51 protein-coding genes, 3 tRNA genes and 2 pseudogenes (1 of these 56 running past the window's edge) are annotated in these 57,671 nt (G+C 52.0%); 31 read left to right on the forward strand and 25 right to left on the reverse strand.

The window, feature by feature from the left end; all coding sequences use genetic code 11:
* From rsmC to FDX04_RS20675, 4 genes are all read left to right on the forward strand, one after another.
* Positions 1-824, forward strand: an 824-nt coding sequence (gene rsmC / locus FDX04_RS20660) for a 16S rRNA (guanine(1207)-N(2))-methyltransferase RsmC (protein WP_137371413.1), incomplete at its 5' end; no start/stop codon positions are given.
* Between the two features lie 139 nt (positions 825-963).
* Positions 964-1,050: transfer RNA gene (locus tag FDX04_RS20665), tRNA-Leu, on the forward strand.
* Positions 1,051-1,078: 28 nt separating this feature from the next.
* Positions 1,079-1,165 (forward strand) — tRNA-Leu (locus tag FDX04_RS20670).
* A gap of 32 nt (positions 1,166-1,197) precedes the next feature.
* Positions 1,198-1,283, forward strand: a tRNA-Leu gene (locus tag FDX04_RS20675).
* Positions 1,284-1,321: 38 nt separating this feature from the next.
* Here FDX04_RS20675 and FDX04_RS20680 read toward each other — a convergent pair.
* Positions 1,322-1,558 (reverse strand): DUF1435 domain-containing protein, encoded by a 237-nt coding sequence (locus FDX04_RS20680; protein ID WP_072277010.1) that lies wholly within the window; start codon positions 1,556-1,558, stop codon positions 1,322-1,324.
* Positions 1,559-1,810: 252 nt separating this feature from the next.
* Here FDX04_RS20680 and FDX04_RS20685 point away from each other — a divergent pair, with 252 nt between their 5' ends.
* Both FDX04_RS20685 and fhuF read left to right on the forward strand, forming a co-directional pair.
* Entirely contained in the window at positions 1,811-2,887 is a 1,077-nt protein-coding gene (locus FDX04_RS20685) for a GGDEF domain-containing protein (RefSeq protein ID WP_137371414.1), read from the forward strand.
* 108 nt (positions 2,888-2,995) lie between these two features.
* Entirely contained in the window at positions 2,996-3,784 is a 789-nt protein-coding gene (gene fhuF, locus FDX04_RS20690; RefSeq protein WP_137371415.1) for a siderophore-iron reductase FhuF, read from the forward strand.
* Between the two features lie 29 nt (positions 3,785-3,813).
* Here the strand turns inward: fhuF and FDX04_RS20695 are convergent, their stop codons facing one another.
* Complete coding sequence (locus tag FDX04_RS20695) at positions 3,814-5,157, reverse strand: PTS sugar transporter subunit IIC (protein ID WP_032940335.1); 1,344 nt, start codon at positions 5,155-5,157, stop codon at positions 3,814-3,816.
* 365 nt (positions 5,158-5,522) lie between these two features.
* On the opposite strand from FDX04_RS20695, the gene FDX04_RS20700 reads away from it, so the two are divergent.
* Positions 5,523-5,981 (forward strand): YbaK/EbsC family protein, encoded by a 459-nt coding sequence (locus tag FDX04_RS20700; RefSeq protein ID WP_038636987.1) that lies wholly within the window; start codon positions 5,523-5,525, stop codon positions 5,979-5,981.
* Positions 5,982-6,038: 57 nt separating this feature from the next.
* Here FDX04_RS20700 and bglJ read toward each other — a convergent pair whose 3' ends face one another.
* Both bglJ and FDX04_RS20710 read right to left on the reverse strand, forming a co-directional pair.
* Positions 6,039-6,716, reverse strand: coding sequence for a DNA-binding transcriptional activator BglJ (gene bglJ / locus FDX04_RS20705; RefSeq protein WP_061382861.1), 678 nt, complete (start codon positions 6,714-6,716; stop codon positions 6,039-6,041).
* A complete protein-coding gene (locus FDX04_RS20710; RefSeq protein WP_137361762.1) occupies positions 6,677-7,402 on the reverse strand; it encodes a response regulator transcription factor in 726 nt (241 codons plus the stop codon). The genes bglJ and FDX04_RS20710 overlap by 40 nt, the downstream gene beginning before the upstream one ends.
* 451 nt (positions 7,403-7,853) lie before the next feature.
* Between FDX04_RS20710 and FDX04_RS20715 the strand changes: the two genes are divergently transcribed.
* The 6 genes from FDX04_RS20715 to opgB all read left to right on the forward strand — a co-directional run bounded on the left by FDX04_RS20715 (position 7,854) and on the right by opgB (position 13,580).
* Entirely contained in the window at positions 7,854-8,630 is a 777-nt protein-coding gene (locus FDX04_RS20715) for a threonine/serine exporter ThrE family protein (RefSeq protein ID WP_042312543.1), read from the forward strand.
* Positions 8,621-9,094, forward strand: coding sequence for a threonine/serine exporter (locus FDX04_RS20720; protein ID WP_038636981.1), 474 nt, complete (start codon positions 8,621-8,623; stop codon positions 9,092-9,094). Before FDX04_RS20715 ends, FDX04_RS20720 begins: the two co-directional genes overlap by 10 nt.
* Before the next feature lie 121 nt (positions 9,095-9,215).
* A complete protein-coding gene (dnaT, locus tag FDX04_RS20725; RefSeq protein ID WP_079225556.1) occupies positions 9,216-9,755 on the forward strand; it encodes a primosomal protein DnaT in 540 nt (179 codons plus the stop codon).
* A gap of 2 nt (positions 9,756-9,757) precedes the next feature.
* Positions 9,758-10,495 carry a DNA replication protein DnaC gene (gene dnaC / locus FDX04_RS20730; protein WP_038636979.1) on the forward strand — a complete coding sequence of 246 codons (738 nt, stop codon included), beginning with the start codon at positions 9,758-9,760 and terminating at the stop codon, positions 10,493-10,495.
* Between the two features lie 71 nt (positions 10,496-10,566).
* Entirely contained in the window at positions 10,567-11,058 is a 492-nt protein-coding gene (locus FDX04_RS20735; protein WP_137361760.1) for a DUF2501 domain-containing protein, read from the forward strand.
* A gap of 230 nt (positions 11,059-11,288) precedes the next feature.
* Positions 11,289-13,580, forward strand: a complete 2,292-nt coding sequence (gene opgB / locus FDX04_RS20740; RefSeq protein WP_137371416.1) for a phosphatidylglycerol--membrane-oligosaccharide glycerophosphotransferase — start codon at positions 11,289-11,291, stop codon at positions 13,578-13,580.
* Between the two features lie 43 nt (positions 13,581-13,623).
* On the opposite strand, the gene FDX04_RS20745 is transcribed toward opgB, so the two are convergent.
* Together FDX04_RS20745 and FDX04_RS20750 are read right to left on the reverse strand one after the other, a co-directional pair.
* A complete protein-coding gene (locus FDX04_RS20745) occupies positions 13,624-15,069 on the reverse strand; it encodes a tagaturonate reductase (protein WP_137361758.1) in 1,446 nt (481 codons plus the stop codon).
* A gap of 13 nt (positions 15,070-15,082) precedes the next feature.
* Positions 15,083-16,105 (reverse strand): zinc-binding alcohol dehydrogenase family protein, encoded by a 1,023-nt coding sequence (locus tag FDX04_RS20750; RefSeq protein ID WP_137361757.1) that lies wholly within the window; start codon positions 16,103-16,105, stop codon positions 15,083-15,085.
* 137 nt (positions 16,106-16,242) lie between these two features.
* Here FDX04_RS20750 and FDX04_RS20755 point away from each other — a divergent pair, with 137 nt between their 5' ends.
* The 3 genes from FDX04_RS20755 (at position 16,243) to FDX04_RS20765 (ending at position 20,125) form a co-directional block, all read left to right on the forward strand.
* Positions 16,243-17,154 (forward strand): GntR family transcriptional regulator, encoded by a 912-nt coding sequence (locus FDX04_RS20755; protein WP_137371417.1) that lies wholly within the window; start codon positions 16,243-16,245, stop codon positions 17,152-17,154.
* A gap of 147 nt (positions 17,155-17,301) precedes the next feature.
* Positions 17,302-18,609 (forward strand): enolase C-terminal domain-like protein, encoded by a 1,308-nt coding sequence (locus tag FDX04_RS20760; RefSeq protein WP_137361755.1) that lies wholly within the window; start codon positions 17,302-17,304, stop codon positions 18,607-18,609.
* A 130-nt stretch (positions 18,610-18,739) separates the two neighbouring features.
* Complete coding sequence (locus tag FDX04_RS20765) at positions 18,740-20,125, forward strand: MFS transporter (RefSeq protein WP_137361754.1); 1,386 nt, start codon at positions 18,740-18,742, stop codon at positions 20,123-20,125.
* Positions 20,126-20,181: 56 nt separating this feature from the next.
* On the opposite strand, the gene tsr is transcribed toward FDX04_RS20765, so the two are convergent.
* Positions 20,182-21,843, reverse strand: a complete 1,662-nt coding sequence (gene tsr, locus FDX04_RS20770) for a methyl-accepting chemotaxis protein (protein WP_042312566.1) — start codon at positions 21,841-21,843, stop codon at positions 20,182-20,184.
* A gap of 365 nt (positions 21,844-22,208) precedes the next feature.
* Here tsr and btsT point away from each other — a divergent pair, with 365 nt between their 5' ends.
* Genes btsT through yjiA form a run of 3 tightly spaced genes read left to right on the forward strand, consistent with a single transcriptional unit; the run spans position 22,209 to position 25,573 of the window.
* Positions 22,209-24,359 carry a pyruvate/proton symporter BtsT gene (gene btsT / locus FDX04_RS20775; protein ID WP_137361753.1) on the forward strand — a complete coding sequence of 717 codons (2,151 nt, stop codon included), beginning with the start codon at positions 22,209-22,211 and terminating at the stop codon, positions 24,357-24,359.
* A 50-nt stretch (positions 24,360-24,409) separates the two neighbouring features.
* Positions 24,410-24,604, forward strand: a complete 195-nt coding sequence (locus tag FDX04_RS20780; protein ID WP_003830038.1) for a YbdD/YjiX family protein — start codon at positions 24,410-24,412, stop codon at positions 24,602-24,604.
* Between the two features lie 12 nt (positions 24,605-24,616).
* On the forward strand, positions 24,617-25,573 hold the full coding sequence (gene yjiA / locus FDX04_RS20785; protein ID WP_137371418.1) for a GTPase: 957 nt from the start codon (positions 24,617-24,619) through the stop codon (positions 25,571-25,573).
* Between the two features lie 110 nt (positions 25,574-25,683).
* Here yjiA and FDX04_RS20790 read toward each other — a convergent pair whose 3' ends face one another.
* From FDX04_RS20790 to FDX04_RS20800, 3 genes are all read right to left on the reverse strand, one after another.
* Positions 25,684-25,986 (reverse strand): BrnA antitoxin family protein, encoded by a 303-nt coding sequence (locus FDX04_RS20790; RefSeq protein WP_128612219.1) that lies wholly within the window; start codon positions 25,984-25,986, stop codon positions 25,684-25,686.
* Positions 25,973-26,260 carry a BrnT family toxin gene (locus tag FDX04_RS20795; RefSeq protein ID WP_137361751.1) on the reverse strand — a complete coding sequence of 96 codons (288 nt, stop codon included), beginning with the start codon at positions 26,258-26,260 and terminating at the stop codon, positions 25,973-25,975. The genes FDX04_RS20790 and FDX04_RS20795 overlap by 14 nt, the downstream gene beginning before the upstream one ends.
* A gap of 270 nt (positions 26,261-26,530) precedes the next feature.
* A complete protein-coding gene (locus tag FDX04_RS20800; RefSeq protein ID WP_137361750.1) occupies positions 26,531-27,445 on the reverse strand; it encodes a restriction endonuclease in 915 nt (304 codons plus the stop codon).
* 198 nt (positions 27,446-27,643) lie between these two features.
* Here FDX04_RS20800 and hsdR point away from each other — a divergent pair, with 198 nt between their 5' ends.
* The 4 genes from hsdR to symE all read left to right on the forward strand — a co-directional run bounded on the left by hsdR (position 27,644) and on the right by symE (position 34,809).
* Positions 27,644-31,153, forward strand: coding sequence for a type I restriction-modification system endonuclease (gene hsdR / locus FDX04_RS20805; protein ID WP_137361749.1), 3,510 nt, complete (start codon positions 27,644-27,646; stop codon positions 31,151-31,153).
* A gap of 157 nt (positions 31,154-31,310) precedes the next feature.
* Positions 31,311-32,900: a type I restriction-modification system methyltransferase gene (gene hsdM, locus FDX04_RS20810; RefSeq protein WP_137361748.1), complete on the forward strand. Its 1,590-nt coding sequence runs from the start codon at positions 31,311-31,313 to the stop codon at positions 32,898-32,900.
* Entirely contained in the window at positions 32,897-34,237 is a 1,341-nt protein-coding gene (locus FDX04_RS20815) for a restriction endonuclease subunit S (RefSeq protein WP_137361747.1), read from the forward strand. The genes hsdM and FDX04_RS20815 overlap by 4 nt, the downstream gene beginning before the upstream one ends.
* Positions 34,238-34,464: 227 nt before the next feature.
* Positions 34,465-34,809: an endoribonuclease SymE gene (gene symE / locus FDX04_RS20820; RefSeq protein WP_137371419.1), complete on the forward strand. Its 345-nt coding sequence runs from the start codon at positions 34,465-34,467 to the stop codon at positions 34,807-34,809.
* A gap of 103 nt (positions 34,810-34,912) precedes the next feature.
* Here the strand turns inward: symE and FDX04_RS20825 are convergent, their stop codons facing one another.
* The 4 genes from FDX04_RS20825 to FDX04_RS20840 form a co-directional block, all read right to left on the reverse strand.
* Positions 34,913-35,977 carry a DUF2955 domain-containing protein gene (locus FDX04_RS20825; protein WP_137371420.1) on the reverse strand — a complete coding sequence of 355 codons (1,065 nt, stop codon included), beginning with the start codon at positions 35,975-35,977 and terminating at the stop codon, positions 34,913-34,915.
* The gene (locus FDX04_RS20830; protein WP_079225565.1) at positions 35,967-37,034 is read right to left on the reverse strand and encodes an HlyD family secretion protein; all 1,068 of its coding nucleotides are present in this window, start codon (positions 37,032-37,034) and stop codon (positions 35,967-35,969) included. The genes FDX04_RS20825 and FDX04_RS20830 overlap by 11 nt, the downstream gene beginning before the upstream one ends.
* 6 nt (positions 37,035-37,040) lie before the next feature.
* On the reverse strand, positions 37,041-37,505 hold the full coding sequence (locus tag FDX04_RS20835) for a MarR family winged helix-turn-helix transcriptional regulator (protein WP_137371421.1): 465 nt from the start codon (positions 37,503-37,505) through the stop codon (positions 37,041-37,043).
* Between the two features lie 149 nt (positions 37,506-37,654).
* Positions 37,655-37,819, reverse strand: coding sequence for a DUF1127 domain-containing protein (locus FDX04_RS20840; protein WP_064507040.1), 165 nt, complete (start codon positions 37,817-37,819; stop codon positions 37,655-37,657).
* A 176-nt stretch (positions 37,820-37,995) separates the two neighbouring features.
* Here FDX04_RS20840 and FDX04_RS20845 point away from each other — a divergent pair, with 176 nt between their 5' ends.
* Positions 37,996-39,408, forward strand: a complete 1,413-nt coding sequence (locus tag FDX04_RS20845) for a PLP-dependent aminotransferase family protein (RefSeq protein ID WP_137371422.1) — start codon at positions 37,996-37,998, stop codon at positions 39,406-39,408.
* Positions 39,409-39,459: 51 nt separating this feature from the next.
* Here FDX04_RS20845 and FDX04_RS20850 read toward each other — a convergent pair.
* A pseudogene (locus tag FDX04_RS20850) lies at positions 39,460-39,706 on the reverse strand (ISNCY family transposase); the annotation flags it as partial.
* Between the two features lie 177 nt (positions 39,707-39,883).
* Here FDX04_RS20850 and FDX04_RS20855 point away from each other — a divergent pair.
* The 3 genes from FDX04_RS20855 (at position 39,884) to mdtM (ending at position 42,965) form a co-directional block, all read left to right on the forward strand.
* Complete coding sequence (locus FDX04_RS20855; protein WP_137371423.1) at positions 39,884-40,699, forward strand: AraC family transcriptional regulator; 816 nt, start codon at positions 39,884-39,886, stop codon at positions 40,697-40,699.
* A 48-nt stretch (positions 40,700-40,747) separates the two neighbouring features.
* The gene (locus tag FDX04_RS20860; protein ID WP_042312589.1) at positions 40,748-41,398 is read left to right on the forward strand and encodes a LysE family translocator; all 651 of its coding nucleotides are present in this window, start codon (positions 40,748-40,750) and stop codon (positions 41,396-41,398) included.
* A 325-nt stretch (positions 41,399-41,723) separates the two neighbouring features.
* Positions 41,724-42,965 carry a multidrug efflux MFS transporter MdtM gene (gene mdtM / locus FDX04_RS20865; protein ID WP_137371424.1) on the forward strand — a complete coding sequence of 414 codons (1,242 nt, stop codon included), beginning with the start codon at positions 41,724-41,726 and terminating at the stop codon, positions 42,963-42,965.
* Positions 42,966-43,049: 84 nt separating this feature from the next.
* On the opposite strand, the gene FDX04_RS20870 is transcribed toward mdtM, so the two are convergent.
* The 3 genes from FDX04_RS20870 to FDX04_RS20880 form a co-directional block, all read right to left on the reverse strand.
* Positions 43,050-43,610: a DUF1440 domain-containing protein gene (locus tag FDX04_RS20870; protein ID WP_042312593.1), complete on the reverse strand. Its 561-nt coding sequence runs from the start codon at positions 43,608-43,610 to the stop codon at positions 43,050-43,052.
* 238 nt (positions 43,611-43,848) lie between these two features.
* Positions 43,849-45,039, reverse strand: coding sequence for a cystathionine beta-lyase (metC, locus tag FDX04_RS20875; protein ID WP_137371425.1), 1,191 nt, complete (start codon positions 45,037-45,039; stop codon positions 43,849-43,851).
* A 31-nt stretch (positions 45,040-45,070) separates the two neighbouring features.
* Positions 45,071-46,303 (reverse strand): dicarboxylate/amino acid:cation symporter, encoded by a 1,233-nt coding sequence (locus tag FDX04_RS20880; RefSeq protein ID WP_079225569.1) that lies wholly within the window; start codon positions 46,301-46,303, stop codon positions 45,071-45,073.
* A gap of 219 nt (positions 46,304-46,522) precedes the next feature.
* Between FDX04_RS20880 and FDX04_RS20885 the strand changes: the two genes are divergently transcribed.
* From FDX04_RS20885 to FDX04_RS20895, 3 genes and pseudogenes are all read left to right on the forward strand, one after another.
* Positions 46,523-47,449, forward strand: coding sequence for a LysR family transcriptional regulator (locus tag FDX04_RS20885; protein ID WP_137361739.1), 927 nt, complete (start codon positions 46,523-46,525; stop codon positions 47,447-47,449).
* A gap of 75 nt (positions 47,450-47,524) precedes the next feature.
* On the forward strand, positions 47,525-48,805 hold the full coding sequence (locus tag FDX04_RS20890) for a DUF445 domain-containing protein (RefSeq protein ID WP_137371426.1): 1,281 nt from the start codon (positions 47,525-47,527) through the stop codon (positions 48,803-48,805).
* A pseudogene (locus tag FDX04_RS20895) lies at positions 48,801-48,959 on the forward strand (MFS transporter); the annotation flags it as partial. The gene FDX04_RS20890 and the pseudogene FDX04_RS20895, both read left to right, overlap by 5 nt.
* A gap of 325 nt (positions 48,960-49,284) precedes the next feature.
* On the opposite strand, the gene FDX04_RS20900 reads toward FDX04_RS20895, so the two are convergent.
* From FDX04_RS20900 to uxuA, 5 genes are all read right to left on the reverse strand, one after another.
* Entirely contained in the window at positions 49,285-50,292 is a 1,008-nt protein-coding gene (locus FDX04_RS20900; RefSeq protein WP_069324131.1) for a porin, read from the reverse strand.
* Between the two features lie 188 nt (positions 50,293-50,480).
* Positions 50,481-50,684, reverse strand: coding sequence for a hypothetical protein (locus tag FDX04_RS20905; RefSeq protein ID WP_042312608.1), 204 nt, complete (start codon positions 50,682-50,684; stop codon positions 50,481-50,483).
* A gap of 636 nt (positions 50,685-51,320) precedes the next feature.
* Complete coding sequence (uxuR, locus tag FDX04_RS20910; RefSeq protein ID WP_137361737.1) at positions 51,321-52,094, reverse strand: Uxu operon transcriptional regulator; 774 nt, start codon at positions 52,092-52,094, stop codon at positions 51,321-51,323.
* Positions 52,095-52,227: 133 nt separating this feature from the next.
* Positions 52,228-53,703: a fructuronate reductase gene (locus FDX04_RS20915; RefSeq protein WP_137371427.1), complete on the reverse strand. Its 1,476-nt coding sequence runs from the start codon at positions 53,701-53,703 to the stop codon at positions 52,228-52,230.
* 80 nt (positions 53,704-53,783) lie between these two features.
* Positions 53,784-54,968 (reverse strand): mannonate dehydratase, encoded by a 1,185-nt coding sequence (gene uxuA / locus FDX04_RS20920; protein WP_137361735.1) that lies wholly within the window; start codon positions 54,966-54,968, stop codon positions 53,784-53,786.
* 261 nt (positions 54,969-55,229) lie between these two features.
* Between uxuA and gntP the strand changes: the two genes are divergently transcribed.
* Entirely contained in the window at positions 55,230-56,573 is a 1,344-nt protein-coding gene (gntP, locus tag FDX04_RS20925; RefSeq protein WP_038636883.1) for a gluconate permease GntP, read from the forward strand.
* Between the two features lie 49 nt (positions 56,574-56,622).
* Here the strand turns inward: gntP and FDX04_RS20930 are convergent, their stop codons facing one another.
* Together FDX04_RS20930 and FDX04_RS20935 are read right to left on the reverse strand one after the other, a co-directional pair.
* The gene (locus FDX04_RS20930; RefSeq protein ID WP_137371428.1) at positions 56,623-57,318 is read right to left on the reverse strand and encodes a lactate utilization protein C; all 696 of its coding nucleotides are present in this window, start codon (positions 57,316-57,318) and stop codon (positions 56,623-56,625) included.
* Positions 57,311-57,671 carry the final stretch of a LutB/LldF family L-lactate oxidation iron-sulfur protein gene (locus FDX04_RS20935; RefSeq protein ID WP_137371429.1) on the reverse strand. It continues 1,067 nt past the right edge of the window, so the window shows 361 of its 1,428 coding nt (coding positions 1,068-1,428); the start codon falls outside the window, past its right edge — the gene reads right to left on this strand; it ends in the stop codon at positions 57,311-57,313. Before FDX04_RS20935 ends, FDX04_RS20930 begins: the two co-directional genes overlap by 8 nt.

The following is a 57,671-nucleotide window of genomic DNA, read 5'->3' on the forward strand; positions in this document are numbered from 1 at the left end:
CTCATATCAGGAACTTGTTCGCACCTTCCCTAATCTACTACTGGCCGAAGAATAAGCCGGAAGCGCAGTTCCAACTGATGAACATTTTGTCGCTGTTACCGGTGGGCAGCGATGTTTTTGTTGTCGGTGAGAACCGCAGTGGCGTACGTAGCGCAGAGCAGATGCTGGCCGAATACGCACCGCTGAACAAAGTCGACAGCGCCCGTCGCTGTGGCCTGTACCACGGCCGTCTGGAAAAACAGCCGGTCTTTGAGGCAGAAAAATACTGGGATGAATATCAGGTTGATAATCTGACCATCAAAACGCTGCCGGGCGTATTCAGCCGTGACGGCCTGGATGTTGGCAGCCAATTGCTACTCTCCACACTGACGCCGCATACCAAAGGTAAAATTCTGGATGTCGGTTGTGGCGCAGGCGTACTCTCCGTCGCTTTAGCCAGCCATTCACCCAAAGTCCGCTTAACCCTGTGTGATGTAAGTGCGGCCGCTGTTGAAGCCAGCCGCGCCACGCTTGCCGCCAACGGTATTGAAGGTGATGTGATCGCCAGTAACGTTTTTTCTGACGTGACGGGCCGCTTCGATATGATCATCTCCAACCCACCGTTCCATGATGGGATGCAGACCAGCCTCGATGCCGCGCAAACGCTGATTCGCGGCGCGGTGCGTCATCTCAACAGCGGCGGTGAACTGCGTATCGTGGCGAACGCCTTCCTGCCCTATCCGAAAGTGCTGGATGAGGTATTCGGATTCCATGAAGTTATCGCACAGACCGGACGCTTCAAGGTCTATCGCACCATCATGACGCGTCAGGCGAAAAAAGCGTAATTGTCTCGCAGCGAACGGCCATTCACATGGCCGTTTTTGCATCAATCGGCCCAGCCTGTACAATTAACTATTGACGAAAAGTTGAAAACAACTAGAATGCGCCTCCGTGGTAACGATACTTTTTGAGTGTCGATGGTATGCGAAGGTGGCGGAATTGGTAGACGCGCTAGCTTCAGGTGTTAGTGTCCTTTCGGACGTGGGGGTTCAAGTCCCCCCCCTCGCACCATAATCCACGTTGATATTGCTCGCACTGGGCGAAGGTGGCGGAATTGGTAGACGCGCTAGCTTCAGGTGTTAGTGTCCTTTCGGACGTGGGGGTTCAAGTCCCCCCCCTCGCACCAACGAGGCGATATCAAAAAAATAAGATGACTGTGCGAAGGTGGCGGAATTGGTAGACGCGCTAGCTTCAGGTGTTAGTGTCCTTAGGATGTGGGGGTTCGAGTCCCCCCCCTCGCACCAATTATCTTATTTCCCTCTCGCTTTCTTCCCTGTTTCGCCTATCCCTGATTCCAGTTCATCATTACCAGCACAATGCCGCCGATCAACGCCGCGCATGAAGGTAACAGAACAAAATGCCGTAAGCGCTTGTGATATAGCATGAGCGAAGTCAGTAGTAATCCTAATACAATCATTACCTTCCATACATAGACTGACAGATCGGTAAATGCCATCCCGGCAATGAGCATCCCCGGCAACAGAACTCCCCATCCACTGCCCAGCGTACGTTGCAACATGGTTCCACCTACGACATTGATAATGATAACCAATATCATATGATATATTTTCTCATTTGTCAGCTGGGAGGCACTATCAATTATATGAGTTTTACTTAACGATTGATGACATGAATAACATAAGGTGATAAATTGCTCGCCGATTAACGCTTCAACTAAAAATAAAGACCTCAGCGAATGATGCCCCGTTCGTTATTTGTTTTATTTACCAACACATCTTCGTATATTACAGATAACTAACAATATTTACCTATGACAGTACAATCCTGGCGAACTCTGCGCACTAAAAAATATCAACTCTCGTTGCGTTTGTTTCTGCTTCTCAACGCAGTCTCCGCGCTGTTTACGCTTTTTTTCCCACTTTTTGCCGTCAAAGCCGTATCAGTACCGGCTCTGCTGATACTGATCACCAGCACGCTGCTGCTTATATGGCATGGGAAATATACGGATAAAAAAATTAATCTCCCTTTTATTTCAATAATTTTTGGCTTGTTATGGGCGTTCCATATTTTTCAGAAATATTCCACGCTCGGTCATAATGACTATTATTTTCTGTTAATCGCACTGCTCAGTGTACTGTTTATTGGATCTATTGCTTTTGCCAATAATATCATCGCGTTTACGCTTCACTCATTGCCTTCCGTCGCCGTCTGTTTATGGCTTAGCGGCAACGAGCACGGTTTACGAATTTTCTATTTTATGGCGTTACCGATGGCCGGGATCGCCATCCAGCATGTGATTCAAAAGCGCTACGATGGTTTCGCCCAGCAGTTGATGTACAAACTGCTGGAGGAACGAGAAACGCTCAGCGGACTCAGCATGCTTGATCCGCTTACTGGTTTATATAACCGCCGGGGGTTGCAACACAGACTCGATACACTGTTGGCGCTGAGCAACTCGAAGCACTACGTGTTGTTATTGGATATCGACCACTTCAAAGCCTATAACGATCATTACGGGCATATGATGGGTGACCAGGCGCTGATCCGCGTCTCAGCGGCCATTCGTGATTCCGTACGCTCCCGGGATGTGGTGGCGCGATTCGGCGGCGAAGAATTCATGGTTTTGCTGACCGCGATCGATCCGCAGCAGGCACAGGCTGCCGCCGAGCGTATTCGTCAGAAAGTGTACGACCTTAAAATACCCCACATGTTTAACGAAAGCGTGGCAACCAACGTGACCGTCAGTATTGGCATTGCGCCTCTGGTAGAACAGGATATTGAGGCCGCTATCGCCAGAGCGGATAAAGCCCTATACGAGGCGAAAAACCTTGGGCGTAACAACACGCTGGTCAGCGATGAGCTGTGGGTAAACCGCCCTTCACTCTGAGCTATCTGTGCGGTGGCACCCAGCATCGTGACAAAGATCTTGCCATCGTTCATTGTCAACTATAGGATTAGCAATCATTATCATTTAGATTAACATCCTTATATTGCCATGGCTTATCGTTCCGCACCGATCGTTGAAGATGTCATCTGGCGTAGCCACCTCCCAGCAAAGATGCCCTCGCTGGCTGCTGCTGTACGCGAAACGATAGCCAAGACCCGTGAGCACCTACTGGACTTCATTCGTCTTGACGAAACCCCCGTTCCAGGTGCGATGACACTACATGAATGGACGCAACCGGCGACGCTCAGTTCGCTGTTGGCCGTTTATTCAGACCATATCTATCGCAACCAACCTACGCTGACACGCGAAAATAAACCGCTGATTTCTCTCTGGGCCCAGTGGTATATCGGCCTGATGATGCCTCCGCTCATGGTAGCTCTGCTGACGCAAAAAGAGGCTATCGATGTCTCTCCTGAACACATGCACGTAGAATTCCACGAAACGGGCCGTGCAGCCTGCTTCTGGATCGATGTGCATCAGGATCACCAGACCACGGCCCTGTCTCCTCAACAACGTATGGAAACGCTGATTCTCACGGCGCTGACGCCGGTTGTGCAGGCGCTGGAAGCGACAGGCGAGATCAACGCAAAGCTTATCTGGAGTAATACGGGATACTTAATTCACTGGTACTTAACGGAAATGAAGCCGTTGTTAGGTGAAGAACTGTTGAACACGCTGCGCCAGACCTGCTTTTTTGAGAAACAACTCTCCTGCGGCCAGGATAACCCCCTGTGGCGTACCGTTGTTCCACGCGAGGGACTGTTAGTTCGCAGAACCTGCTGCCAGCGCTATCGCCTGCCTGACGTTCAGCAATGCGGTGACTGTACGCTGAAATAAGCGAGGAACCGTAGCCCCTCGCCAACAAATTATGCAACCTGCTGATTTTCCTCTTCTATACGCTGTGCTTCTTCTTTTTCCTGTGCCAGAAGCTGCTTTTCATAAACCTTAAAGAATGGGAAATAGATGATCGCCGACACCAATGCCAGCAGGACAACCAGGATGGCTGCACGATAATCCCAGCCTAACGCCCATGCCGCGCCAACCGGAGCCGGGGCCGTCCAGGGAACGACGGAAATCACCCGACCAATTAAATCCAGCTTCATCGCCGCCCATGCCAGCACCGCATTCACCATCGGGGCCAACAGGAACGGGATAAAGAACACCGGGTTCATAACAATCGGCGTACCGAAAATCACCGGTTCGTTAATATTGAAAATGCTGGGGACCACGCTCAAACGCCCAATCGAGCGTAAATGAGCCGAACGGCTGCGCAGATAGCAAATCACCAGCCCCATCGTCGCGCCGGACCCACCAACCACGATGAAAAACGTCCAGAATGCTTCCATAAAGATATGGGGCAAAGGCGCGCCCTGTGCCAGCGCCGACTGGTTCATTCCGAGATTGGTTAGCCAGAACATTTGCAGCATCCCCGATACAATCGCCGCACCATGGATCCCAGCAAACCACAGTAGATGACCAATCAGCACGGCCAGTAGTATCGCCGGGAGAGAATCAGCGGCGGATACCAGTGGTTTAAAGATGGCCATAATGGCCTGCGGGATTAGCATGTCAAACTGCGACTGTATAACCAGACTCAAAGGGTACAGAGTTAGCACCACCACCAGCACCGGGATCAGCAGATCGAAGGAGTTTTTGATCATTGGCGGCACCTGATCGGGTAAACGGATACCGATGTTGTGCGCCTTCAGGAAACGCATCATTTCAACACAGTAAATCGCCACCAGGATAGCGGTGAAAATCCCCGTCCCACCCAGGCTATCAACGGGCATCGCGCCTTTGGTTTTCGGCGCAGCAATCAGCAAAAAAGCCATAATGGACAACATCGCGCACATAAACGGATCTAATTGATGCGACTTCACATAGTGCTTCCCCAGGTTATAAGCGATAGCCGCACATATGTAGACCGACATGATCCCCATCGTCATATCAAACGGAGTGAGGATTTGGCCTTCAAACTGTTTTGCCATGTCCAGCCATGCGCGGGCAAATCCCCATGTTGTATCAGGAGAAAATGGCGGGTAGGCAAAAACCAACAGAAATGATCCTACGATCATAAATGGCATAGCCGAAATAAAACCATCACGAATTGCCATCACGTGACGTTGCGAAGAGATACGCCCGGCGACAGGACTGACGTAGTTTTCAACAAAGCGGAAAATCACATTAAACACAGCATGGTTAGTAGACATAGCCGCTCTCCCGTTGCGCAAAACCCTGCAGCCATGCAGTCATCAACACCACCACGTAAAGCCCATTACACTTTTTCGCAACCGTGCCGGGAAGAGCACCAGCGCAACTGCATTTTGAGTTAAGTTTCATAGATGGCTCTTATTATGTGATACAGAGGAAGTGACAACTTCAGTATTAATCGTCATTTCAACAATCTGCAACCGGTTACTGTAACCGGTTTCTTTGATTGTGAAGACGATCGAAAAACTGCCAATGTTGCCATGTTGTTACAATAAAATATTTACAGTGAGGTGAGCCCTATGACAAATTACGCCATGCGGTTTTCTGCTGTGCGGAGCTGCCTGTAGGCACCATGGAGAGAAGAATGAGTTTGCAATCAGTACGCCAATTTTTGGCGCAGCATGCCCCAGATATTGAGATCATCGAATTAGACCAGAGCACGGCAACTGTTGAACTGGCAGCTAAAGCCCATAATGTCGAACCCGGTCAGATCGCGAAAACACTTTCGCTAAAGGTGAAGAACGACATCATCCTGGTTGTCGCCAAAGGCGATGCCCGGCTGGATAATAAAAAGCTAAAGAGCACGTTCGGTGCCAAAGCCCGTATGCTGAGTAGTGATGAGGTAGTGAACGCGACGGGTCATCCCGTTGGCGGCGTTTGTCCTTTCGGGCTGGAAACACCGATCTCGGTTTATTGCGATGTCTCTCTGAAGCACTATGCTGAAGTGCTGCCTGCGGCAGGAGCCATTCACAGCGCGGTTCGCATCACACCGGAACGAATGGCTGAGCTAACTTCAGCCACCTGGGTTGATGTGTGCCAATGATGTTTCACGCCCCAGCCCGGTGACTGAAACCGACACAAAATAGGTCTACGTTGACCGTTACGACGCCGCTTGTAGAAAAGGTGTCGGTTCACCTGCGCGCAGATACAACAGGATATCGGCTGCATCCAGTAACCCAACATCTGAGCTCACGCCCAGCTTGGACATTACGTTAAATTTATGCGCCCGAATGGTTTTAATATTCCGCTCAAGCTGAACGGCAATCTGCGGCATCGAATAGCCATTCGACATAAAACGCAGAATTTCTCGTTCTGTAGGGCTAAGCACACGGCTTTGATTGATAAACCAATGGTTTTTCGCGCTTTCGGTTACCTGGGTAGGGCAATTCAATGCCGTAAATAACGCGTCCTGCAACACAGTTAACGAAGAAGCTTTGCTAACAACCCCATCCAATGGCAATGGTGACAGAGAGCCAATTAAACGCGCCTCAGCATCGTCATCGGCAATAACTATACGCCTGATGCGAGGGAAATTTATCGCCAGTTCCGTCAGATAGGCGAGCCCTGCTCTGCGATCGGTCCTGATAGCAGAAAGAGAAAAAATAACTGCCGAAAATGACATCTTTAACATCGCCTGACTAAAAGCAAGCTGATTCGAAAAGAGATGAAGTGCGTATTGGTCACCCGGCATGGTATTAAATAAACTCTCAATGCCCACGCTACTCATCGCACATTTTTCTATAAGTGCGACGTTTCTTTTAATGCTTCTGCTTTCCATTCCGTGGTCTCTCCATATACTGAAGGTAAATTCAGTTCTCGCGATCCTTGAGAACTGTTTATCCATGCGTACATTTCTGCATTGCTGTGTATTGATAAGCGACGCATGGCGCTGTTCTTTTGGGCGCTGATTGTTTTATTACTTTTCTTAAGCAACGACGCAATCTGGTTAATTCCCCAACCTTTTCCCAGGAGTCTCAGCACTTTCCTCTCCGAGAGGGTAAGTGCAATTGAGCGGACGCTATGGTCAGCCAACTCTGGCATTACGGGCGGAGAGAGCAGCGACTTGCTAATTCTCTCTGCTCGGGTATTTCCCGCGTGAATGACATTCACTAAACTTTCAATCGGTTCTGCATCGGATAACAGCGAACTGATCGGGCACATCAGCAGTTCGATGGCGAGAGGGTAAAAAACACGAGATACAAGAAATACCCAATGAATATCACGATATTGAGATAATAAAGAATAATATTGTTCGCAGACTGGGCGAGGATGATTGCAGTCTGCGGATAAATCAGCAATCACCAAATCAGCACACCGCAACTGCAATAATGTCAGTTCTTCAACGGAACGACAGTAAGTCAATTCGCAATCAGCGAACTGTCCTTGCATTACACCTTTAAGCCCAGTTTGTACGATCGGTAATTTACTAATAATAATTGCGTTTTTGCAGCGTCCTGGCAACATATCCCCTCCACATTCACCAGTCCGTATTCGCACTTATTAAAAGCTTCCTGATAAATTAAATATATTAATTAACAGAAAACCTTAAACAATAGACGAGGTGAATTGTTTATCCTTGGATTTTATTAAAATATTAAAGTGATGGCGCTATAATTCCAATAGCGTCAAACTATTGAACCGTTATTACAAAATTACGCACAAATACATTCTATGTACAATTAAAAGAACTACAATAGAACATTAGCATTGCTTACGTATTTGCCATCCTTATAAATAACACGACCTTTTCATGTAGCGCTATCTTTATTGATAAGCAGGTAAGGCATGTAAGCGGCTGCGACCTGCGTCTTTTTTCAACGCAAAGATTGATCTTGCCAGAGCCAACGGGCTCGTGCTTCATGATAAAAAGAAAGCATTCACCCTTCAATGAGATCCTTTTCAGTCAGAGCGAGCCATGCAAACAGAGCAGTCGTCACAGCGAACGGTTACACGGTTATGTATACAATGTGGGCTTTTTTTACTCCAGCATGGTGCAGAAAGCGCGCTGGTTGACGAGCTATCCACTCGCCTCGGCCTGGCGCTTGGCATGGATAGCGTAGAAAGCGCCATCTCCTCCAACGCGATTGTCCTGACCACCATTAAAGATGGGCAATGCCTGACGTCGACCCGAAAAAATCATGATCGCGGCATTAACATGCACGTCGTGACGGAAGTGCAGCACATCGTTATTTTAGCGGAACACAAGCTGCTGGATATAAAAGGCGTTGAGAAGCGCTTTAGCCAGATTAAGCCGCTACGCTATCCAAGATGGCTGGTCGCATTGATGGTTGGTTTGTCCTGCGCCTGCTTTTGTAAACTTAATAACGGCGGATGGGATGGCGCAGTGATCACCTTTTTCGCCAGCATGGTAGCAATGTATATCCGCCAGGTCCTGGCGTCCCGGCATTTGCACCCGCAAATCAACTTTTGTATCACCGCCTTTGTGGCAACCACGATATCCGGCCTGTTGCTGACGCTGCCGACCTTTAATCACACCCCGACCATCGCCATGGCGGCCAGCGTGCTGCTGCTGGTTCCGGGTTTTCCATTGATCAACTCTGTCGCGGATATGTTTAAGGGGCACATTAATACCGGGCTGGCTCGCTGGGCCATTGCCAGTCTGCTAACGTTGGCGACCTGCATTGGGGTGGTTATGTCGATGACCTTATGGGGGCTACGCGGATGGGCGTGATCGATTTCATTCTGGCGCTAATACAGGACATGATCCTGTCGGCGATTCCGGCTCTGGGCTTTGCCATGGTGTTTAACGTCCCGCATCGCGCGCTTCCCTGGTGTGCGTTACTCGGTGCGCTGGGCCATGGTTCACGAATGGTGATGATGAGCGCAGGATTTAATATTGAATGGTCAACCTTTATGGCGTCGCTGCTGATTGGCTGCATTGGGATCCAGTGGTCGCGCTGGTATCTGGCGCATCCTAAGGTCTTCACCGTCGCGGCTGTGATCCCCATGTTTCCTGGGATCTCCGCCTACACCGCCATGATCTCCGCGGTAAAAATCGGCCATTTCGGCTATAGCGAAGCGCTGATGATCACCCTGTTAACCAATTTCCTGAAAGCCTCATCAATTGTTGGTGCGCTCTCTATCGGCTTATCCGTACCAGGCTTATGGCTGTATCGCAAACGCCCGCGCGTCTAGCGCGGTAATTTCTAAGCACATCGCAGAGGGGGAATCTCCCCCTCATCTGCTGCTCTCCTGGTTCTCTGTGTTACTATAAAAGCAGTCCCTTCTCAGTTGTTGTTCAGTTTTGAGAAACATTATGCCCTGCAAAATTTTGACGCCGGACGTCATCAGCATTGACGCCTTACTACACGATCATCACGCAGTACTGGCAAAGTCTGCGGGTGGCGCCGTAGCGGTATTCGCCAACAATGCGCCAGCCTTTTACGCGCTGACGCCTGCGCGACTGGCTCAGTTGTTGGAGCTTGAAGAGAAGCTGTCACGTCCAGGAAGTGATGTGACATTGGATGCGCAATTTTATGAAGAGCCGCAAGCTGCGCCCGTTGCCGTGCCAATGGGGAAATTTGCGATGTACGCTGACTGGCAGCCCGATGCCGACTTTCAGCGCCAGGCCGCTCTGTGGGGCGTGGCGTTAAGAGAACCGGTCACCGCCGAGGAACTGGCCTCATTCGTCGCCTACTGGCAGGCCGAAGGCAAAGTCTTTCACCATATTCAGTGGCAGCAAAAACTGGCGCGTAGCATCCAGATTGGCCGGGCCAGCAATGGCGGAATGCCAAAGCGCGATGTGAACAGTGTCAGCGAACCTGACAGCCATATTCCACCAGGTTTTAGAGGATAACGATGAAAAACGTTGGCGATCTGATGAAACGTCTGCAAAAAATGATGCCGCCCAATGTCGAGCCTGCCTTTAAAACGGGCGAAGAGCTACTGGCATGGCAAAAAGAGCAAGGTGAAATTCGTGCCGCAGCGCTGGCCCGCGAAAACCGGGCCATGAAAATGCAGCGCACATTTAACCGCTCCGGTATCCGTCCGCTGCACCAAAACTGTTCATTCGATAACTATCGGGTGGAATGCGAAGGTCAGATGAACGCCCTGAGCAAAGCCCGCCAGTACGTTGATGAGTTTGACGGCAACATCGCCAGCTTTATTTTCTCGGGCAAACCCGGCACCGGCAAAAATCATCTGGCGGCAGCCATCTGCAACGAACTGCTGCTCCGCGGTAAGTCGGTACTGATCATCACCGTGGCTGATATCATGTCGGCGATGAAAGAAACCTTTAGTAACCGTGAAACCAGCGAAGAACAGTTGCTCAACGATCTTAGCAATGTGGATCTGCTGGTGATCGATGAGATCGGCATGCAGACCGAATCGCGCTATGAAAAAGTGATCATCAATCAGATCGTCGATCGCCGATCGTCCTCAAAACGCCCAACCGGCATGTTAACCAACAGCAATATGGATGAAATGAACAAACTGCTGGGAGAGCGCGTGATGGACCGTATGCGCCTTGGCAACAGCCTGTGGGTGATTTTTAACTGGGACAGCTACCGTAGCCGGGTAACAGGCAAAGAGTATTAAACGTATTAGGACCACTCCTAAAGCAGCCAGCGCTATACTGCGCTGAAAAGGCATAACACGAGTTGCATATAATGATGAAAACAACCAAACGTCTGCTGTGCTGTGCGCTTGCCGCCAGCACGCTCATCTCCACCAGCGTTTTTGCTGCCTCCTGGCAGGATTCGCTCTCCAGCGCGGCCAGCGAACTGAGCAAACAAAGCACCGGCTCGCAGGGCAGCTCGTCGCTCTCTTCCCTGACCAGCCTGCTGAATGGCAGCAATCAGTCACTGACCTCAAGCAGCATGAATAACGCCGCCGGGATCCTGGAATATTGCGCCAAACAGAAACTGGCCTCGGTTACCGACACGCAAAACGTCAAAAACCAGGTGCTGGATAAACTCGGCCTCAGTGCTCCAGAGCAGAAACAAGATACCAACTACATGGACGGCATTCAGGGCCTGCTCAATGCCAAAGATGGCCAACAGCTGGACCTGAACACGATTGGTAATAGCTCGCTGGCGAAGCAGGTAAAAACCAAGGCCTGCGATCTGGTGTTAAAACAGGGCATGAACTTCATTTCCTGAGGCATTAAATGCCGCGCGTCCCCTGCGCGGCATCCCCCATTCCTGCCGATACATACCGCCATCACGAAAGCCGTAATTACCCGCAAAAAAACGCGCATATCTAAACCAATTCTGAATAACAACGTAATTTAATGTCACTACAATTGCAGCAATATAACAACGCTATTACATTGTTCTCTCACCGAATGATTAGCCTGCCAGGCATGTGCCCGGTTTACTGAGGATCGATCGTGTCAGAATTAATCTCCATCACTCTGTTTCTCGCTTCAGTGCTGATTTACGCCTGGAAAGCGGGTCGCAATACCTGGTGGTTTGCCGCCACGTTAACGGTGCTGGGGATTTTTATCGTCTTGAATATCACACTGTATGCCAGTGACTATTTCACCGGCGACGGAATCAACGACGCAGTGCTTTACACTCTGACCAACAGCCTGACCGGCGCGGGTATCGGGAAATATATTCTGCCTGGCGTCGGAATTGCGCTGGCGCTGACGACCGTCTTCGTCGCCCTCGGCTGGATCCTTCGCCGCCGTCGCCATCACCCGCATCACGTGGGTTACAGCCTGCTGGCCCTGCTGCTGGCGCTGGCCTCCGTTGACGCCAGCCCGGCGTTTCACCAGATAACTGAACTGGTGAAATCTCAGTCGCGCGATGGCGATCCGGATTTCCTGACCTATTATAAAGAGCCGTCGAGAACCATCTCTCATCCGAAGCTGAACCTGGTTTATATCTACGGCGAAAGCCTCGAACGCACCTACTTTAACAACGATGCGTTCCCGGATCTGACCCCGGAACTCGGCGCGTTGAAAAACGAAGGCATGGATTTCAGCAACACCATGCAGCTACCGGGGACGGATTACACCATCGCTGGTATGGTCGCTTCACAATGTGGCATCCCGCTGTTTGCGCCATTTGAAGGCAATGCCTCGGCATCGGTTTCCAGCTTTTTCCCCAACAATATCTGTCTCGGCGACATCCTGAAAAACTCCGGCTACCAAAACTACTTTGTGCAGGGAGCCAACCTGCGCTTTGCCGGGAAGGATGTGTTCCTGAAATCTCACGGGTTTGATCATCTGTACGGCGCAGAAGAGTTAAAAAGCGTGGTGGCGGATCCCGCATATCGTAACGACTGGGGTTTTTACGATGACACCGTGCTGGACGAAGCCTGGAAAAAATTTGAAGAGCTATCGCGTTCAGGACAACGTTTTTCGCTGTTTACCCTAACCGTGGATACCCATCATCCGGATGGATTTATCTCACGTAGCTGTAACCGCAAACGTTATGACATCGACGGTAAGGCCAATCAGTCCTTCAGCGCGGTGAGTTGCAGCCAGGAAAACATCGCTGAATTTATCAATAAAATCAAAGCATCCCCGTGGTTTAAAGATACCGTGATCGTGGTTTCTTCCGATCATCTGGCGATGAACAACACCGCATGGAAGTATCTGAACAAGCAGGATCGCAACAACCTGTTCTTCGTGCTGCGCGGCGACCAGCCACAACAGGAAACACTGGCGGTGAAACGTAACACGATGGATAACGGCGCAACGGTGCTGGATATCCTGGGCGGCGATAACTTTATCGGCCTTGGCCGCAGCAGTTTGTCGGGCGAATCCGTGTCGGAAGTGTTCCTCAACATCAAAGAAAAAATGCTGGCGTGGAAACCCGACATCATCCGCCTGTGGAATTTCCCCAAAGAGATGAAAGAGTTCACCGTCGACCAGGACAAAAATATGATCGCGTTCTCCGGCAGTCATTTCCGCCTGCCACTGCTGCTGCGCGTATCGGATAAACGCGTCGAACCACTACCAGAAAGCGAATACTCGGCCCCGCTGCGCTTCCAGTTGGCAGATTTCGCGCCGCGCGATAACTTTGTCTGGATCGATCGCTGCTACAAAATGGCGCAGCTGTGGGCACCGGAGTTGGCGCTTTCCACCGACTGGTGCGTCTCGCAGGGGCAACTGGGCGGGCAACAAATCGTGCAGCACGTTGACAAAGCCAAATGGAAAAGCAAAACCGTCTTTAAAGACACGGTGATCGACATGGAGCGCTACAAAGGCAACGTCGATACGCTGAAAATTGTCGATAACGATATTCGCTACAAGGCAGACAGCTTCGTCTTTAACGTGGCGGGCGCGCCGGAAGGGGTGAAACAATTTAGCGGTATTTCACGCCCTGAATCGTGGGGACGCTGGTCCAATGCGCAGCTCAGTGAAGAGGTAAAAATCGAATACAAAGCGCCATTGCCGAAAAAATTCGATCTGGTCATCACTGCCAAAGCCTATGGCAATAACGCCAATCGCCCAATCCCCGTACGCGTTGGCAATGAGGAACAGACGCTGGTGCTAAGCCATGATATCAGCACCACTACCTTACATTTTGATAATCCGGCGGATGCCGATACGCTGGTGATTATCCCACCCGATCCGGTCGCTACCAACGAGGGTAATATTCTCGGCCACTCGCCGCGTAAGCTGGGGATCGGGATGGTTGAAATCAAAGTGGTGGCAGCTCAGGGGTAAAAAAAACAGCGCCCAACACAACTCCGGGCGCTGCATGGCAACCTTATTCCAGACTGTTCACCGCCTGACGCATTCCCTGCACCAGAATCATTTCCAGGTTGGCTGTCACCTGCTCTGCAAGGCCTGGCAGCAACGTCAGATCTTCCCCCCAGTGCGCGGCATCGCCGAGCACGGTATCCACCAATTCACGCAGCGTCAGGTCATTGCCGACTCGCGGCCACAGGCTGGCATACAGATTTATCCACTGCTCGTCGTCCTGCAATGGATAGCTTTCCCCGGTCCGTTCGCCGCGATAAAACGCCAACAGCGCGGCCAGAGCAAAGGTTAAGCGTACAGGCCAACATCCATTTTGCTGGCCCGCCAGCAGCTGCGGCAATATACGGGTGCGGAATTTGGTCATGCCGTTAAGCGCGATGGAAAGTAACTGATGGCGAATGTAGGGGTTCTGAAAACGCCCGCTCACCGCACCGGCAAATTCGCGCAGTTCATCGGCATCGAGATCCAATACTGGAATGATTTCTTCACCAATCGCTCGCTCAACATAATGGCGGACATCAGCATCCTGCATCGCTTCGCCAACGGTCTCCAGCCCGCACAGCCAGGCAACCGGCACCAGCGCCGTATGCGCGCCGTTCAGAATCGCGACCTTACGTTCCTTGTACGGCTTGATATCGCTCACCACCCGGATATTCAGCGGGCATTGCGCCAGTTTTAACTCTTCGGCCAACCATGCCGGTCCCTGGATCACGAACAGATAAAAGTGTTCCGCGGTATCGAGAAACGCATCGTGATAGCCAAGCGTAGCTTCCAGCGCGGCGGCTTCTTCACGCGGGTAGCCAGTAACAATGCGGTCGACCAGCGTGGAACAGAAGGTGTTCGCCGTTTCCACCCAGTCGGCAAACGCCGGAGGAAGGTGCCACTCCTGCGCATACCGCAGCACCAGCGTTTTGAGCGACTCACCGTTATAGTCGATTAGCTCGCACGGGATAATCACCCAGCCCTTATCCACCGCCCCCGCAAAATGGTTAAAGCGCTCCAGCAGCAGTCGCGTCAGTTTGGCCGGAAAACTCACCGGCGGGGCATCATCCACACTGTCCCCCGCGTGATAGCTAATCCCGGCTTCAGTGGTGTTCGAAAACACAAAGCGGATATCCGCATTGTGCGCTAACGCCAGATATTCGGCGAAATCCTTGTACGGGTTGATTTCGTTATTCACCGAACGAATCAGCCGCGCCTCGCTTACCGCCTCGCCCTGCTCGTTCAACCCACGAATAAGCGTGGTATATAACCCATCCTGAGCGTTGAGCGACGGCGGAAAATCGGTATTAATCGGGCGAACAATGGTCACGCCAGCATTGAGATCCGTTTTCTCATTAAGGATATCCAGTTGCCAGTCAACAAACGCCCGCAGAAAATTACCTTCACCAAACTGGATCACGCGCGTAGGGTAGCTGGCCCCCGGAAAATCACGTCGATTCAATGTTTTCATCACTCTTATCCTCTCAGAACGTGATCACGCCTTTAATCAGTTCCCGGTTGTTAATCACGTCCCGCTCGTAGATCTCTGCAAGCTGGGCAAACGCGTAACGGTGCGTGAGCATCATGTCGGCGGTCAGTTTGCCTGCCGACATCAGGCGCCCCACCTTGGCGAAATCTTCCGGGGTCGCGTTGCGACTGCCCATCATGGTGGTTTCTTTTTTATGGAACTCAGGATCGGAGAACTGTAAATCGCCTTTGAACAGCCCAACGAAAACGATGCTGCCGCCATGGCGAATCAAATTCACTGTGTTGTTCATCGCATGCTGATTCCCCGTAGCATCAATGACCTTTTGCGCCAACGAGCCGCCAAACTGAGCGCGCAATTGCGCATCAAAATCCTCAGCGGATGGATCGATAACCGGAAGACCCAGTCGGGAAGCCACATGCTCCCGACGCGCGGGGCTGGTATCCGCCACCACCACCTGTGCGCCATCGGCTTTGGCAATCGCCGCCGCGCCCAGACCAATCGGACCGGCACCGACCACCAGCACCTGCTCACCCGGCGCTACCGCCGCCCGACGTACCGCATGTGCGCTGATGGCATAAGGCTCAATCAACGCCGCCGCCTGCGGGTCAATGCCCTGCGCATCCAGCAGGTTGGTCACCGGCACGGACAAGTATTCGCTAAAGCCGCCATCCTGGTGCACGCCAATCACTGAAATATTCTCACAACAGTTGGTGCGCCCGCTCAGGCACGCCGGACACTGCTGACAGGCCACGTAAGGAATAACCGCCACCTGCTGGCCATTTTTCAGATTTTGTATATTTTTGCCCAACCCGACAATTTCCCCACATATTTCATGGCCTAATACACGTGGATAGCTGAAAAAAGGCTGATTGCCCCCCCAGGCATGAATATCGGTGCCACAAATACCCACCGACTTAATTTTTATTAATGCTTCGCCCTCACCTGGAATAGGTATTTCACGCTCTTTCCAGACTAATTTTTTAGGTTCCTGGCAAATCAACGTATTCATCGTAGACATGATTCTGCTCTCCTGTTTTTTGTTACCTCAGATATCAACGAAAATAAAAAAAACCGAAGAAAGCGGAAACGTAATCTGTGAATTTCAGCGCATAAAAATGTTTTAAATCGGGTTTTAATAGCCAAAAAGGAGACGCCATGAGCCGTTCACAGAACTTACGCCACAATGTGATTAACCAAATAATCGATGATATGGCGCGGGGTCATATCCCTTCCCCACTTCCGTCGCAAAGCGCGCTGGCGGAGATGTACAACATCAGCCGCACCACCGTGCGCCATATGCTGAGCCACTTAGGCGAATGCGGCGTACTAACGCAGGTCGGCAGCCACTATGTCATCGTGCGTAAACCTGACCATGACGACGGTTTTGCCTGCACCACCGCCTCCATGACCGAGCAAAACCGGATCTTCGAGCAGGCTTTTTTCACCATGATCAACCAGCGCCAACTGCGCGCAGGCGAGAGTTTCTCCGAACTGCAGCTTGCCAGAGCCGCAGGCGTCAGTCCGGTAGTTGTGCGCGAATATCTTTTAAAATTCGAACGTTACAACCTGATTAAAAACGAAAAACGCGGTCAGTGGAGCATGAAGCAGTTCGATCAGGCCTATGCGGAACAGCTGTTTGAACTCAGAGAAATGCTGGAAACCCATTCTTTGCAGCATTTCCTCAATCTGCCCGATGATGACCCGCGCTGGCTGCAGGCAAAAATGCTGTTGGAGCGCCATCGCATCCTGCGCGACAGCATCGGCAGCAGCTTTCGTATGTTCTCGCAGTTAGACCGTGAGTTTCATGCTTTACTGCTCTCCGCTGCTGATAATATATTTTTTAATCAATCACTTGAAATCATCTCTGTGATTTTCCACTTCCACTATCAGTGGGATGAAAGCGATCTTAAACAGCGCAATATCATTGCCATCGATGAGCATATGACCATCCTCAGCGCGCTAATTTGCCGCAGCGATCTGGATGCGATCCTCGCACTTCGGAACCATCTTGAAACGGCAAAACAGTCAATGCTGCGCTCTATCCAGCAAAACAATCGAAAAAATTAAAAGCAGATTAAAAACACAAAATTGCAAAATACCCCACAATCTTATTATCAACTCATATTGAGTAATTTACTCCCTCTTACACTCGGGGTGTCTGCTAAACAAATCTTTCTATTTTATTAGCAAAAGAACATCACAATAGGAGTCAACATGGCTATTACAATCAAGGATATAATCGTTAAAGATATCCGTTTCCCTACTTCCAGGAACCTAGATGGTTCTGATGCAATGAATGCAATATCCGACTATTCCGCGACTTATGTCACATTAATTACCGACCACACAGAAAATTTAAAAGGGTATGGTCTGACTTTTACTATTGGTCGCGGCAACGATTTGTGTGTAAGCGCAGTAAAATCTTTAGCTGAACTATTTGTTATTGGCCGTTCTCTGGAAGACATTACGGATAACTTCGGCCAATTCTGGCATGAACTTGTTTCTGGTGATTGCCAGTTACGCTGGGTTGGCCCAGAAAAAGGTGTTATCCATCTGGCCACCGCGGCAATTATTAACGCATTGTGGGATCTCTGGGCGCGTTCGCAAAATAAAACCGTATGGAAAATGCTGGTTGACATGTCACCGGAAGAGCTGGTTCGCTGCATTGACTTTACCTACATCAAGGATGTTCTGACGCCAGAAGAAGCCATCACATTATTGCGTAGAGTTGAAACAGGTAAAGCACAGCGTGAAAGAGAAATGTTGGAAACGGGATTCCCTGGTTACACAACGGCCGCAGGCTGGCTTGGGTATTCAGAAGAAAAAATGCGTCAGCTTGCCCGCCAGGCCGTGGCTGACGGCTGGACTCATCTGAAGCAAAAAGTCGGTGCAGATCTCGAGCAGGACATTCGCCGGGCGACTATCCTGCGTGAAGAGCTGGGTTGGGAACGCAAACTGATGATGGATGCCAACCAAATATGGGGCGTTGATGAAGCCATTACGGCGATGCGCAAACTCGCTAAATTTGATCCGCTATGGATCGAAGAGCCTACCAGCCCTGACGACATTCTCGGTCACGCGGCAATAAAAGCACGAATTGGCGACATTGGCATTGCCACCGGTGAACATGCCCATAACCGGGTAATGTTTAAACAATTCTTCCAGTCAGGCGCAATGGATTTTTGCCAGTTAGACCCTGCCCGTTTGGGCGGTTTAAACGAAGTACTCGCAGTCGTATTAATGGCGGCGAAGTTTGGCATACCGGTATGCCCCCATGGCGGAGGCGTCGGTCTGTGTCAGTATTCATTGAATATTGTTTTATTTGACTATATCGCCGTATCAGCATCACTGAAAAACAGAGTTTTAGAATATGTTGATCACTTACACGAGAATTTCGAAGAGCCGCTGGTGATAAAACGTGGACGATATTATCCACTGCTGCAACCTGGCTATGGTGTAAAGATGAAACCAGATACACTAACACGTTATTCATGGCCTGATGGCCAGGAATGGTTGAGTTAACATACATACTAAACAGGTATGTCATAAAATACCTGTTTAAAAGTTCTTGCATAATATTTCCTACTCTCTTTCATCGTTTTTATGATGAGAGATAACAGTAGCTTTCCACCATTTGATTGGAAGCATATTTATGAGTCATAGTGATAATGAAAAGATTGTCAATTCGGCAGTTAAAAAGTCAATTATACGGCTTTTACCCTTTTTGGCACTCATGTATGTCATGGCTTATCTGGATCGCGCCAACATTGGTTTTGCAAAAGAGGCATTCCAGATTGATACCGGGCTGAGTAATGCAGCATATGCTTTGGGCGCCGGGGTCTTTTTTATAGGTTATGCACTATTTGAAGTTCCCAGCAATATATTCTTATATAAAGTGGGTGCACGTTTATGGCTTTCCCGCATCATGGTAACATGGGGGCTTATTTCTGCTGCAATGATGTTTGCCCATGATGAGAAAACATTTATTATCTTGCGTTTTCTTCTCGGAGCCTCTGAAGCAGGATTTATGCCCGGTGTAATGTTATATCTGACGTTTTGGTTCCCGCTTAATATCAGGGCAAAAGTGGCAGGTTATTTCTGGTTTGGGCCGCCGATCGCATTTATTCTCGGAGGACCGGTATCCGGTGGATTATTAACTATCCATGATTTATGGGGATTACATAACTGGCAATTAATGTTTTTGGTTGAAGGATTACTCGCCGCACTTGTTGGGGTTGTCGCATTTTTCTATCTTGATGATAAGCCATCAGATAAACGCTGCACATTCCTGACCGTGCATGAGAAACAGGCGCTTAGCGTCATTATGGAAAAAGAAGAGCACACAAAAGCAAGCCATGGCCCGCAGGGGATCCTGAAAGCACTGTGCGATCCCAGAGTGCTGTATCTGTGTCTGATCTGCTTCACCATTCAGGTTGGTTCTTACGGTATTGCTTTCTTCCTACCGTCCCAAGTCGCTGCATTATCAGGGCAAGGCGTTGGCTTCGTCGTTGGAGTTTTATCCGGTATCCCGTGGTTATGTGCACTTTTTGCCGCGTGGTATATCCCACATCTTTCCACAAAGCTGAAAGAACGCCGCTGGATAAGTACGATTACACTGCTCTTCGGTGGTCTTGGCGTTGCATTATCTGGCATGCTTGCAGGTTCGCCGTTCTGGGCCTTCATCGCACTTTGCGTTGGCTGCGCAGGCTTGCTGGCCGTCCAGCCTATATACTGGACTTTCCCAACCAGCTATCTCAGTGGTGCTGCGGCAGCATCGGGTATAGCGCTCATTAACTCTCTAGGCAATCTTGGCGGATTCGTGGCCCCTAACATTCGAGTATGGGCTGAGAATGCGTTTGATTCGAATATTGCTGGGCTTTACCTGCTGGGCGGCATTGCGATTATCGGCGCCATTATGCTTGCCGGGATATTCCGCATTGGTATACGTCGTGATTTGGACAGCCCTGCGCCAGAAAAGAGCCACGCTAAGGGCTCCTCTGACTCTACAACGACGGCAACATCCGCTTCCATAGACTGATACACATACTGTTATTCATCTCATAAAAAGCGCCCTCAAATTGAGGGCGCAATCATTTAGAACGTTTCCCAGTTATCCCCGGCATCGGTTACCGCAGCTTTACGCGGCTGGACCGTTGAAACCGGTTTTGCGGCGGCAACGTCGCGCGCGCGCTGTTGGTCATGCTGAATACGGAACACGGCAACGGCCTGGGTCAGGCGGCTGGCCTGCTCTTCCAGTGCCGCGGCGGCAGCGGCGGATTCTTCCACCAGCGAGGCATTCTGCTGCGTCACGCGATCCATCTCTGCAACGGCCAGGCCCACCTGGTCGATGCCGCGGCTCTGCTCATCAGAGGCGGAGGCAATTTCACCCATGATATCGGTCACGCGGGTTACCGCATTGACGATCTCATCCATGGTTTCACCGGCGCTTTCCACCAGCGTTGAACCCACATCCACACGGCTGACCGAGTCTTCAATCAGGCTCTTGATCTCGCGCGCGGCCTGCGCACTTCGCTGGGCCAGGTTACGAACCTCACCCGCAACCACCGCAAAACCACGCCCCTGCTCGCCCGCACGCGCGGCTTCTACTGCGGCGTTGAGCGCCAGAATGTTGGTCTGGAAGGCAATCCCGTCGATAACGCTAATAATATCGGCGATTTTCTGCGAACTGGAAGCGATGTCGCGCATGGTTTGCACCACGTTATCAACCACTTTACCGCCTTTCTGCGCGGTTTCCGAAGCGCTCAGCGCCAGATGGCTGGCCTGACGCGCGTTTTCGGCGTTCTGCTTCACGGTCGCCGTCAGCTGTTCCATGCTGGCCGCCGTTTCTTCCAGAGAAGCCGCCTGCTGCTCGGTACGCGAGGAGAGATCGTTGTTGCCCATCGCAATCTCGCTGGCGCCGCTGTAAATCGCGTTGGCACCGTTACGCACGTCACCCACGGTGTTCATCAGTTCACCCTGCATGTGGCGCAGGCTTTCCGCCAGCTGTCCAATCTCGTTGGATCCTTCCACCTCAATACGCTTCACCAAATCACCGCTGGCGATATGACGAATGCTTTCAATCAGGCGGTTCATCGGAGAGATCAGCGTCAGTTTGATACCAAACCAAACCGCAACGATAGCGGCCAGCACGGTAATCAGTACACATGCCAGCACCCACATTGCCTGGCTATAGGAAGCGTTATTGTCCTCAACCGCGATGTCATACAGGCGATCGTTCTGCTGCATGTAACTCATGTACTGCTTCTCAAAACCGTCCTGATAGCTCTGCGTCGGTTGATCGAAAAACGCGTTGATCTTGCCTTCACCCAGTAACTGGATCAGCTCCGCCAGCGCACCGTGATAGATGTCATAGGTGCGGTTGATCTCCTGGAACGCGGCTTCGCTTTGACGCGGATCGCGCGGGAGCGACTCGTAAATCGCCCAGTTTTTTTCGGTCAGCTTCAGGGCATTACTCGCCACCTGCATCAGTTCTGCAACGGTCGCGCCGCTGCCGATATTGCTCTGATCCATCATGTAGCGAATACCCGCCCGGTTCAGGGTATTACGCGTTTGCAGCAGTTCAACCCAGGTAGCGTTCAGCGCAGACTGCTGCTGGCGAATGGTTTGCAGAACGGTAAAGTTCTCTTTGTCATTCTTCAGTGAGTTAAAAAACAAGCCGCCTGAGGCGAGCTGTAAAAGGCCAAATAGCGCCAATACCAGCAGTAAGCTGGTAACAATCTTCATTCGTTTTAACATGTTTTCTCTTTCCGCTAGACAGATGTCAGAATTTTCGGCCTGGAAAGGGAAAACTTTATGGAATTCGTGCTAACTGAATCGATCTCATCATCGAAGATTCGTCGATCCACGCAGCCCGTTAAGGATCTCAATGGGATTATTAGTGATCTCAATCACATAATTACCTTCACTCATCGGTACTGTGAACCGCTCACTGACACTTGAGACCGCTTAAGCTGACATACAACCGCTCACTTATTTACTTTACTTTACGCGCGTAATTCTCTGGCAAGATCCCTCCAACATAGCAGTCAATTTACCTCCTCAAACACAAGATCAAACCCACGCGGCTTCGGCCAATTATTAATTAGATACCAGGCTTTACTATGGATACGAAAAAGATATTCAAGCACATACCCTGGGTGATTCTCGGAATCATCGGTGCATTCTGCCTCTCGGTAGTGGCATTACGTCGGGGTGAGCACATTAGTGCCCTGTGGATCGTGGTCGCCTCAGTTTCTGTTTATCTGGTGGCCTATCGTTACTACAGTCTGTACATCGCCCAGAAAGTGATGAAACTTGACCCGACGCGCGCCACGCCGGCGGTCATCAACAATGATGGTCTGAACTACGTTCCGACTAACCGTAACGTATTGTTTGGCCACCACTTTGCCGCTATCGCAGGTGCAGGTCCGCTGGTTGGACCGGTACTGGCCGCGCAGATGGGCTACCTGCCCGGAACGTTATGGCTGCTGGCAGGCGTGGTACTGGCCGGTGCGGTACAGGACTTCATGGTGCTGTTTATCTCTTCCCGCCGTAACGGCGCATCTCTCGGCGAGATGATCAAAGAAGAGATGGGCCCAATCCCGGGAACCATTGCTCTGTTCGGCTGCTTCTTAATCATGATCATCATCCTGGCGGTACTGGCGCTGATCGTGGTGAAAGCGCTGGCGGAAAGCCCATGGGGTGTGTTCACCGTCTGCTCAACCGTACCGATTGCGCTATTCATGGGGATCTACATGCGATTCCTGCGCCCAGGACGTGTGGGTGAAGTGTCGGTAATTGGTATTGTGCTGCTGGTGGCTTCCATCTACTTCGGCGGCGTGATTGCGCACGACCCGTACTGGGGTCCGGCGCTGACCTTTAAAGACACCACCATTACCTTTACCCTGATTGGTTACGCGTTTATCTCTGCGCTGCTGCCGGTATGGCTGATCCTCGCCCCGCGCGACTATCTGGCGACCTTCCTGAAAATCGGCGTTATCGTCGGTCTGGCGGTGGGGATTGTTATCCTCAATCCGGAACTGAAAATGCCGGCGATGACGCAGTACGTTGATGGTACTGGCCCGCTGTGGAAAGGCGCTCTGTTCCCGTTCCTGTTTATTACCATCGCCTGTGGTGCGGTATCTGGCTTCCACGCGTTGATTGCTTCCGGTACCACGCCGAAGCTGCTGGCTTGTGAAACCGATGCGCGCTTTATCGGTTACGGCGCGATGCTGATGGAATCCTTCGTGGCGATTATGGCGCTGGTTGCTGCGTCTATCATCGAACCGGGTCTGTACTTCGCGATGAACACCCCGCCTGCGGGCCTTGGCATCACCATGCCGAACCTGCATGAAATGAGCGGCGAAAACGCACCGCTGATTATGGCGCAGCTGAAAGATGTTACCGCACATGCGGCAGCGACCGTCAGCTCCTGGGGCTTCGTGATTTCGCCTGAGCAGATCCTGCAGACCGCGAAAGACATCGGTGAACCGTCCGTTCTGAACCGCGCAGGTGGCGCACCGACGCTGGCCGTGGGTATCGCTCACGTGTTCCACAAAGTGCTGCCGATGGCGGATATGGGCTTCTGGTATCACTTCGGTATTCTGTTTGAAGCGCTGTTCATCCTGACCGCACTGGATGCAGGTACCCGTTCTGGCCGCTTTATGCTGCAGGATTTACTGGGTAACTTCGTCCCGTTCCTGAAGAAAACCGACTCACTGGTGGCGGGCATCATCGGTACTGCGGGCTGCGTAGGCCTGTGGGGTTACCTGCTGTATCAAGGCGTTGTTGACCCGCTGGGCGGCGTGAAGAGCCTGTGGCCGCTGTTTGGTATCTCTAACCAGATGCTGGCTGCCGTGGCGCTGGTTCTCGGCACTGTGGTGCTGGTTAAAATGCAGCGCACCAAATACATCTGGGTTACCGTGGTTCCGGCAGTATGGCTGCTTATCTGCACCACCTGGGCGCTGGGTCTGAAACTGTTCAGCACCAACCCGCAGATGGAAGGCTTCTTCTTTATGGCGAATCAGTACAAAGAGAAGATTGCTAACGGCGGCGAACTGACCGCTCAGCAGATTGCCAACATGAACCATATCGTCATCAACAACTACACCAACGCAGGTCTGAGTATTCTGTTCCTGGTGGTGGTGTACAGCATCATTTTCTACGGGTTCCGTACCTGGCAGAAAGCCCGCGCCATCAACGGTCGCTCTGATAAAGAGACGCCGTATGTACCGGTGCCGGAAGGCGGCGTGAAGACCTCTTCACACCACTAAGATGTATTCAGCCCCGCTCCGGCGGGGCTTTTCGCTTATCAGGATTGTTTATGTTTGGTACTTTAGGGCAAGCTAAAAAATATCTCGGTCAGGCAGCGAAGATGCTGATTGGCATTCCGGACTACGACAACTACGTCGAGCACATGAAGACCAACCATCCCGATAAGCCGTACATGACCTACGAAGAATTCTTCCGCGAGCGCCAGGAAGCCCGCTACGGTAGCGGCGGAAGCAGTTGCTGTTAGAAGGAGAAGTGAATGACCCCGATTGCAGTTACCCTACTCACCGGTTTTCTTGGCGCAGGTAAAACCACCCTGCTACGCCATATTCTCAACGAGCAGCACGGTTACAAGATTGCCGTTATCGAAAACGAATTCGGTGAAGTCTCGGTGGACGATCAGCTTATTGGCGACCGCGCCACGCAGATCAAAACCCTGACCAACGGCTGCATTTGCTGTACCCGCTCCAGTGAGCTGGAAGATGCGCTGTTAGATCTGCTCGACAACCTCGACAAAGGCACCATCAGTTTTGACCGTCTGGTGATCGAGTGCACCGGCATGGCCGACCCCGGCCCGATTATCCAGACCTTTTTCTCCCATGAAGTGATTTGCGAACGCTATCTGCTGGACGGCGTAATTGCGCTGGTTGACGCGGTGCATGCCGACGAGCAGATGAACCAGTTCACCATCGCCCAGTCGCAGGTAGGCTATGCTGACCGCATCCTGCTGACCAAAACCGACGTTGCAGGTGAAAGCGAGAAACTACGTGAACGCCTGGCGCGCATTAACGCCCGTGCGCCGATTTACACCGTCACGCATGGCGACATCGACCTTTCGCTGCTGTTCGATACCAACGGTTTTATGCTGGAAGAGAACGTGGTCAGCGCCAAACCGCGCTTCCACTTTATCGCCGACAAGCAAAACGATATTTCCTCGATCGTCGTTGAACTGGATTACCCGGTGAACATCAGCGACGTGTCGCGGGTAATGGAAAATCTGCTGCTTGAATCCGCCGAGAAACTGCTGCGCTACAAAGGCATGCTGTGGATTGACGGCGAGCCAAACCGCCTGCTGTTCCAGGGCGTCCAGCGCCTGTACAGCGCCGACTGGGACCGCCCGTGGGGTGACGAAACGCCGCACAGCCTGCTGGTGTTTATCGGTATTAACCTGCCGGAAGATGAGATCAGAGCTGCGTTTGCGGGATTGAAGAAGTAATCCTCTGCTTATTTGCCCGGCGGCGCGATGTGGCCGGGCCTGGAAATCCCGCGCCTTGTAGGCCGGATAAGGCGTAGCCGCCATCCGGCACTCACTACCCCAGTATAAGGTTATTTCTTGTTTTGCTCTCTCAGCATAGCCTCGCGCAAAATAGCATTCAGCCGTGTCTGGTAACCCTTTCCAGGGCGTTTCAACCATTCCATTACGTCAGCATCAATACGCACCGATGCCTGCGTTTTCAACGGACGGAAAAACTTACCGCGATTAGCCTCTGACCACTGCTCATCTTCGGTCACGGGAATGTCACTATAATCAATATCATCATCCGGTTTATTCGCCAGCGCCTTCAGTTCAGCCTCATGCTGAGCACTCAGCGCGGATACGCTGCCGCGTTTATGTTTAACCATGCTCATAACGATTCCTCTCTTTACTGTCTGCCTTTCTGGCACTGATGATACGAATGACTTCAACGCCACTTTCAAACCTAACGCTATGGGCAACCAGAATGACCACCACACCATACATCATCCCTATGGTCTGCCACCGATACTCACCGTTCTCATAACGATCCTGTCTGGACAAATGCCGGGGATCATCAAAAACCAATACCGCGTCCTCAAAGCAAACGCCATGTTTACGGTGGTTACTTTGTGCCTTGTTTGCATCCCATTCAAACTCCATTGGCATGTATTTCATCCCTAATTGTATATACAAAAAAGTATATACAATCATCTTACGATTATACCTGGATTGTTGGAAATAGCTTCACAATTTGCGTATTCGAGATAAAGGAAAATTGACCAGGAGAGTAGGCCGGATAAGGCGAAGCCGCCATCCGGCATGGGTTTAGCGATGATACGCAGCCACAAAAGTCACTTGATTTCTGGGCCAGAAGAAACACGGATACCCACAACGTGCTCCATCACCATTACCCGCAATCAGGTTCCAGTGTTACCACTACTCAAAGTAATCCATATCGAGCTTTGGCAACTTGAGTAAACGTGAGGATACGCCAATATCATTATCAATCATCAGATGCACCAGCCTGTCGCCATCCACCAGCACCAGACCTTCGACTTTGTTAGCATAGTCTCTGGCATGCGCCGTAAAGCCAGAGGTGGTAATAAAGACACCACGTTTCACTTTTTGCTCAGGCAATGCACCATAAAAGCCTCTGACTTCAGCGCTCCCAACGGTACATTTCCAGCGTTTGGCCTGAACGTAGACTTTTTCCAGCCCAAGCTTATCGAGAGAGATAATACCGTCAATGCCGCCATCGCCGGTTCCCCCGACGCGCTGCAAATCACCGCGATGACCGCCATATCCCAGACGGTGCAGCACATCTAACACAATCACTTCAAAACGCGCGGGCGAAACCTGAAGCAGATTCTCCAGCAGTTCTTCGGCAACAGATTCACGAATCTCATTGAGCGCTTGCTCCAGGCGATCGTCCGGGCTGCTTCGGGCAAGCTCACCCTCCTCAATCGATTCTGGCTGTGGATCTAACGCCACCGCATCCGCCTGCTTACTGAGCTTCACACCGTTAAAATCAAAAGCAAAATGACTCACTTCTTGCTCGGTCATCGACTGCGGATGCGAGGCAACCCAGCTCATTCCCGCGGGTGTTAAACACCATTTCCCCCGGGATAGACTCTGCGATAACCCGGCACGTTTGAGGCGATCGTGCGCCCAGCCGGTGCGGTTCTGGTACGTCAATTGCCCACTGGTAATCGTTTCAGCACGCTGCTGCTCATCTAGCCCAAGCATTTCGGCTGCGGCTTCACGCACCTCTCTGACCAAAGCGCCCTCGGGTCGAGTTGCCAGGAAACGCAACACTGGTTCAATAAATTTGTCATATGTTGGAACAGCCATAAATCCATCCCTGTATTGATACAAATCAGATAACCTTCTCAGGAACTATATTCCTCAATAACACATTAAGAAAGAATCGGTTACTCTCTTATCGTTCATTGATTGAACGGAACATGAAGGCTACCATGAAGCCTGATAGCTCCCATTATGATTTGGGGTAATAGATTCATCCCCCGCTCAGGAACCGGATAGATAAAAATGAACAAATCTAACTTCGACTTTCTCAAAGGCGTCAACGACTTCATTTACGCCATCGCCTGCGCGGCGGAAAACAACTATCCGGACGATCCTAATACCACTCTGATAAAAATGCGCATGTTTGGCGAAGCCACCGCGAAACATCTCGGCCAGTTGCTGGATATACCCGCCTGCGAAAACCAACATGACCTGCTGCGCGAACTGGGCAAGATTGCGTTTATTGATGACAGCATCCTTTCTGTTTTCCATAAGCTGCGCCGTATCGGTAACCTGGCCGTCCACGAATTTCATAACGATCTGGACGATGCCCAGATGTGCCTGCGGCTCGGGTTCCGCCTCAGCGTCTGGTACTACCGACTGGTGACCAAAGATTACGATTTCCCGGTACCGATGTTTGTTCTGCCAGAACATGGTGAGAATCTTTATCACCAGGAAGTGCTGACGCTGAAACAACAGCTGGAACGTCAGGCGCAAGAGAAAGTGCAAAGCCAGGCCGAGCTGGAAGCTCAGCAGCAAAGACTGGTTGCGCTCAACGGCTACATTGCCATCCTTGAGGGCAAACAGCAGGAAACCGAAGCCCAGACCAAAGCACGTCTGGCTGCGCTGGAGGCTCAGCTTGCGGCAAAAGATGCCGAACTGGCGAAGCAAACCGAACAGGAACGTAAGGCCTATCACAAAGAGATCACCGATCAGGCTATTAAGCGCACGCTGAATCTCAGCGAAGAAGAGAGTCGCTTCCTGATTGACGCCCAGTTGCGCAAAGCGGGCTGGCAGGCCGATAGCAAAACGCTGCGATTTGCCAAAGGCGCTCGCCCGGAACCCGGTGTTAATAAAGCGATTGCCGAATGGCCGACGGGCACAGATGAAACGGGTAAAACAGGCTTTGCCGATTACGTGCTGTTCGTTGGCCTGAAGCCCATCGCGGTCGTTGAAGCGAAACGCAAAAATACCGATGTCTTCAGCAAGCTCAACGAGTCTTACCGCTACAGCAAATACTTCGATAACGCCTTCTTACGCGACACGCTGCTGGAGCACTACGCTCCCGACGACGTACATGAAGCCGTGCCGGAATATGAAATCAGCTGGCAGGACACCAGCGGTCAGCAGCGCTTTAAAATCCCCTTCTGCTACTCCACCAACGGGCGCGAATACCGCGCGGCGATGAAGACCAAAAGCGGTATCTGGTATCGCGATGTCCGCCACACCACCAATATGTCGAAAGCGCTGCCGGAATGGCATCGCCCGGAAGAGCTGCTGGCTATGCTGGGCAGCGATCCGCAGAGACAAAACCAGTGGTTTGCTGAAAACCCCGGAATGAGCGAGCTGGGCCTGCGCTATTACCAGGAAGATGCCGTCCGCGCGGTGGAACAGGCTATCGTAAACGGTCAGCAACACATCCTGCTGGCAATGGCGACCGGTACCGGTAAAACCCGTACCGCCATCGCCCTGATGTTCCGCCTGATCCAGTCGCAGCGTTTCAAACGCGTCTTGTTCCTGGTTGATCGTCGCTCGCTCGGCGAGCAGGCGCTGGGGGCGTTTGAAGACACGCGCATTAACGGCGACACCTTTAACAGCATTTTTGATATCAAAGGCTTGACCGACAAATTCCCGGAAGACAGCACCAAAATCCACGTCGCCACGGTGCAGTCGCTGGTCAAACGCACGCTGCAATCCGATGAACCGATGCCGGTTGGCCGCTACGACTGTATCGTGGTCGATGAAGCGCACCGCGGCTACATTCTCGATAAAGAGCAGACCGAAGGCGAGCTGCAGTTCCGCAGCCAGCTAGATTACGTTTCCGCCTATCGTCGTATTCTCGATCATTTCGACGCGGTAAAAATTGCCCTGACCGCCACGCCAGCCCTGCACACGGTGGATATTTTCGGCGAGCCGGTTTACCGCTACACCTACCGTACGGCGGTGATCGACGGTTACCTGATCGACCAGGATCCGCCCATTCAGATCGTCACCCGCAACGCGCAGGATGGGGTCTATCTTTCCGAGGGTGAACAGGTGGAACGTCTGAACCCGCAGGGCGAGCTGATCAACGACACGCTGGCCGACGATCAGGATTTTGAGGTCGCCGATTTTAACCGTGGCCTGGTGATCCCGGCGTTTAACCGCGCGGTATGCGGCGAGCTTACCAAATACCTGGATCCCACCGGGCAACAAAAAACGCTGGTGTTCTGCGTCACCAACGCCCATGCCGACATGGTGGTGGACGAGCTGCGCACCGCGTTTAAGAAAAAGTACCCGCAGTTGGAACACGACGCGATCATCAAGATCACTGGTGATGCCGATAAAGACGCGAAGAAAGTGCAAAGCATGATCGTCCGTTTCAACAAAGAGCGGCTGCCCAATATTGTGGTCACCGTCGACCTGCTGACCACCGGCGTGGATATTCCGTCTATCTGTAATATTGTGTTCCTGCGCAAAGTCAAAAGCCGCATTCTCTACGAGCAGATGAAGGGGCGCGCCACACGTCTGTGCCCGTCAGTAGGAAAAACCAGCTTTAAGATTTTCGACTGCGTGGATATCTACAGCTCGCTGGAAAGCGTCGATACCATGCGCCCGGTGGTTGTGCGTCCGCAGGTTGAGTTGCAAACGCTGGTCAATGAAATTACCGACTCAGAAACCTACAAAACCATTGAAGCGGATGGCCGAAGCTTCGCCGAACACAGTCATGAGCAGTTAGTCGCCAAGCTGCAGCGGATTATCGGCCTCGCCACCTTTAACCGCGACCGTAGCGAAGCGGTGGATAAGCAGGTTCGCCGTCTGAACGAACTGTGCCTGGATGCCGCGGGCGTTAACTTCGGCGGTCTGGCCTCGCGCCTGCGGGAAAAAGGGCCGCACTGGAGCGCCGAGATTTTCAATAAGCTTCCGGGTTTTATCGCCCGCCTCGAAAGGCTGAAAACCGATATCAACGCCCTGCGTGATGCGCCGATCTTCCTCGATATTGACGATGAGGTGGTGAGCGTCAAATCGCTGTACGGCGATTACAACACGCCGCAGGATTTCCTCGAAGCGTTCGATGCGCTGGTGCAGCATGCCCCTAACGCCCAGCCCGCGCTGCAGGCTGTGATCAATCGCCCGCGCGACCTCACCCGTAAAGGGCTGGTGGAATTGCAGGAGTGGTTTGACCGCCAGCATTTTGAAGAGTCGTCCCTGCGCAGCGCGTGGAAAGCGACGCGCAACGAAGATATTGCCGCCCGCCTGATCGGCCACATCCGCCGCGCGGCGGTGGGCGATGCGCTCAAACCGTTCGACGAGCGTGTCGACCACGCGCTGGCGCGTATTAAAGGCGAGAACGACTGGAGCGACGAACAGCTAAGCTGGCTCGACCGTTTAGCGCAGGCGCTAAAAGAGAAAGTGGTGCTCGACGACGACGTGTTCAAAACCGGCAATTTCCACCGTCGCGGCGGTAAGCCAATGTTACAGCGCACCTTTGATGACAACCTCGACAACGTGCTGGATAAGTTCAGCGATTACATCTGGGACGAACTGGCTTAAGAGGGTATCATCCCCGTTTTCGCCGGATGGCGGCGATGCCTTATCCGGTCTACACGTAACCCTGTAGGCCTGATAAGCGAAGCGCCATCAGGCATCTGAAATGCTCAATCACTTTTGCGACCCACAATGGTGGTCGCCATGTCAAATGGGATCTTCAATGAACAATAACGATCTGGTCGCCAAACTGTGGAAACTGTGCGACAACCTGCGCGACGGCGGCGTCTCCTATCAAAACTACGTCAATGAACTCGCCTCGCTGCTGTTTTTGAAAATGTGCAAAGAGACCGGCCAGGAAGCGGACTACCTGCCGGAAGGCTACCGCTGGGATGACCTGAAATCGCGCATTGGCCAGGAGCAGTTGCAGTTTTACCGCAACCTGCTGGTGCATCTGGGCGCGGACGAGAAAAAGCTGGTGCAGGCGGTGTTCCAGAACGTCAACACCACCATCACCCAACCAAAGCAACTGACCGAGCTGGTGAGCAGTATGGACTCACTGGACTGGTACAACGGCGCTCACGGTAAGTCCCGCGATGACTTCGGCGATATGTACGAAGGGCTGCTGCAGAAGAACGCCAATGAAACCAAATCCGGCGCGGGCCAGTACTTCACCCCACGTCCGCTGATCAAAACCATTATTCATCTGCTGAAGCCGCAGCCGCGTGAAGTGGTACAAGACCCGGCCGCCGGGACCGCAGGCTTTTTGATTGAAGCCGACCGCTACGTGAAGTCGCAGACTAACGATCTGGATGACCTTGATGGCGACGCTCAGGATTTCCAGATCCACCGAGCGTTTATCGGCCTCGAACTGGTGCCCGGCACCCGTCGTCTGGCGCTGATGAACTGCCTGCTGCACGATATTGAAGGCAACCTCGACCACGGCGGAGCCATCCGTCTGGGCAACACGCTTGGCAGCGACGGCGAGAATTTACCGCAGGCCGATATCGTCGCCACCAACCCACCGTTTGGCAGCGCCGCGGGCACCAACATCACCCGCACCTTCGTGCACCCGACCAGCAACAAACAGCTGTGCTTTATGCAGCATATTATTGAAACCCTGCACCCCGGCGGCCGCGCGGCGGTGGTGGTGCCGGATAACGTGCTGTTTGAAGGCGGTAAGGGCACCGATATTCGTCGCGACCTGATGGACAAATGCCATCTGCACACCATCCTGCGTCTGCCGACCGGCATCTTTTACGCCCAGGGCGTCAAAACCAACGTGCTGTTCTTTACCAAAGGCACGGTCGCCAATCCGCATCAGGATAAAAACTGCACCGATGACGTGTGGGTGTATGACCTGCGGACCAATATGCCGAGCTTCGGCAAGCGCACGCCGTTTACCGAGCAGCATCTGCAGCCGTTTGAAACCGTCTACGGCGAAGATCCGCACGGCTTAAGTCCGCGTGAAGAAGGCGAGTGGAGCTTTAACGCCGAAGAGAGCGAAGTCGCCGACAGCGAAGAGAATAAAAATACCGATCAGCACCAGGCCACCAGCCGCTGGCGCAAGTTCAGCCGCGAGTGGATCCGCACGGCAAAATCTGATTCGCTGGATATATCCTGGCTGAAGGATAAAGACAGCATCGACGCCGACAGTCTGCCGGAGCCGGACGTGCTCGCCGCAGAAGCGATGGGCGAACTGGTGCAGGCGCTGGGCGAGCTGGATGCGCTGATGCGCGAGCTGGGTGCAGGGGATGAAGCGGATGCGCAGCGTCAGTTGCTGGAAGAAGCGTTTGGTGGGGTGAAGGCATGAGTGGGGGGAAATTGCCGGAGGGGTGGGTAAAGGCCCAGCTAGAGGATATTGTTGAAATATTGGATTCTATGCGTATTCCGGTTAACAATAAAGAGAGACAAGAGCGTATTGAGGGAAAAGATTTTAATAAACTATACCCTTATTATGGCGCTACAGGTGAAGTCGGTAAAATTGATGATTTTATTTTTGATGAAGAGCTCATTGCGCTAGGCGAGGATGGTGTTCCATTTTTTGATGGACAAAAAAATAAAGCATACATGCTTTATGGAAAAACATGGGTAAATAACCATGCCCATGTCTTGAAAGCTATTCAAGGATTAAGTCATAACAAATTTCTATGTTATTTCCTCAATCAATTTGACTATCACGACTACGTCAATGGAGGAACTCGCTTAAAACTTACGCAAGCAAATATGCGGAAGATCCCGGTTCATTTTGCTCCTTTTTCCGAACAAAAAATCATCGCCGAAAAACTCGATACGCTGCTGGCACAGGTAGACAGCACCAAAGCACGTCTTGAGCAAATCCCACAAATCCTGAAACGTTTTCGTCAGGCGGCGTTAGCTGCAGTAGTAAATGGGAAATCAGTAAATACCAATATTGATGAAAACACTTTAACAACTCTCGGGAATATTGCTAAAAATATAAAATATGGAACATCTAAAAAGTGTTCTGAAACACAGGGAAGTACAGCCGTATTGCGAATCCCTAACATCGGACCTGGTTATATAATTAACAGCGACCTCAAATATGCCGATTTTGATCAGAAGGAATTAGTAACTCTAACGTTGAAAGAGGGGGATTTACTTTTAATCCGATCCAATGGTAGTGTCGATTTGGTCGGCAAGGTCGCAGTAATTTCGGAAAATGATACAGAATATTTATATGCAGGATATCTCATCCGAGTAAGACTGGATAAAGAAAGGGCTGCACCCAAGTATATTTCTTATTGCCTGCAAAGTCCCCAATTACGACAAGTAATTGAGAATATTGCACGTTCAACTTCTGGGGTGAATAACATAAATAGCAAAGAACTGGCCTCTCTGGAAATACCACTTCCCCCACTCCCAGAACAACACGAAATCGTCCGCCGCGTCGAACAACTCTTTGCCTGGGCCGACACCATTGAAAAGCAGGTCAACAACGCCCTGACCCGCGTCAACAACCTCACCCAGTCGATCCTGGCGAAGGCCTTCCGCGGCGAGCTGACCGCCCAGTGGCGTGCGGAAAACCCTGAACTTATCAGCGGTGAAAACAGCGCCGCCGCCCTGCTGGAAAAAATTAAGGCCGAACGCGCCGCCAGCGGCGGTAAAAAAACCTCGCGTAAAAAAGCCTGACCTTTATTTTCAAGCGCACCTTCCCGGTGCGCTTTTTATTATTCCCCCGCAATCATAACCATCAAAAATATATCCAGTTCCTTCCTGAACATTCCCATTACAGTCTATTTTCAGCTGGACTTTTCTTTTATTTACTGATGTTATGTACAGGTATTTAGCGCGATATGGCCGTGCGGGAACACGGCCATATCGCTCATCACAATCACTATTAATCAGGAATAGCCATCATGACTACCGTCCATTCTATTGCAGATCCGTGCGATCCAGAAGTCTCCCCGGCAAATAATCGTCAGGGCACCGTGACTTATGCGAGTCGTTATCCGGATTACACGCATGTTCCGGCAATTATTATGAAAGGCCAGTGGCTGGAAGCCGCCGGTTTTACCACCGGCACCCCATTCGATGTCAGAGTGATGCCCGGCTGCATTGTATTAACGGCAAAGCTGCCGGAGCCGGAAGAACCCGCGTTATTGCAGTCTCTGCGTCGGGTGTGCAAGCTGTCCGCACGTAAGCAACAGCAGGTGCAGGAGTTTATCAACGTGATTTCGGCGAAGCCGCGCAGGCAGAAATAACCGCCCTGATGCCCGGTGGCGCTGCGCTTACCGGGCCTACAGATGGCACTTTTCCGTAGGCTAGATAAGGCGTTTACGCCGCAATCCGGCACTTCCCCCCAACTCACTCAGTAATCACAAACCGTGTCGCGGCAAAGCAGTTCAACACCCGGTGCACCAGGAAGACCATTGTCAGCGTTGCCACCAGCGCGACGGTGACGGAGGTGATACGGTACAGATCGCTGAATACCAGGTCCTGATCCGGGTGCAGGTTCTGGCCAAACATAATGCCGATGGTGGTGATACTGGCAAACCCCACGCCTGCGCCGACTTTTTCCATTACGTGCAGGCGGGCGCTGAATGCCAGCCCAAGGCCAATCAGCGGCATCATCAGCACCATATGGTTGCTGAAATCATAGATAAGCAGCTGCACCAGCAGAATATACAGACAGGCCAGCACCACGCCGACCACACGCCAGATCGAGCTAATCACCACCCCGCGATAGTGCATAGGAAACAGAATCAAAATGCCTGCCATCAGCGCTGACAGCGAATCACTCAAATCGCAGATCTGGAAGACCACAAAAATCATCGTCGCCACCGTACCGGAAAGCAGCGACTCGTGACGAACCCGGGCGGCATCTTTTTCAATGCGCAGCGGCGGCTGGCGGGGTTCCACGTCCGGGATCAGATAATGCAGCAGCGCGCTCAGCGCCACCGCCATGACGCAGGCTTCCATATTGGAAAACATCAGCGTATGCCAGTTGGTGGTCGGGTAGCTCATAAAGTTGAGCATCGTGCTCTGGCATACCACGCCCATCGAACCGAGCAGAAACAGTGGCCCTTTGCTCATAAAACGAAAACGCATCACATACAGGCCGAACACCACCAGCGTCATAATTAGCGGCCATTGTGAGAGATAGCCGACGATTAGCACCATTTCAACGCAGTTCACCGCCGCGCTGAACACAAACTGTTTTGCCACATGGCGGTTGAATACCGGCACCAGCGACAGCAGCATCAGCGGATAAACCACAAAAAATACGCCGTACTGCACGTTGTAGAAGGTCGAGATACTCAGCGCGATTGTCCCGGCGACGGAAATCCGCAGGGTCTGGCGAAAGTCATTGGCGGTGTAGACGATATTCCCGTGCGGCGTAAAGACGTGGGCCAGCGTGTTAATAGACATAATGCAGCCAGCTAACGAGGTGGATCTGCGCCCCGGCAAAAGTGCGAGCGAACATCCCCTCGCTGTTATACAGCTGTACCGTGGCGCGCGCCCCGGTCGGTAACGGCGTGTCGAGCGGTTCGTTCAGCGCTACGTGAATACGCATACGCTGGGCATCGCGCACCCAGCGGGTGGACTGTTCCGGCTGCGACAGCTGGCCGTTAACCTGCTCCTGGCCCGCCAGAATACCGGCATCACTGCTGGTGACGCGGGCAGAGAAAACCTTGCCCGGCATGGCGTCGAACACCACGGCGGCATCGGTATCCACGCGAGTGTGGCGCAGGCTTTTCTCGCGAAAGTCGGCCACGATATCGGTCTGATGGCTGACCAGCGCCAGTAGCGGCGTGGCGGCGGTGGCGTAAAGTCCGGGGCTAAGCTGGAGGTTACTCACTATACCGTCGGTCTGGGCATACACTTTGCTCCAGCTGAGGTTCAGTTGCGCCTCTTCCAGCGCGTTACGGTATTTTTGCAGCGTCACGTTGCGCTTGTCATCGCGCTCGCCGCGCTGGATCAGCAGGTTCTGAATACTGGCGTTGAGCGCCGCCACCGACTGTTCGCTGGTCTGCCAAGCGGTGCGCACCTTATCGAGATCGGATTGCGACACATTCTGCATGGCACTCAGGCGTTGATAGCGGTCAAAGGTAGTCTTATCGTTGCGGGCGTTGAATTGCGCGGTGCGCAGATTAGCGCGCGCGGAGGCGATCTGCGCATCCAGCTGTTGGTTGCTCAGCTTCGCCTGCTCAAGGGCGATTTGCGCCGCTTCGACCTTATTGATAAACGGCGTCGGATCCAGCTCGTACAGCAAATCGCCCTTTTTCACCTGGCTATTGTTATGTACATGCACCTGCGAGACGTAGCCGGATACGCGTGAAGAAACAGGCGTTACCACGCGCATCACCGTGGAGTCCGGCGTCAGCGGGATCCAGATATCAGCAACGATAAACCAAGCGAATATTACCAGGAAAGCGGCAATACTCACCCTTACCCAACGGGCAAATTTTTGTTCTGGGGTCATCATAGTTTTTTAGTGTTGATTGTCTTCTTCGCGGATTGTCCGCAAATTGCAGGCGAGTTGATTTAACGTCGTGCTAAAGGCGGCAAGCTCCGCTTCAGGAATGGTACAGGTGACGCGATGTTGGTATGTCTCAATCACCCGGTTAAGTTCTTCAAGCCTTGAGCGGCCTTGCGCGGTCAGCGTTAACAGTCGGATGCGTTTGTCATGAGGCGATGTGGAACGCAGCAGGTAGCCCTGCTTTTCCAGTAGTGTGAGGGTGCGCATCAGCGGCGGCAGTTCAATGCCCTGCACCTCCGCCAGTTCACTGACCGAGACGTTGTCTCCCAGTTGATACAGCTGCATCAATACCGTCCAGCTTGATTGCGTCAGGCCAGTATCGGTGATGGCAGCATCAATAATGGCCCGCCACTGGCGCACCACCATCGCCATGCGCATCCCCATCGGACGGCGGGCAAACAGTTCATCTTCAGTCATATATCTTTTCCCTCATCGCTGATGAAGAAAATAATACTTATCATGGTAAGCATCAAGAAACAGACTATCAATAAGCATCAATTGATAAACGCCGTGAATATAAAAGAGGCCGGATGCGCTAACACCCGGCCTTGGTCGATAGAAAATAATTACTCCACCTGATCGCGTCGCAGCCCGACGTCACGTAGGCGCTCATCGCTCATCTGGTGCAACAGACGCCGCGTTTGCGCCCGTAGCCGCCATGCTTTGTATGCCCGCCAGATCAGTACAAACCCAATAAACGGCTGCTTTGCTCTATTCTCATGAAATTCCATACCTTGCCTCCCACCTTGCCAGAGGCTTTATATTCACGAATTTGGGTCTGAACAATACAGACTCACAAAGTACTTTTATTTAACATACAGATTAGTTAAAAAGAGTTCTGCATCGCTTTTTTCACGCCAATCTGTACTGGTTTTTTAATCTGTATGGCACCCATGAGGGATACAGCATGACGCGTTACCAACATCTGGCCAATCTGCTGGCCGAACGCATTGAGCAGGGGCTGTATCGCCATGGCGAAAAATTGCCTTCGGTGCGTAGCTTGAGTCAGGAACATGGGGTCAGTATCAGCACCGTTCAGCAGGCATATCAGACGCTGGAACAACTACAGCTGATCACGCCGCAGCCGCGTTCCGGTTATTTTGTCGCGCCACAAAAAGCACAACCGCCGGTGCCGCCAATGTCGCGCCCGGTACAGCGTCCGGTCGAGATAACCCAGTGGGATCAGGTGCTGGACATGCTGGCAGGTCATGCGGATAAATCGATAATCCCTTTTAGCAGTGGCGTGCCCGATATCAACCAACCCAGCCTGAAGCCACTGTGGCGCGAGCTAAGCCGTGTGGCGCAGCATAATCTCAAGGCGGTGCTGGGTTACGATGAATTACCTGGCTGTCGGGAATTGCGTCAACAGATTGCCCGGCTCATGCTGGACGGCGGTTCGGTCGTCACTGCGGATGATATTGTGATTACTAATGGCAGCCAGAGCGGAATGTCGCTGGTGCTGCTAACGGTCTGCCAGCCTGGCGATATTGTCGCCGTTGAATCTCCCGCCTATTACGGCACCATGCAGCTGCTACGCGGATTAGGGATCAAAGTTATTGAGATCCCGACCGATCCGGATGCCGGGATCAGCATTGAAGCGCTGGAACTGGCGCTGGATCAGTGGCCGATTAAAGGGGTGATCCTGGTTCCTAACTGCAACAACCCGCTCGGCTTTATTATGCCGGATGCGCGTAAACGCGCTGTGCTCGCCCTCGCCCAGCAGCACGATATTGTTATTTTTGAAGATGATGTGTACGGAGAGCTTGCCACAGAATATCCACGTCCACGCACAATCCATTCCTGGGACAGCGACGGTCGGGTGCTACTGTGCAGCTCATTTACCAAATCCGTGGCGCCGGGATTGCGCGTTGGTTGGGTTATTCCCGGTCGTTATCACGATAAATTTCTGCATATGAAATATGCTGTCATCGGCACTAACGTTCCTGCTACGCAGCTGGCGGCCGCCACCTTCGTGCGTGATGGGCATTATCATCGTCATGTTCGCCGTATGCGTCAGATCTACCAGCGCAATATGGAGATCTATACCTGCTGGGTACGGGAATATTTCCCCTGCGGGATCTGCGTCACCCGACCAAAAGGCGGCTTTATGCTGTGGGTGGAATTACCACAGCAGGTCGATATGGTCTGCGTTGCCAAACAGCTCTGTCGCCTGAAAATCCAGGTCGCGCCTGGCTCACTATTCTCTGCATCCGGTAAATACCGCAACTGCGTACGCATCAATTGCGCGTTGCCGCCAAACGAGAAGCATCGGGAAGTCATGCAAAAGCTCGGCGAGGCGGTGAAAACGGCGATGGAGTAAATCAGCAAATCCGGCACGACCAAGCTGACGTATACATAACTGCAGGTAGATCTAATGGCTTAAGCCCTGCATATCTTCAGCGGATAGCCGGGTAATTTTTTGTACTGTGCTGATATCAATGCCGTCTGCCAGCATGGTACGAGCAATGCGGTGAACGTTCAGCGACCCCACGAATAAACTCACTGAATCGAGGTGCATCGCCAGTTTGCAAAATATAATTAAACAGCGTCTTTATCTGGCTGTCATTAGTCAGTCCAGTAAGTAGCAGGGAAACAATTTGTTCAACAAACCCCATAAGCCCCTCACCTGCAACTTTCTCTCTTTGCGAGGCGATTTCAGAGATAAAAAGGTCCCTTTGTAATGTCTGCATTGGTCTGGAACGCGTCCCGCAGAATTACAACCTCAATGCACATTCCCGCTTTTTCGCCGCACGCCCTGTGCTATAACAAATCATCACTTTCATGGAGAGCACGATGTGACGCATACCCGGGATATTCCACAATCGTTCTGGCGTGATGAGCAGTTGCCGTGGCTGGAGCTGCGCAGCACCTGGCGTAGTCATCAAGCCTATAAACGTCATCATCATTCTCAGCTCTCGATTGGGGCTATTCTTGAGGGTGAGACTTGCTGCCAGTGTGATGGCAAAGAATACCTCCTGAGCTCAGGCGATCTCATTGTGATCCCATCGCTGGCACCTCACAGCTGTAACCCCGTTAATGGGCGGTTTCGCAGTTACCATATGCTCTATCTTGATGCCCAGTGGTGCCTGAACCATCTGCCTGCGCTGAGCAGCAATCAGCAACTTTACCCACGCAATCCCGTTATCCGCGATCCGCAATTATTCCAGCGTTATTTACGCCTCGTGGCGCTCATGCAGCGGCAACAAACGACACAGATAACCGATGCCGCGCAGGCACTGCTGCGCTCGCTGCCGTTGCAATCAGTAAAAACGGAACACCTTAGCCCAGCCAGCACGTATCTGCGTGAACGGCTGCAGTCCAGTTTGCTTGCGCCTCCCTCGCTGGACGAGCTGGCGTATGAATGCCGCATGCGTAAAGAGACGCTGATCCGTAACTTTAAGCAGGACACCGGCCTGACGCCGGGGAGTTATCTGAATATCCTGAGAGTTAACTATGCCCGCCAGCGGTTGCGTGCAGGGGACGAAATTGCGGATGCCGGCTACCAGAGCGGGTTTGCCGACCAGAGCCATTTCCATCGCACCTTTGTGCGCTACACCGCGGCCACACCGCGTCAATACGCATCAGGACGATCAATATCAGACAATAATTAGCGCGGCGTCAGGCGTAGGGTGAACTCGGATTCCTTCTCTGAGGTCATTATGTCGCTGCTTTCCTTACTTTTCCCTTCTGCTTTTCCCGCGCTGGCGCTGGCGCATTTTGTCGCACTCCTCAGCCCGGGGCCGGACTTCTTTTTACTGGTCGGCTATGCCGTACGTTACCGGATGCGCGGCAGCGCCGGGCTGTGCGTGGGGATCGCCCTCGGCAACGGGCTGTATATCATGCTGGCGATTATCGGTTGGGGGATCCTGCGCCAGCTTCCTCTGCTGTTTACGGTTATTGAGCTGTTAGGCGCGCTCTATTTATTGTGGATTGGCAGCCTGTTGATACGCAGCCGCCCGCAAACGCTGACCGGAGCAGACGCCCAGTCTACCTGTCCAGGGTTTGGCAAACAGTTGCTGCTGGGGTTAGCTTCGTCACTACTCAACCCGAAAAATGCGTTGTTTTATCTGGCGCTAATGACCGCTCTGCTCGGCCCGTCGGTGACGTTGCTACAACAAAGCGTGAGCGGGATATGGATGACCAGCGTGGTGCTGTTCTGGGATTTGCTGATCGTGATGTTCATCGGTTTACCGCAGATCCAGCGACGGTTAACCAGCGGGATAGTGTGGGTAGAACGTATCGCCGGCGGCGTATTGGTCATCTTCGGTTGTGCCATCGCGCTGCGTTTTTTGCAGAGCATCGTACTCTGATTAACGTGGCGATTTTCTGCAAATAAACCGGATAAACTCGTTTAATTAATATCCAATCCGCATTACACTGCGGATGGTCACTACCCGTTCAACTTACTCTTCCTGAGGTGCGATGTGCTGATTGTTACCTGTAATCGTTACGCTTTCTGACCCCGCGTTAGTGAGCGTTTTTCCTGTTTGCGCTTCACGCAGACAGCGTTTTTGATTACATGAAATTCAGTACATTTGCAGTCTGCTTTTATTCTGTCATCGGTCTGACGTCTCAAAGACGGTATTGAATTTCGCTATTCCCGTTGAGGGTTTTCTCCCGACAAGGAGCTGTTTTATGCAACGGATTCTCGCGTTTTTCTCCCAACGCGCTACGACGCTATTTTTTCCTATTGCGTTGATTTTGTATGATTTCGCCGCCTATCTGTCGACGGACTTGATTCAGCCCGGCATCATTAATGTCGTACGCGATTTCAACGCCGACGTCAGCCTGGCGCCCGCGGCGGTCAGCCTCTATCTGGCGGGTGGTATGGCGCTGCAATGGTTGTTAGGACCGCTTTCCGATCGGATTGGCCGCCGTCCGGTACTGATTGCGGGAGCGCTAATTTTTACGCTCGCCTGCGCCGCCACATTGTTCACCACCTCGATGACGCAATTTCTGGCCGCCCGTTTTGTGCAGGGCACCAGCATCTGTTTTATCGCCACCGTCGGCTATGTCACGGTACAGGAGGCATTTGGGCAAACAAAAGCCATCAAGCTAATGGCGGTAATCACCTCTATTGTGCTGGTGGCACCGGTTATCGGCCCGCTCTCAGGAGCGGCGCTGATGCACTTTGTACACTGGAAGATCTTGTTTGCTATTATCGCCGTCATGGGGCTTATCGCACTCATTGGACTCACGTTAGCGATGCCAGAAACCGTCCAGCGTGGCGCGGTGCCGTTCAGTGCGCGCAGCGTAGTGCGTGATTTTCGCGACGTTTTCCGCAACCGGGTATTCCTGTTTGGCGCTGCCACGCTGTCGTTGAGCTATATCCCGATGATGAGTTGGGTGGCAGTCTCACCGGTGATCCTCATTGATGCTGGCGGCATGACCACATCCCAGTTTGCCTGGGCGCAAGCACCGGTATTTGGCGCGGTGATCGTCGCCAATATGGTGGTCGTGCGCTTTGTGAAGGATCCGACCCGGCCACGCTTTATCTGGCGAGCGGTGCCCATTCAGTTGAGCGGGCTGGCGGTACTGATTGCTGGCAATTTACTGTGGCCGCACGTGTGGTTGTGGTCAGTGCTGGGGACCAGCCTGTATGCGTTTGGCATTGGGATGATCTTCCCAACGTTATTCCGCTTTACGCTGTTTTCCAACAACTTACCGAAGGGTACGGTTTCCGCATCGTTGAATATGGTGATCCTGACGGTGATGGCGGTTTCTGTCGAAATTGGGCGTTGGTTATGGTTTAACGGCGGCAGGATTTCGTTTCATCTGCTGGCGGTGGTGGCAGGTATTGCCGTCGTGTTCACGCTGGCAGGCTTACTGAAGCGCGTACGTCAGCATGAGGCCACCGCGTTAGTCACAGAGAGTTAACCTCCTATGAACCGCCCCCATTCGCGAACACTGGTTTTGTGTTTAGCGGTCGGGGGCAATCCATCATAGTGCATCAACTTTTAATCATCTGGCGAGAGATAGCGAAACTTCCGCATCGGGTTCATGCGTGATCCGATTACGCAGATCGCGGCGAATCATTTCAATGACCCAAAACCAGAAAATATGCCCAATAATTTCCGACACATATTCATCAAATGGTAGCTGAGACAAGGGCGGCGAAAGATGAAGTGCGGGAATGAAAATGCCATGAACCGCCACCGTCACGATTAAACCTGCCAGTACCCCCTGCCAAAGTTTAACTTTTGGAAAAATTTCAGCGGCAACGCAATACCCAACCGCAAACACCAATGAAAATATGATGTGCGTGACCATAACCGGATTAATCACATGTTCAGAAAAGGTATAGACCGTTTGCGTGGGGTCAATCCCTAAATAGTCTCTGAGAAAAAGGTACGGGGGATTAAACTCATTTCTTCCCAGAGAAAATGTCCTGGGTGGAAGCGGAACTTCGGCTCCCCACTTAACAAATGCAGAAAGTACGCCAGAAACGATACCGACTAACACGGCAACGCCATAATGCCGGCGTTCCGTCGGTGTCCTTGAGAATAAATCTTTCAGCTTCATAACTCATCATCCCTTATATGCCATAACACTTAAAACCAGTGGCTATGCTACCCAGGAGGGATGCTGAAAATTGTGACAAAGATTACTTTTGATAAAAAATGATCTCAAATGACTACTTGTGAGTTAATTTGATTGTGAATATAGCGTCATCACAAATGTCGTACAGGCGTTTTATCCGGCCTACTGGGTTACGTAGGCCGGATAAGCATCAGCGCCATCCGGCAGCGAATGTGTTACTTCACGCGATGCGCGCAAACCCCGCTTCCAGATCGGCAATCAGATCGTCAACATCTTCCAGACCAATATGCACCCTGACCAGCGTGCCGCTGAAATCAACCTCTCCGGCCGGGCGAATACTGTTCAGCTCTTCCGGTTGATTCGCCAGAATGAGTGACTCAAATCCGCCCCACGAATAGGCCATATGGAACAGCGAGAAGTTATCGAGGAAATTCGCCATCTGCTCGTCGGTCAGTCTCTTTTTCAGCACAAACGAGAACAGGCCAGAACTTCCGACAAAATCACGTTGAAAATACTCATGTCCCGGACATTCCGCTAATGCCGGATGATTTACCCGCGCCACTTCCGGCCTTGCCGACAGCCAGCGGGCAATGTGAATACTGCTCTCATGATGCTGCTTCAGACGTACCGCCAGCGTACGTAATCCGCGGCTACCGTTGTAGGCTGTGTCGGCATCCAGCGTTTGCCCCATCAGATAGGAGTTCTCACGCAAACGGTCCCAGCAGCGGGCGTTAGACACCGCCGTTCCCAGCATGCCGTCCGAATGACCTATGGTGTACTTGGTTCCTGCCTGAATGGAAATATCCACCCCGAAATCCAGTGCCTTGAAGAGAACGCCCGCCGCCCAGGTATTGTCGATCATAATGACAATCTCCGGGTTCACCGCGCGGATAGCCTGCACCATTCCCGGCACATCCTGGACTTCCATCGTGATAGAACTTGGTGATTCGAGGAACACCACTTTCGTTTCCGGACGCAGAAGATCAACGATCCCAGCCCCAATTAACGGATCGTAATACGTTGTTTCCACATTAAATTTACTCAGGATCTTATTGCAAAAATCCTGGGTTGGCTCGTAGGCCGCACCCGTCATCAAAATATGATCGCCGCTTTGGACGAACGCCAGAATCGCATTGGTCACCGCTGCTGCTCCACACGGATACAGCGCGCAGCCGACACCACCTTCCAGCTCACTCATGGCTTTCTGGAAGGCAAAATGCGTATAGGTTCCGCGACGACCATAAAACAATTCGCCGTTGGCACGGTTGGCGGTGGCAAATTTCTTATCCTTCACGGTATCGAACACCAGTGAAGAGGCGCGTTGGATCACCGGATTCACCGCTCCCTGGGTATAGCGTTTGTCGCGACCAGCAACGACCAGATGCGTTTCAAGCTTCATAGAGTCTTTCATAACTTCTCCTGTTCTTAATCCGTGTGAAAACCTATACCACCGCAGCAGTAGAGTTTATTTCAGTGTTGGTCTGCTTTTTTCCAGCGAACCGTTCGACAATCTGTGCCGCGTTCAAATCATGGATCACGTTAATCAATGTAGCCGGCGCATCGGTAATGGTGCCCAGTACCACCAGCATCGGGATCGCTTCCATCGGCAGACCCAACGTGGTGACGATAAAGATCTCGCCAAGGAACGCCCCGCCCGGCACGCCGCCGACGATAATGGCGGAGAGCACCGCAATCAGCATCGTCAGGAAGAAGGTTTCAGTGGTGAACTCCATACCCAGCACGGAATAGATAAAGACAATTTTCAGTGCGGCTATCATCGCCACACCGCCTTTATTCAGGTTTACCAGCAGCGGAATGGAGACATCAACGATTTCCGGGTTGATCCCCATCGCTTTACCGGCGCGCAGCGTCACCGGTAGCGTGCCCAGCGAAGAACAGGTTCCCAGCGCGGTCGCAGAGGGTTCAATCGCATTACGCCAAAAGGCTTTCACCGCCGGAATACCGCCGCCAATGTACGAATAGAGAATAGAGCCAAAAACAAAGTAGACCAGCGTAGCAACCATAAACAGGCCAATGGCGCGGGCAAAGGTTAGCAACAGAGCAGAGTCCTGGCTGGCCATGGTGGCGGCGAAGTAGCAGCCCAGACCAATCGGCGCAACCTTCATGATGATTGAGACGATCTTCATGATCACCGTGTTGGCATCTTCCAGCAGTGAGGCAATGCGTTTCCCAGCCTGATCCGATTGGCCAATCGCCACACCCGCAATGATCGCCATCACGATCAGCGCCAGGATATTGGACTTAGAAAACAGTCCAATAAAGTCGCTGGTGGTAATCATGCTCACAAAATCCATCTTGCCGCTACCCGCCTGTACGGACTGCGAGAGATCGATAGTGACGCCCTGCGCCGGGTTATACCAGAGCGCCAGCGCGACGATCCCGGCCGCCGGAATAAAGGCCATCGCGATCGAAACAATAAAGATAATCGCCATAATGCGCCCCAGCCTTTTCAGGTCGGTCATACTGGCGATCGAAGACATAACGCTGATTCCCACCAGCGGCACAATGATCATAAATAACAGGTTTAAGAATATCTGACCTATCGGTTGAAGTTTACTTGCCAACGATGGGGCATAAATACCTAATAAGCCGCCAATCACCAGAGCAACTAATAAAATAATCGACGATCTATAGGGTTCGAGTCGTGACCACATAATCGGTACCTTTAGAATAATAATTAATGAGATTAAATTCACAATGTGATGAGTTTCCGTTGCGCCTCCTTTTATTCTGTGACGTAACTCACCTAAGTTGTTATTTTTTCATTTTGCCAGCAAGTTGTTGCCTGTGATTCAATAGTTGCATGTTTAAAAGCCGAATGTAACGGCCTGGCCGTACCGTTTTTGCAAATCACTTGTGAATTAAAGGAAATTATGAGTACGCCGATTTCACTCAAGCATCTGGAATTTTTTACGAAAATCGTCGATTGCGGGGGGCTGTCAGAAGCCGCGGTGCAGCTCAACGTCTCGCCGTCTGCGGTCAGTAAAAGCCTGGCCGCGATGGAAGACACGCTGAGGACGACGTTAATTAAACGCACCACCCGCAGTATTACCCTAACCGACGCCGGGCAATATCTCTTCAACCGCGCGAATAAGCTTTTGAAAGAATTCGATGAAACGCTGAATACTACTTCCGGTTATTACCACAGCCCGCAGGGTGAATTACGGATAACCTGCTCAATTGCGTTTGGCTATTCCCGATTGGTGAACCTGGTGGATAAATATCGCACTCAGTTCCCGGATGTGAATTTGTATATCGATCTCAACGATAACTTCGTGAATCTGAACGAAACGGATTTTGACATCGCTCTGCGCATTTCTACCGCGCCGCCGCAGAACTATGCCATGCGCAAGCTGGTGCCTGTCCGCTGGGCGTACTGCGCCTCACCCGGCTACCTTGCCAAAAAAGGCATGCCCCAGCGCCGAAGCGATCTGGTCAGCCATGATTGCCTGGTGTATCCGGGGCTCACGCCTGTGTTAAAAGTGGCTGATGGACAGGATCGTCTGCATCAGCTCAAACTCCATATGCCGATCCAGGCCAATAGCAGTCTGGTATTACTGAAGTCGGTACTGGAAGATCAGGGCGTGGCGTACTTGCCGACCTACCTGATTGGCGATCATATTCAAAAAGAAGAGATAACGCCGTTGATGCTCGACGGCACGATTACCTGTGAAACTCACGCCCTGTATGCGCTCTATTTTCCCAGTAAGTACAGCAATCCCAAGGTACGATCGTTTATCGATTTTCTGGTAGCGGAACTCGGTCCCTTACCCGCCTGGGACAACTGGATCCCGGAGTAAGATCTGGCCGCCTAAAAATGGGGGCCGCACCACATTTTTTGCGCGATCCTGTCGTCTGGCTCTATTCTTAAGCCTATGAATAAAATTGCTGAACTCAAACGCGCCAAGCGACTGGCGCTCTCATTGCTGCTGATTGCCGCCGCCACTTTCGTTATCACGCTGTTTCTGCCGCCTAACTTCTGGGTGCTCGGAATCAAAGCGATCGCTGAAGCGGCGATGGTCGGCGCACTGGCGGACTGGTTTGCCGTGGTGGCACTTTTTCGCCGGGTGCCGATCCCGTTTATCTCGCAACATACTGCAATTATCCCACGCAATAAGGATCGGATCGGGGAAAATCTCGGACAGTTTGTGCAGGAAAAATTTCTCGACACTCAGTCCCTGGTTGCGCTGATCCGCCGCCATGAACCGGCGCTATTGATCGGAAACTGGTTCAGCCAGCCGGAAAATGCCCGGCGTATTGGCCAGCACCTGCTGCAAATTATGAGCGGTTTTCTCGAACTGACCGACGACGCGCGCATTCAGCGGCTGATCAAGCGGGCGGTGCACAAGGCCATCGATAAGGTTGATCTCTCAGAAACCAGCGCATTGATGCTGGAAAGCATGACCAAAAACAATCGCCATCAGGTGCTGCTCGACACGCTGATCGCCCAACTGATCTCTCTGTTACAACGCGACAGCTCGCGAGCGTTTATCGCCCGGCAGATCGTGCACTGGCTGGAGACCGAACATCCGCTGAAAGCGAAGATCCTGCCGACCGAATGGCTGGGCGAGCACAGCGCCGAGCTGGTTTCTGACGCCGTAAACTCCTTGCTGGATGACATCAGCCACGATCGCGCCCATCAGATCCGCCACGCCTTCGATCGCGCGACGTTTAAGCTCATCGATAAGCTCAAACACGATCCGGAAATGGCCGTGCGAGCGGAAAGCATCAAAAGCTATCTGAAAGAAGACGAAGCCTTCAACCGTTATCTCGGCGAGCTGTGGGCAGACCTGCGTCAGTGGCTGAAAACCGACATCAACACCGAGGATTCTCGCGTGAAGCAGCGCATTGCCAATGCCGGGCAGTGGTTCGGTGAAACGCTGGTTGCCGACAGCGCCCTGCGCGCTTCATTGAATGGGCATCTGGAGCAGGCCGCGCATAAGGTTGCGCCGGAGTTCGCCGCCTTCCTGACGCGCCACATTAGCGACACGGTGAAAAGCTGGGATGCGCGCGATATGTCACAGCAAATTGAGCTAAACATTGGCAAAGATTTGCAGTTTATCCGCGTCAACGGCACGCTGGTCGGCGGTTCTATTGGGCTGCTGTTATATCTGCTGTCGCAAATACCTTCCCTGCTGACGCTGGCGAATCTTTAAGGGGACCACCTTGCTGGTGATGCCGCTCGCCCGTCAACTTAGCGTGCCGCGCAATATTAATCTGCTGGGAAGCGGCGCTCAGGCCATCATTAGCGCCACGCTGTGTGGTGCCGTTGCGTTGTTTTTTGCTGCGATTATCAGTCTCACGCAATGATATAAACAGCGATTCGCTAACCCTAAAAGGGTATAAATTCATTACCAGGTCTATTCAAACTAGTCCGTTATTTAATGTCAACATTTAATAAATGCATAAATAACCAACAATATACTCATCAGGAAATTTATAAACTCACTTTAAAATGCGTAAAAATGGACATGTTAATTCAACATCAACACCATCTTCAGAAAACACATATATTCTGGTTTAAAAAAATCGCCCACTTTAATAATCCTGATCGGTTTAATTTGATCCATTAAAAGCAGGCAGATGTAAAAAAGGCGTCTTACAAAAGACGCCTTTTACATATTATCACAACAAATTAGAACTGATAGGTCAGACCCGCAACAACCTGGTTGTCGCCGTCAGCGCCATCAAGCAGGTTAATTTTATAACCTACATCAGCAACCATATTTTTGTTGAAGTAGTAGTCCGTACCCAGCGCCACATATTCGGTCAGGTCATTATTATTGTTGTCACGCGTATGGACATAAGCCACGTTCGGACGCAGACCAAAATCAAACACATACGCAGCCATTGCTTCAAAGTGCTCAGCTTTGTCCGCATCCTGAATCAGGTTGTGGGACTCACCATACATCGTCGCTACGTAGATGGCGTTAGCATCATACTTCAGGCCAGCACCCCAGAACTCTGCGTTTTCGCCATCCCAACCATTCTGTTTCTGCTGAGCAGTCACTGAACTGGTGGTGTAGGCCGCAATCGCAGACACGCCGGAATCGGCGATATTATCGTAGCCCAGGGAGAAGCCGTAGCCATTGCCATGCTGTTTCGTTGGATCCTTATCGGTATCATCCTGACCCTGATATTGCGCGCCAAGGCTCAGGCCATCAACGGCACCAAACAGATTTTTGGTGCGGAGTGTTGCAACGCCAGAAGTGCGTGTAGTAAGGAAGCGGTCAGTATTTTCATAGGAGTCACCGCCGAACTCTGAAAGAGTGTCAGTGTAAGCTCCCACGTCGTAAGCGATACCGTAGTTACGACCGTAGTCAAAGCTAACGTCATGGCCATAATCCAGACCAGCAAACGCCAGACGTGTATTAACACCATTCTGAGAACCTTCTGCTTTAGCGGCATCAAACTGACTTTCAAACTGACCATAGCCAGTCAGTTGATCGTTGATTTGAGTCTCACCGCGAAAACCCAGACGTGCGTAGGTGCCGTCAGCATCGGTGCCGTCAGTCCAGGAGTGGACCGCTTTCACTTTGCCGTACAAATCAAGTTTGTTGCCATCTTTATTATAAATTTCCGCTGCATGAGCGGAAGTGATGCCTAATGCCATCACTGCTAATACCACTGCTGACTTTTTCATATTTTTACTCACTTTTAATTGTGAATTTTGCTATCAACTTTGTTATGAAGGCAGAAAGTCCTCATAAAAAAGCCCCCTGAATACCAAGGGGAGAAATCAAAAACACACCAATAAAGGCAATAATGAAGTGGCAATAAATAATTCACTACTCAGATTTCATTCAAAATCCGGAATAAGGTCAGCCAGGTTTACTCTTGATTCTCGCCCTGGTTAATAGAGCGATGTAGCATTAACGCCTCAGCGATAATATCTTGTTTACTTTTTCGCGTTTCAAATGCCAGCGTTCGGACATATTCCCACAGAGAATTATCAACACGGGCACTTAAAAGAACCATATCTTTAGATCGGGTACCCCTGGCTTTTCGGATATCGGGATAATCTCGAGAAGGCATCGTCATCATCTCCTGAACGCAATAAGACGCTTATGGCGATGAAATATGCAGTCAGTGTAAAAACATGTCAACGGTAAAAAACATTCACAATCGTAATAAAACTGTTAATAAAGCGAGGTAAAATGGAACGATATTTCAAGTGAAAGATAACTTGTTTATAGAATAATGTGTAATTTTAACTTTACATATATTCATTTTTATTCATTTGATTAAAAACGCATGAGCATTGACACGAATTATTACACTCAATCAAAACATCATTGCAGCCAATAAGTTACATACCGTTATTAATGTCTACTTTTATGCGAACTGCTTGTTTTTATGTACTGTTATGCAAAGCGGTTCTACCCAAACCACTGCCGGAATCACTTTGATTCTCACTTAATGCTGACCTGTTTTGTCTAAAAATAAGCACGAAAAGGTAAAAATAAGGTAAATAACCCATTTTTTCGCATGCAAAATTAAGTTGTTTTTAATTGATATAAATCAATTTACGTCGTGTAAAGATGGCGAAAAAATCCCGGCTGAGGCGCCAGACAAAATTTTTTATGTCCAATTCAGCACGATAAAAGGGGAATAATCACGAGGGAAAGTACCACACGGACCGAAGCTGTCCGTGTGGCTGAAGAAGCAAAATCAGGCGTTAACTTTATCCAGCGGCCAGGACTCGAACAGATAGCCATCAAAGTCGATATCATCGACATTTGAAAATTCCAACAGCCGTTGTTTGACGTTTTCCAGATGCTGCCACATTGCCAGCTTCGCCGCGCGGGCGTCCTTTTTAATTAACGCCGCCAGGATCTGCTTGTGGTCGACCATCCACTCTTTACGGTAATGAGTATCATCGAGGTGGCTATGAAGCTGGATCCACATCGGGTTGTTCTCACGCCACTGCCATGACTGGCGAAATAACTCCACCAGCATGCTGTTATGCGTGGCTTCAGCAATCGCCAGATGAAACTGCATGTCACCGCTTTCTGATCCATTCGGTTCGCTGGAGGCCAGCTCACGCTCTTCCAGTTGCAACGCCTGACGCATTTTGACGATGTCTTCGCGAGTGGCCTGCAGCGCGGCAAATTCAGCGATGTTGCTTTCCAGCAACTGGCGTGCCTGCAGCAGTTCAAACGGACCGGCATCGTTGCAGTGATTTGCATCGGTACTGTCGATACTCTGCGCATCCGCATTGTCGAGCACGTAGATTCCGGCACCGCGACGCACGTCCACCAGTCCTTTAATTTCCAGCATGATTAATGCTTCGCGTACCACCGTGCGAGTGACATTAAGCATCTCAGCAATTTCACGCTCCGGCGGTAAACGCTCACCGGGCTGGTACGGCGTCTGGACAATCAGATCGCGGATCATGGCACCCACTTCCTGGTAGGGTCTTTGTTGAGAAGTGTTCGATTTCATCGTGTTATGTCCGTCAGAAGCGTGTAATCAGATACGGTGAATAGGTATCGAACTATAGCATTTGCGGCAAGTCAAAAACAGAAAACGGGTCAACCAAATCAGTATTTTGATTGACCCGTCATAGTTCGGGGAATTAAGCGTCAGCGCTTAGCGCGGCAACACACTCACGCGCGCCCAGCTCACACAGTTGTTGATACATGGCGATAATCGTCTCAACAAAGTCGGCGTTTTCCGCCAAATCATGGCCAAAAATACCGCTCAGCCCCAGCAGCGCCGTCACGCGTTCAGCCCCCTGGTACTGTTGGTTAATACGCTGGAATTCAGCCAGCATTGGGTCAACAACATCAATGGCCTGCCCCTGCTCATCCACGCCGTGGGTATAACGCATCCAGCCCGCGACGCCAAGCGCCAGGTGACGCCAGTCGCTGCCGTTTTGCAAATGCATACGTACCGGATCCAGCAGGCGCTGCGGCAGTTTCTGGCTGCCATCCATCGCAATCTGCCAGGTGCGGTGGCGCAGAGACGGGTTGCTAAAACGCTCGATCAGCAGCGTCGCGTAGGCGTTGAGATCGGTGCCTTCCGGCATCGCCAGCGTCGGCGCCTGTTCCTGCATCATCAGTGCAAACGCCGCTTTGCGGTACGCGGGATTCGTCATGGTATCTGCGATGGTTTCATACCCACCAAGATAGCCCAGATACGCGAGGAAAGAGTGGCTACCGTTAAGCATGCGCAATTTCATCATTTCAAACGGCACCACATCGGCAACGAATTGCGCGCCGACTTTATCCCAGTCCGGACGACCGTTGACGAAATTGTCTTCAATCACCCACTGACGGAACGGCTCACAGGCGATAGCACACGGATCGTAAACGCCCAGCTGGTCGGCAATTTCCTGCAACGTTTCTGGCGTCGCTGCCGGCACAATGCGGTCTACCATGGTGCATGGGAAGGTGGCGTTAGCTGCAATCCACTCCGCTAACTGCGGGTCGCGCGCCTGCGCCAGGCCCAGCACCGCGACTTTCGCCACATGACCATTTTCACGCACGTTATCGCAGGACATCACGGTAAAGGCCGCCAGCCCCTGCTCGCGACGCAGATGCAACGCCTGTACGATGTACCCAATCGCCGATTTCGGCGCGGTTGGGTTCGCCAGATCGTGCTTAATCAGTGGGTTATTGAGATCTAACTGGCCGCTGGCAGCGTCGGTGCAGTACCCTTTTTCCGTGACCGTCAGCGAGACAATCGCCGTCTGCGGGCGCGCCATGGCCTGTAAAATACCGTCGCAACCGTCAAGATCCGGGTGCAGCGCTTCTTTCATCGAGCCAATCACTTTCAGCACGATGTTGTCCGCGCCCTTTTCCGCCACGGTATACAGCAGTTGCTGCTTGCGCAGATTTTCAATCAGTACGCAGTCGTTACCCGGCATCAGGTTAACTTCACAGATACCCCAATCGCTGTCGGTGGTTTCTAAGAGATGGTGGGTGTACAGCGCCTGATGCGCGCGGTGAAAAGCACCGCATCCCAGGTGAACAATACGGGATTGCAGGCGAGAACTGTCCCACGCCGGACGCGCAACCGGCAGGTTGCTACTGGCAATTGTCGTTGTCATCGTGAACTCCAGAAGCCGTTGGAATACCAACGGAAGAGAAAAGGAAAAAGCCGGTCAGACAGGTGACCAGCAAATCTGCTTTAACGGCTGAAGAAAGCGCGCTGGATAGCCATTTCAACACCGCGTACTTCCGCCAGCCCCTTCAGGCGACCAATCGCGGAGTAGCCGGGGTTGGTTTTCTTTTTCAGATCATCAAGCATCTGGTGACCGTGATCCGGTCGCATCGGGATCAGATCTTCTTTGCCCTCGGCTTTACGACGTTGCTCTTCTTCGACGATCGCTTTCACCACTTCGTACATGTCAACGTCGCCGTTAAGATGCGCCGCTTCATGGAAGGTTTTCGGGTTATCTTCACGTAGCGTGGAGCGCAAATGGGTGAAGTAAATGCGCGGACCAAACTGTTTGATCATGTCAACCAGATCGTTGTCCGCACGGACACCGTAGGAGCCAGTGCACATGGTAAAACCGTTCGCCATGCTGCTGACCGTATCTACCATCCACTGCATATCTTCCACGGTGGAAACAATACGCGGCAGGCCGAGGATCGGGCGCGGCGGATCGTCCGGGTGTACCGCCATACGCACACCCACTTCTTCTGCCACCGGAATGATCGCTTTCAGGAAGACGGCAAAATTCTCGCGCAGCGCGGCTTTATCGATATCTTTGTAACGCTCAAGATGCTGACGGAACTGATCGAGGGTATAGCCTTCTTCCGCACCAGGCAGACCGGCGATGATGTTGCGGGTCAGACGCGCTTTGTCTTCCTCGCTCATGGTGGTGAAGCGTTCATTGGCCTGAGCAATCTCTTCGGCGGTGTAGTCTGCTTCCGCGCCCGGACGTTTGAGGATATGCAGCTCGAAGGCGGCAAATTCAATCTGGTCAAAGCGCAACGCTTTGGAGCCGTCCGGCAGGACGTATTCCAGATCGGTACGGGTCCAGTCGAGAACCGGCATAAAGTTGTAGCACACCGTGCGAATGCCGCACTGGGCCAGGTTACGCAGGCTCTGCTGGTAATTGGCGATCCACTGTTGATAGTTGCCAGAACGGGTTTTAATGTCTTCGTGGATCGGCACACTTTCGACGACCGACCAGACCAGGCCCGCCTGCTCAACAATCGCTTTGCGCTTTAGGATCTCATCAACCGTCCACACTTCCCCGTTCGGGATATGGTGCAAGGCGGTGACAACGCCCGTGGCACCCGCCTGACGCACATCCGCTAAGGTGACCGGATCGTTAGGGCCATACCAGCGCCATGTCTGTTCCATGTTTTATTCCTCGTTTACATTATGGACTCGACGATATGGCGCATAAATTCCTCCTTTTGGTATTACATGTCAACCTAAACGACAAAATTGGTTAACCAAATCACACTGAAAGGCGTTGAAATCCTATGTATGGCGCAAAAACACACGGTAAATATGTAAACATGTAACGCAATGTGACATCTATCGCATCAATGGTTAACCAATATATGTAACATCTCAACCAAAATCATAATGGTTCAACCAAAAGAAGGTAGACGTTTTATGCACGTTCTCAATATTCTGTGGGTCGTATTTGGCATCGGTCTGATGCTGGTACTTAATCTAAGATTCAAAATAAACTCGATGGTCGCCCTGCTGCTGGCGGCGCTCTCGGTCGGTATGCTGGCGGGTATGGATTTAATGGAGCTGCTGCACACCATGAAATCCGGTTTCGGCAGTACGCTGGGAGAGCTGGCGATTATCGTGGTGTTCGGGGCGGTCATCGGTAAGCTGATGGTTGATTCCGGGGCGGCGCATCAGATTGCCCATACGCTACTGGCGCGCCTCGGCCTGCGCTATGTGCAGCTGTCGGTGATCATTATTGGTCTGATCTTCGGTCTGGCGATGTTCTATGAAGTGGCGTTTATTATGCTGGCGCCGCTGGTGATCGTCATTGCTGCGGAAGCGAAGATCCCCTTCCTCAAGCTGGCGATTCCCGCCGTTGCCGCCGCGACCACCGCTCACTCCCTGTTCCCACCGCAGCCTGGCCCGGTGGCGCTGGTTAACGCCTACGGCGCTGACATGGGCATGGTCTACATCTACGGTATTCTGGTGACCATTCCGAGCGTGATCTGCGCCGGGCTTATCCTGCCGAAATTCCTCGGCAACCTCGATCGTCCGACGCCGTCATTCATGAAAGCCGACGTCCCGGTTGACCAGAACAATCTGCCGTCATTCGGCGTGTCTATTCTGGTGCCGCTGATCCCAGCGATCATCATGATCTCCACCACCATCGCCAATATCTGGCTGGTAAAAGGGACACAAGCGTGGGAAGTGGTCAACTTCCTCGGCTCTTCACCGATTGCGATGTTCATCGCCATGATTGTTGCCTTCGTGCTGTTTGGTACCGCGCGTGGTCACGATATGCAATGGGTCATGAACGCCTTTGAAAACGCGGTGAAAAGTATCGCGATGGTGATCCTGATCATCGGCGCGGGCGGCGTACTGAAGCAGACCATCATCGATACCGGCATTGGCGACACCATCGGTATGCTGATGTCGCACGGCAATATTTCTCCGTACATCATGGCGTGGTTGATAACCGTGCTGATTCGTCTGGCAACCGGCCAGGGCGTGGTCTCAGCCATGACGGCGGCGGGAATTATCAGCGCAGCCATCCTCGACCCGGCAACCGGTCAACTGGTGGGCGTCGATCCGGCGCTACTGGTGCTGGCAACGGCGGCAGGCTCCAACACCCTGACCCACATCAACGATGCCTCGTTCTGGCTGTTCAAAGGCTACTTTGACCTGTCGGTGAAGGATACGCTGAAAACCTGGGGTCTGCTGGAACTGGTGAACTCCGTGGTGGGCCTGATAATCGTGTTGATCATCAGCATGATTGCATAACGTCTGTCCCGCTCTGGCCAGTCGCGCCAGAGCGGTTTTCCATCCTGTCTTAGCAATCCTCAATAATCAGATACACCGCCTTCACCGGGCCATGCACCCCAACCACCTTGATAAGCTCAATATCCGCCGTCGAACTGGGTCCACTGATAATGTTAATGCACGACGGCATACGCTCACCGGCCTGCGCTTTCTGATGCAGTTTTTCTGCCAGTTGCGCCACGCGTGGCAGGATGGTGCTTTTACGCAGCACGAAAATCGATGACTCCGGCAACAGGCTCAGGGAACGCCCACGCTCCGGCGCAGAAAACAGCACCACGCCGCCGGACTCAGTCAGGCCATACTCGGCATAGACCACGCCGACTTTAGCCTGCTCGGCCTGGGTAATATTTTCGCTACCGCGCGCCGGGTCCCAGACCATGGCGTTGCATGCCTGCTGTAAGCGTTCGGTAATGCCCAGTTCCACCAGCCGACTGTCGCCGCTCAGTACCACCGGTTGCGACCCCAGCTCCTCACACAGACGGAGCGCCGCGTCTGCCGCCTGATCCTCGCGGGTCAGTTCGCAGCGGGCCAGCATCACCTCGCTGGCAAACTGGATAAACGCCTCGCAGCGCTGCTCGGGGCTCAGTTCGGTCAGGCGCTCGTTGGCATAGTTGTTAACCGGCGCGGCATCCGCTTGTGGCTCGAAACGCAGCTGACGACCCAACGCCTGGGCGACGGTGTTTAAAAATGCGGTACGGTTATCCATTTTTTTTCTCCTGCGCCTGATGTTTCTTAAACCAACTGCGGAAACTCTCGCCGTCAGCATCAGGCAGATCGCGCGCCTCCATCCAGTCACCAATCGCGCCAACCTTAAGCGGCGTTTTACCGCCATTGATAAACCAGCTTGCCGCGTGGGCCCCGGCCATCATGCCGACCTTCCACAGCCCTGGATGGCTGTTGGCATAAGCGAACATTTTGATCGCCCGTCGCTCGGCTTTCGGGGTAATGCCCTCCTCGGCCATCACCCGGCGATGACGCAGGATCAGTTTTGACAGAGGGATCCGCACCGGACAGACGCTGTCACAGGCCGTGCACAGTGAACAGGCATACGGCAGGTCT

The organism is Citrobacter sp. wls615, from assembly GCF_005281355.1.
Classification (GTDB): Bacteria; Pseudomonadota; Gammaproteobacteria; order Enterobacterales; family Enterobacteriaceae; genus Citrobacter; species Citrobacter werkmanii.

Bases quoted from the DNA above. Each gene is read 5' to 3' on its own strand.
- symE (WP_137371419.1), top strand. From the start codon at position 34,465: ATGACTACCGTCCATTCTATTGCAGATCCGTGCGATCCAGAAGTCTCC.
- FDX04_RS20710 (WP_137361762.1), bottom strand. From the start codon at position 7,402: ATGTTGCCAGGACGCTGCAAAAACGCAATTATTATTAGTAAATTACCG.
- FDX04_RS20745 (WP_137361758.1), bottom strand. From the start codon at position 15,069: ATGAAAACATTGAATCGACGTGATTTTCCGGGGGCCAGCTACCCTACG.
- FDX04_RS20830 (WP_079225565.1), bottom strand. From the start codon at position 37,034: ATGATGACCCCAGAACAAAAATTTGCCCGTTGGGTAAGGGTGAGTATT.
- FDX04_RS20905 (WP_042312608.1), bottom strand. From the start codon at position 50,684: ATGCCTTCTCGAGATTATCCCGATATCCGAAAAGCCAGGGGTACCCGA.
- FDX04_RS20870 (WP_042312593.1), bottom strand. From the start codon at position 43,610: ATGAAGCTGAAAGATTTATTCTCAAGGACACCGACGGAACGCCGGCAT.
- FDX04_RS20695 (WP_032940335.1), bottom strand. From the start codon at position 5,157: ATGTCTACTAACCATGCTGTGTTTAATGTGATTTTCCGCTTTGTTGAA.
- FDX04_RS20790 (WP_128612219.1), bottom strand. From the start codon at position 25,986: ATGAGCATGGTTAAACATAAACGCGGCAGCGTATCCGCGCTGAGTGCT.
- FDX04_RS20780 (WP_003830038.1), top strand. From the start codon at position 24,410: ATGTTTGGTACTTTAGGGCAAGCTAAAAAATATCTCGGTCAGGCAGCG.
- dnaT (WP_079225556.1), top strand. From the start codon at position 9,216: ATGCCCTGCAAAATTTTGACGCCGGACGTCATCAGCATTGACGCCTTA.
- FDX04_RS20715 (WP_042312543.1), top strand. From the start codon at position 7,854: ATGCAAACAGAGCAGTCGTCACAGCGAACGGTTACACGGTTATGTATA.
- FDX04_RS20930 (WP_137371428.1), bottom strand. From the start codon at position 57,318: ATGGATAACCGTACCGCATTTTTAAACACCGTCGCCCAGGCGTTGGGT.
- gntP (WP_038636883.1), top strand. From the start codon at position 55,230: ATGCACGTTCTCAATATTCTGTGGGTCGTATTTGGCATCGGTCTGATG.
- FDX04_RS20860 (WP_042312589.1), top strand. From the start codon at position 40,748: ATGTCGCTGCTTTCCTTACTTTTCCCTTCTGCTTTTCCCGCGCTGGCG.
- FDX04_RS20755 (WP_137371417.1), top strand. From the start codon at position 16,243: ATGAGCCGTTCACAGAACTTACGCCACAATGTGATTAACCAAATAATC.
- FDX04_RS20760 (WP_137361755.1), top strand. From the start codon at position 17,302: ATGGCTATTACAATCAAGGATATAATCGTTAAAGATATCCGTTTCCCT.
- FDX04_RS20885 (WP_137361739.1), top strand. From the start codon at position 46,523: ATGAGTACGCCGATTTCACTCAAGCATCTGGAATTTTTTACGAAAATC.
- hsdM (WP_137361748.1), top strand. From the start codon at position 31,311: ATGAACAATAACGATCTGGTCGCCAAACTGTGGAAACTGTGCGACAAC.
- FDX04_RS20815 (WP_137361747.1), top strand. From the start codon at position 32,897: ATGAGTGGGGGGAAATTGCCGGAGGGGTGGGTAAAGGCCCAGCTAGAG.
- bglJ (WP_061382861.1), bottom strand. From the start codon at position 6,716: ATGGAAAGCAGAAGCATTAAAAGAAACGTCGCACTTATAGAAAAATGT.
- FDX04_RS20795 (WP_137361751.1), bottom strand. From the start codon at position 26,260: ATGCCAATGGAGTTTGAATGGGATGCAAACAAGGCACAAAGTAACCAC.
- FDX04_RS20720 (WP_038636981.1), top strand. From the start codon at position 8,621: ATGGGCGTGATCGATTTCATTCTGGCGCTAATACAGGACATGATCCTG.
- FDX04_RS20700 (WP_038636987.1), top strand. From the start codon at position 5,523: ATGAGTTTGCAATCAGTACGCCAATTTTTGGCGCAGCATGCCCCAGAT.
- FDX04_RS20880 (WP_079225569.1), bottom strand. From the start codon at position 46,303: ATGTGGTCACGACTCGAACCCTATAGATCGTCGATTATTTTATTAGTT.
- yjiA (WP_137371418.1), top strand. From the start codon at position 24,617: ATGACCCCGATTGCAGTTACCCTACTCACCGGTTTTCTTGGCGCAGGT.
- FDX04_RS20900 (WP_069324131.1), bottom strand. From the start codon at position 50,292: ATGAAAAAGTCAGCAGTGGTATTAGCAGTGATGGCATTAGGCATCACT.
- FDX04_RS20890 (WP_137371426.1), top strand. From the start codon at position 47,525: ATGAATAAAATTGCTGAACTCAAACGCGCCAAGCGACTGGCGCTCTCA.
- FDX04_RS20835 (WP_137371421.1), bottom strand. From the start codon at position 37,505: ATGACTGAAGATGAACTGTTTGCCCGCCGTCCGATGGGGATGCGCATG.
- tsr (WP_042312566.1), bottom strand. From the start codon at position 21,843: ATGTTAAAACGAATGAAGATTGTTACCAGCTTACTGCTGGTATTGGCG.
- metC (WP_137371425.1), bottom strand. From the start codon at position 45,039: ATGAAAGACTCTATGAAGCTTGAAACGCATCTGGTCGTTGCTGGTCGC.
- FDX04_RS20840 (WP_064507040.1), bottom strand. From the start codon at position 37,819: ATGGAATTTCATGAGAATAGAGCAAAGCAGCCGTTTATTGGGTTTGTA.
- fhuF (WP_137371415.1), top strand. From the start codon at position 2,996: ATGGCTTATCGTTCCGCACCGATCGTTGAAGATGTCATCTGGCGTAGC.
- FDX04_RS20845 (WP_137371422.1), top strand. From the start codon at position 37,996: ATGACGCGTTACCAACATCTGGCCAATCTGCTGGCCGAACGCATTGAG.
- FDX04_RS20825 (WP_137371420.1), bottom strand. From the start codon at position 35,977: ATGTCTATTAACACGCTGGCCCACGTCTTTACGCCGCACGGGAATATC.
- FDX04_RS20800 (WP_137361750.1), bottom strand. From the start codon at position 27,445: ATGGCTGTTCCAACATATGACAAATTTATTGAACCAGTGTTGCGTTTC.
- btsT (WP_137361753.1), top strand. From the start codon at position 22,209: ATGGATACGAAAAAGATATTCAAGCACATACCCTGGGTGATTCTCGGA.
- uxuR (WP_137361737.1), bottom strand. From the start codon at position 52,094: ATGAAATCGAACACTTCTCAACAAAGACCCTACCAGGAAGTGGGTGCC.
- FDX04_RS20765 (WP_137361754.1), top strand. From the start codon at position 18,740: ATGAGTCATAGTGATAATGAAAAGATTGTCAATTCGGCAGTTAAAAAG.
- uxuA (WP_137361735.1), bottom strand. From the start codon at position 54,968: ATGGAACAGACATGGCGCTGGTATGGCCCTAACGATCCGGTCACCTTA.
- FDX04_RS20750 (WP_137361757.1), bottom strand. From the start codon at position 16,105: ATGTCTACGATGAATACGTTGATTTGCCAGGAACCTAAAAAATTAGTC.
- mdtM (WP_137371424.1), top strand. From the start codon at position 41,724: ATGCAACGGATTCTCGCGTTTTTCTCCCAACGCGCTACGACGCTATTT.
- FDX04_RS20680 (WP_072277010.1), bottom strand. From the start codon at position 1,558: ATGTTGCAACGTACGCTGGGCAGTGGATGGGGAGTTCTGTTGCCGGGG.
- hsdR (WP_137361749.1), top strand. From the start codon at position 27,644: ATGAACAAATCTAACTTCGACTTTCTCAAAGGCGTCAACGACTTCATT.
- FDX04_RS20915 (WP_137371427.1), bottom strand. From the start codon at position 53,703: ATGACAACGACAATTGCCAGTAGCAACCTGCCGGTTGCGCGTCCGGCG.
- dnaC (WP_038636979.1), top strand. From the start codon at position 9,758: ATGAAAAACGTTGGCGATCTGATGAAACGTCTGCAAAAAATGATGCCG.
- FDX04_RS20735 (WP_137361760.1), top strand. From the start codon at position 10,567: ATGATGAAAACAACCAAACGTCTGCTGTGCTGTGCGCTTGCCGCCAGC.
- FDX04_RS20685 (WP_137371414.1), top strand. From the start codon at position 1,811: ATGACAGTACAATCCTGGCGAACTCTGCGCACTAAAAAATATCAACTC.